Raw genomic sequence first — 57,671 nt, forward strand, 5'->3', positions numbered from 1 at the left:
ACGACCGGCGCGAACACGACTAGCCACATGGCGATCAGGCCAAGCCATGCGGTCATGCGGTTGCGGGAGCGTAGAGTCATGATGGTCGAGGTAAAGACGCGGGCGATTCTAGCACTGCCGCGCGGTCTTTTCTCGTGTGATTCCGCTTATCGCGTTGGGTATAGCGTTGGATTAGAAGCCCGAAACCCGCTCATTTCCGGGCGGTACCGCCTGACCGTTTCCCTTAAGCTGCGTGGTACATGTTCGGCTTTCCATGTCGGCGTTTCGGCATGCCCGCGTGTAAGCACGGATACGCGAAACGCCCGACAGGGCGCGAAACATGCGATTGACCCGGCCTGAACGCCGCCGACCCCAGCTACGACTTATGACACCCACGCAGACGCGCGCATCCTCGATAACCGACATTAATCAGCAAGCGGCGTCGCTCTGCTCGGCTGGGCAATTCGCCGAAGCCTGGTCGCTGGTGAAGCCGGTCCTCGAACCGCGCGCCGACGTATCGGAAGACGCGCGGGCCGACGCGTTGAACATCGCGGGGGCCTGTTCGTACGCGCTGGGCAAGCTGTTGGACGCGGAAACCTATTGGCGCCAATGCCTGCGCGCAAAACCCGCCTACGCCGAGGTGTACAGCAGTCTCGGCATGCTGCTCAAATCGCTCGGGCAACTGTCGGCGGCCAAAGCGGTCTACCGTCAACTGGTCGCGCTGCGGCCCGATCAGGCCGACGCGCACAATAATCTCGGCATCGTGCTCTACGGAATGGGATACCGGGAAGAGGCGGAGGCGTCGTATCGTCAGGCGGTCGCGATCCGTCCCGACTATGCCCAGGCGCACTACAACCGGGCCATCGTCCTGCACGAACTGCGCCGCCTGCAGGAAGCGGAGGTGTCCTATCGCCTGGCGCTAATTGGGCTGCCCGACCACGCCGAGGCGCACAACAATCTGGGCAACGTGCTCATGGAACTCGGCCGTGTTGCCGAGGCAGACGCCGCGTACCGGCAGGCGCTGACCATCAAACCCCAGTATCCGAAGGCGCTCAATAACCTCGGCGGCGTGCTGAAGGCCGCGCACCGTCTGCCCGAAGCCGAGTTGGCTTGCCGGCTCGCGCTGGCTATTCGCCCGCATTACGCGGAGGCGCATCTCAACCTCGGTGCGGTGCTGGCGGATCTCAAGCGTCTGCCCGAGGCTGAAGTGGCTTACCGGGATGCAATCTCGCATCGTCCGGACTATCCGGAGGCGCATTACAACCTCGGCCTCGCGCTGTTCAACATGGAGCGTCTGCCCGAGGCCGAAGCGGCCTACCGGGAGGCGATTCGCTGCCGGCCCGACATCGTCCACGCGCACAACAACCTGGGTTGCGTGCTGCGTCTGCTCGACCGTTTGCCCGAAGCCATCGAGGCCTTCGCACAGGCGCTCGCGCTTCGTCCCGATCTGGCCGAGGCGCACTACAACGTCGGGACCGCGCTGGCGCAACTCAGGCGGCTGCCTGAAGCCGAAGCCGCTTACCTCCGGGCGCTTGCATTACGTCCCGATTACGGCGATGCCAGATTCGGTCTGGCCGTGATGGTGCTCGGCATGGGCCGCTTTGAAGAGGGCTGGCGCCTGTACGAGTGCCGCTACGACCAGCCCGGTTTCGTGCATCACAAGACGCGCGCGATGTTGAACTGTCCGCAGTGGCAGGGTGACACGCTCGCTGGCAAATCCTTGCTGGTCTGGCAGGAAGACGGGCTCGGCGATATGGTCCAGTTCAGCCGCTACTTCGCCTTGCTCAAGGCGCAAGGGGCCGCGCATATCGCCTTTGCGTGCGTGCCCGCTTTGCACCGGTTGATGGCTTCAGTGGACGGTGTCGATGCCGTGCTCGATCACGACACGGCGACGGTTCGCGTGGTCGCGTCCACCTACGACTGCTGGACGAGCCTGTTGAGCGCGCCGCTCCACTTGCGCACGACTGTCGAGACGATTCCGCGCCCGGTTCGACTCACGGTCGAGCCGTCGCTCGTCGAAAAGTGGCAGCCGATGCTCAAGACGCTGCCGCCCGGCCGCAAAATCGGACTGGTCTGGAAGGGCAATTCGAAACACCATAACGACGCGAACCGGTCGATCCCCACGCTCGCCACGCTCGCGCCGCTCTGGCGCGTGCCGGGCCTGAGCTTCGTAAGTCTGCAAAAAGGGCAGGGCGAGGATGAGGCGCAAAACCCGCCCGCCGGTCAGCCGCTACTCGAGCTTGGCTCGGCGGTGAACGATTTCGCGGACAGCGCCGCGATCATCGAGCAGCTCGATCTGGTGATTTGCGTGGATACGTCCACGGCGCATCTGGCCGCGTCGCTGGGCAAACCGTGCTGGGTGATGTTGCCGGAGAAAGACATCGACTGGCGCTGGATGCACGAGCGCAGCGATTCGCCCTGGTATCCGCACACGCTGCGGCTGTTCCGCCGGGCGCCGGGCGAAGGCTGGTCCGTGACCGTGGAAAGAGTGCGGCAGGCGTGCATGGAGCGATTTTCCGCCGACCATGCCGTCGAACTCTGCACCGCTAAAAAATGATCTTGTAACCCTCGTGGCTGGCCACGAAGCCGAGTTTTTCATAGAAGCGGTGTGCGTCCGGACGACCTTTGTCGGTGGTGAGTTGCACGATTGCGCAGCCGCGTGATTGACACGCCGCAATGGCCCACTCGAACATGTGCTGGCCGATGCCTGTACTGCGATAGGCCGCGGCGATCCGAACGGCTTCGATCTGGCCGCGCCATGCACCTCGGCGAGCGATACCCGGGATGAACGACAGTTGCAGTGTGCCGATCACGGTCTCGCCGTCGACGGCAACAACGAGCTGCTGATTCGAGTCCGCTTCGATGGCCTTGAACGCGGCAACATATCGCTCGTCCGGCGGGTGACTGATCGTCTCGCGTTGACTGCCGAGCTTATCGTCCGCTAGCAGGCCGATGATGGCGGGAAGATCGGCGAATGCCGCGGTCCGGAAGGTGACGTGGTCCATGGTGACGTTGTAAGTCATGCTGCTGTGAGGGAAGCAAAAGTATAGCGCCGTGCCCCAGGTCAAAAGCGGTTCGGGCCGAACCTGATTTATTCGGATTCCTCATTTAACCCGTTGCACACGCTTGCGGCCCGCTTGCGTCGGGGTGTGGAACTGGCTCTCGGTCGCCTCGATCGCGTGGCCGAGGAACTGCAGGAACATGCTCATCGCGACGGTCGTGGTCAGGTCCGAGCGTTGATAGAGGCAACTGAACGACTTTGCACCGGCGTCGGCGAGCGGAGTCCACGCGAGCTTCTGCAGTGTCACGTCCTCCGCTACATTCTCCGCAATCAGGAAGCCGATACCGACATCGTTCGCCACGAGCCGGCGCACCATCGAAACCGAACTGGTCTCCACCAGCGAACGTGCCTTGCGCTGTTCCCGGTGGTCGATCTGATCCACCATGGCCCGTAACTCCGTATCCGGTGTCATGAGGATGAGTGGATAGTCGAGACAGTCCCGCAGCCGTGGCCGCTTGCCGAGCTTCGTCAGTGGATGGCGGGGCGCCGTGACGAGCCCGAGATGCTGCGAGAAGGCGCGCACTTCCACGACGCCGGGCGGCGGCTTGCGGCGCAGGCCATAGCCGATGTCGGCTTCGCCGGTCTCCACCCACTTGAGGATGCTCTCGCCATTGCCCGAGCGCACGCTGTACGTCACCCCCGGATAGCTTTTCATGGCCGCCTGAATCGCTTCGGGCACCAACTGCTCGGCGGAGGAAGGCGACACCGCCAGGTTGATATGCCCGCGACGCAGCGAGCGCAGATCTTCCACCTGAGTCATCGCGTTATCGAAATCGCGTTGCCCGCGCCGCACTGCAGCAATGATGATTTCGCCGGCCGTGGTGAGTTGCATGCCGCGCGGCAAACGGTCGAAAAGCGGCGAGCCGACCTGCTCTTCCAGGTTGAGGATTTGCTGGTGCACCGCGGCTGCGGTGAGGTGCAGCGATTCTGCCGCCTTGCGGATCGAACCGCGCCTGACTACCTCGTCGAAACAACGGAATGTCTGCGATATTGGACGCATAAATCGAGCGTATGGTTTTTCCATACGGGCCGTTAAGAATAATCAGGTTTTATTGACAGGGCGGATAGCCTAGATTTCGCTTCATCATCTTAACGGAGCGAACCGTGACCACAACAGTCGATCAAATTACCCAACGGCGCCGCGGCGTCGGCCTCATCGCTTATGACCCGAAGGCTTCGGCCGGCGGCTACACGTTGATTGCGCCGCAAACGGCGGGCGGCCATGTCTATCTCATCGACATGGAGGGCGTTGTGGTTCACGAATGGAAGATGCCCGTGCGGGCCGGACGCCACGCGGTGATTCTTCCCAACGGCAATCTCGGCTACAACGGCAACCACGCAAAATCGGAAAACCGTTACGCGCCGTGGTCGATGTGGCATGGCGGCGATTTCTCTGAAGTTACGCCTGAAGGCGAGGTGGTCTGGCATTACGAAGATCCCGCGCATCACCATGACGCGCAGTGGCTCGCCAACGGCAATCTGCTTTACGCCGCGTGCGCGCCGGTGCCGGCGGGATTTGCCGACCGCGTACCAGGCGGCACGGCGCACGGCCCCGAGGAAGTCATGTACGCTGACGTGATCCGCGAAGTGAACCGCGCCGGCGAGCTGGTATGGGAATGGAAGGCGTGGGAACACCTCAATCCCAAGGACTTTCCGATCGCAGCCGGCTTCGGCCGCTATCACTGGCCGCTCGTGAACGGGCTCGGCGTGAATGCGAAAGGTGAGGTGCTGATGAGTTTGCGCACCACGTCGGGCATTATCGCCGTCGACCGCAAGACCGGCGGGGTCACGATGCACATTCCGCCGAGCGTGGTGTCGCACCAGCACGCACCCGTGGCACTCGCCAACGGCAACATTCTCACGTTCGACAACGGCAATTTCCGCACCGGCGCGCACGTGGTGTTCTCGCGTGTGCTCGAAATCGATCCGTCGAACAATGAAGTCGTATGGTCGTACGCCGACGACATGGTGAATGCGTTCTACAGCGCTTTCATGGGCAACGCGCAACGACTCGCCAACGGCAACACGCACATCACCGAGTCCGCGACGGGGCGCCTCTTCGAAGTGACGCCCGCCGGCGAGGTGGTGTGGGAATACGTGATTCCCTGGTTCGGCGAGTACCCGGACGAAGCGGCGCGCAAAACCGGCCCCGGCCAGTTGAACAGCGTCTTCCAGACCTTCCGCTACAGCCGCGAGCAATTGCCGTGGCTGCGCGCCTGAACGCCGCGTTTTCGATCCCTCGGGGGTAACGTGAATCCAGACCCAGCCACACATAGTGTCGATGCACGCCTGCCTGCGTGGCAACTCGTGCTGTTCGGCTTGCAGCATGTCCTGTCGATGGCGGCGTCGCCCGTCACCGCGGTTTTTCTGGTGTCGAGGATGTTGTCGCTTTCGTCAGACATGACCGTGCATCTGATCGGCGCGACCTTCTTTGCCTGCGGCGCGGGCACCCTGCTGCAATCGCTCGGGGTGGGGCCGGTCGGTTCACGGCTGCCGTTCGTCATGGTGCCGGGCGGCGCGCCCGCCATGCTCTTCGCCGTCATCGCCACGCAGACGGATCTGCGCACCGCTGCGGGCGCGGCGATCCTCACCAGCCTGTTCTACTGGCTCATCCTGCCGGTATTCGCGCGCTGCCTGCGGTTTTTCCCGCGTGTAGTGGTGGGAACGATGCTGCTGCTGGTATCGGTGAGTCTCATCAAGATCTACGCCGGCATCATCGTCGGCCAGCCCGGAACGCCGGGCTTCGCGCAGCCGCAGTCGCTTGGCCTCGCGCTGCTCACGATCGTGGCTACCCTGGCCGTGGCGCGGTTGTTCACTGGCACGGCGGGGCGGCTTGCCGTGCTGATCGGCCTCGCGATCGGCACGGGCGCGGGCTGGGCAATCGGGCTGATGCCGGCTGGCGGCATGTGGAGCGGTCCGCTCTTCACACTGCCGACGCTGCTGCCCTTCGGCATGCCGCGCTTCGACCTGCTCGCCGCGCTGCCGATGCTGATTTTCAGCGTCATCTCGATGGCCGAGGCAACGGGGCAGACGGTTGCTGTGGGGGAGATCACCGGCAGGAAGATCGACATGCGCCGCGATGTGCCAAGGACCATTCGCGGCGATGCGGTGGCGTCGTTGCTCGGTTCGCTGCTGGGCACGTCGCTCATCATCACGAGCGCGGAGAATATCGGCGTCGTGCAGACCACCGGCGTGCGCTCGCGCTATGTGACCGCGACGGCCGGTGCGATGCTGATGGTTATTGCACTGTTGGCGCCGCTCGGACGCTTCGCCTACGCGATTCCCGCACCGGTGGTGGGCGGCACAGCGCTGATCGTGTTCGCGATGATCGGCGTGATGGGTGTCAATCTGCTCGGCAAGGTCGACCTGCACGCGCGCGGCAATCAGTACACGCTCGCCGCCGCGCTCGTTGTGGGGCTGATACCGGTTCTGGTCCCGAACGTGTATGCATCGTTCCCCGGCTATGCGCAGATCGTATTGGGCAACGGCATGGCGGCGGGGACGCTCACCGCCATCGTCGTCAATCTGTTTTTCGGCACATGGCGTCTCAGGTCCGCGGAGAAGATCCAGACAACCTGATGTCCGTCTTTATTGCATCTGATCGAGCTTCATTGGGCTTGAACCAACGCCCCCCCAGTCCTTCCTCGAACGCTTCAACCCATACACCATGAAAACCAATTTCGCTTTCCACGCGACGGTCGTCGCGTGCCTGGCTGCGCCTGTCGTTTCCACGACGGCCAGCGCCCAGAGCAGTGTCACGCTATATGGAAGTCTCGACGCGGGTGTCGGTTATGTGAGCAATCTGCATGGCGCGCATGCTTATATTGCGGAGCAGGGTACGCTGCAAGCCGACCGCTTCGGCTTCCAGGGTGTCGAAGATATCGGCGTGGGCAGGTCGGTCGTGTTCCGGCTCGAGAGCGGCTTTGTCACAACGACCGGCGTGTCGGCCAGCACCACGACCTTCTTTAATCGCCAGGCTTACGTCGGCGTGTCCGATCCGACGTTTGGCACCGTGACGTTCGGCCGTCAGACCGACTGGAATTTCGATTGGCTCGGCTCGGTATCGACCGGTCAACTGCTCGGGGACTTCTCCGCGTTTCATCCCGGCAATCTCGATGGCCTCGGCAGCACCTTGCCGGTGCAGTTGTCGAGCACGGCGAAATGGAAGAGCGTGAACTACAGTGGACTGAGCTTTGGCGCGCTTTACGGATTCCCCGGCGCGTCGGCTAGCAACACCAACGGGCGGACCATCAGTTTCGGCGCTAACTACACGAACGGGCCGCTCAAACTGGTGGCGGTGTATTCCGAATACCGTGACCGTTTGCTGCCGCTTTCCAATGGACTCGGCCTGACTTCGTTCGAAGGACAGGCGCTCGCGCCCGGCGCAAGCTTCAACGCGAAACAGGTGCGTGACATGGGCATTGGCGGATCGTATCGCTTTGAACGCGTGACGCTGCATGCGCTCGCAACGGATCTGCGGATTCAGTCGGACGGCGGCAGCGAGCATTTTCGCACCGTCGACGGCGGCGTAAACGTGCGTTTGACGCCAGCGGAGGAGATCGCGGCGGGCGCGTGGACCGCGGCACTCGCCGGGCGTCGCTGGACTCAATTCACCGTGGCGAACGTGTATTCGCTGTCGAAAGCGACGCAACTTTACGCGGACCTGATGTTCGAGACGGCGAGTGGTGGGGCGGTGGCGAATACGCTCGGGATCGGCGCGGCGTCAGGTGGAAGGCAGACTGTGTTTCTGAGCGGGATCCATCATTTGTTCTGATTCGGGCGCAAGGCGGCGTGGTTGCCGTACCCGTCGTACCGCGCTTTCGGGGCCTGAGGTGGAAGGCCGCTACTGGCCGCCTGTCCGAAATGACCGCGGCGGCCGGCCCGTATTCAGGATTTCCTTACTCCATATTCCGGGCTTCCTGACTCTGCGGCGCATACTCCCGGTTCCGTAACGCGTGCAGAATAGACGAGACCAGAACCATAGCGCTCGCGAGGATGATTGAACGACATTTGAAATGTGAGCCTGAGCCATGAGCGATCCGAACACACCTGCCGGCGAAGGTCCGACGATCCTCATTGCGGATGACACGCCAGCGAATTTCGGGGTGGTTGTCGACAGCCTGATGGCGCGCGGCTATCGGGTGCTTGTTGCGCTCGATGGCGAGGAGGCGCTCGCGCGCGCGCTGTTTTCGCAACCGGACCTGATCCTGCTCGACGTGAAGATGCCCGGAATCGACGGCTTCGAGACCTGCAGGCGGCTCAAGGCGGATGAGCGCACCCGTGACATCGCGGTGATTTTCATGACGTCGTTGACGGGCAGCGAAGACATGATCGAGGGTTTTTCGGCCGGTGGCGTCGATTATGTGACCAAGCCAGTGCGTGTCAATGAAATGATGGCCCGGATCGAGACCCACCTGGCCCTGCGTGTGATGCATCGGCAACTTGTCGCGCAGAACCAGCAGCTTCTGAGCGAAGTGTCGGTACGCCAGCAGGCCGAGGCCGCCTTGTCGCGCGTGCGCGATGAACTCGAACAGCGGGTCGATAAGCGCACGAGGCAGTTGGCGGAGTCGAATGCCCGGCTGTCTGCGCAGGTCGATGAGCGCCGCCGGGCCGAAGCAAAACTGCAGTCGAGCGAAGCGCGCTTTCGTACCATTGTCGAGACGAGCCCGATACCGCTGTGCATCACGTCGATGCCCGAAGGAAATATCCTGTACGCGAACGAACCGCTGCGGGATCTGTTCGGTCTCAATGCGCGCACGGGCATGCTGACCAACATCGTCGAATTTTATGTGGATCCCGGCGACCGTGACCGGCTGCTGTCTCATCTGTGCAAGGAGGGGAGCTTCAACAACAGCGAAGTCCACATGCGGCGAGCGGACGGCACCGAGTTCTGGGCCATGGCGACCGCGCGCGTGGCGACCTTTGGCGACGGCCCCGCGATCTACGTTGGCCTGAACGACATCACGGCGCGCAAGCATATCGAGCAGGAATTGTTCGAGTCGCGCAATCAGTTGCGTGAATTGTCCGCGTATATGGAGGCGATTCGCGAAGAGGAACGCAAGCGCATCGCGATGGAAGTTCACGACGAACTGGGGCAACTGCTGACGGCCCTGAAGATGGACGTTTCGCTGCTGAAGATGCGCCTCGGCGCGGATCCCGACGCAATGCGCAAGGCGGACGACATGCGCGAACTCGTCGAGAAAACGATCTGGATGGTTCGCAATGTCGCCAACCATCTGCGGCCGGTGGCGCTGAACTTCGGGATCGTTTCGGCGCTGGAGTGGCTGGTCGAGGACTTCGCGCGGCGCAACAGCATTCCGTGCCAGTTGCACATCAATGGCGGCGAGCCGGTGCTGCCGGATGCCTACGCTACCGCCGTGTTCCGCATTGTTCAGGCTTCGCTGACCAACGTTGGGCGTCATGCGAATGCGGCGCGGGTCGACGTGACGCTGACTAGTACCGCGACGACGCTCGACCTCCACGTGAGCGACGATGGCTGCGGTTTTGATCCGGCCACGGCGCGCGCAGGTTATTCATACGGTCTGCTCGGCATGCAGGAGCGCGCCCGCCTGATTGGTGGAGCGATGACGATCGACAGTGCGCAGGGGATGGGTACAGCCATTTCCATTCACATTCCGCTCGCAGGCGGTAACCATCATGATTAACGTCCTGATCGCCGATGACCACGCGATCGTGCGCGGCGGTCTGAAACAGATCATCGCGACGACGAGCGGCGTCGTCGTCGTCGCCGAGGCCGCACAGGGTTCGGAGGTGCTCGATCGGCTGCGAGCCGGCGCGACGGGCTATGTGACGAAGGACAGCGACCCCGACATTCTTCTCGCCGCGATCCGCAAGCAGTACTCGATGACGCAACCGCATTGAGGCTGGAAGGCTATTTCAACGTAGGACTGACACCTGCGGACGCTGTCAGCGCGATCTTCGGTGTGGTGCATTGACCCGTTAGATCCCCGATGTCGCGTGCTATGCTTGAATCGACAACGGATCTCCACGAAACACACCTGCATCCGTGTTGACGACAAGGCAAGTACCTTCCGGAATATGCACCGGTCGGCACAAGACTGAGCCGGGCACGACCTCGATCGCTGATCATGGACTACCGTCATCTGCAACAGCGCAAGAGCCTGCATGGTCGCATCGTGCGGGAACTCGGCATGGATATCGTGAGCGGCAAGGTAGAGCCGGGTCAGCGCCTGCCTGCCGAGACCGTCCTGTGTGAGCGCTACGGCGTGAGTCGCCCGGTACTGCGCGAGGCCACCCGCGTGCTCGTGGCGAAAGGGCTGGTGGTGTCGAAACCGCGCGTCGGCAGTGTCGTGAAGCCGCGTGCGGAGTGGCACATGCTTGACCCGGATGTCCTGTACTGGACGATCAACAGCGTTCCGGAAGGCGAGTTTTTCGGTTCGCTCCTGACGGTGCGCCGCGTGATCGAACCGGCTGCGGCCGCACTCGCCGCCACCGCGGCGACAAGCGACGATCTTGCGCGTATTGCGTCGGCTTATGACCAGATGGAGCGCGCGGAGACCGCAAGCGCGCTACTGGATCCCGATCTCGAGTTTCACCGCGCCATCATGGCGGCCACCCACAACGACCTGCTGGCCTACATCGGCAACATGCTGTCTCTCGCCCTGTCGGAATCTATCAAGCTGACGAGTCGTCATCCCCACACGCACGCGCTTTCGTTGCCGCGTCACAAGGCGATTCTCACCGCGATCCAGAGCCGTGATCCGCTCGGCGCGCGACATGCAAGTCTGGTCCAACTCGACAATGCGCGCGCGGACGCCGAGAGCGTGCTGGAAACCGTGACCCAGTATCCGGCGTAATCCTCTTCCGAAACTGCGGCAGAGTCTGCGCTGCTCAATGTGAATGGCGCGGCACGTCCAGCACGCCGCGCTTCACGTGTTCGGCGAGCTTTCGAAAGTGCGCATTACACGGTGTCAATTCGGACCACGTATTGAAAATCCCAATAATTGGTTTGCCGTGAAACTCGTGATCGGGAATGCCCTGGTTCTTCATCCAGCTTCGGTACATGAAGCCGTTCTTGTCGGCTGAACCGAACCATTGAGCGGACCGTAGCGTGGGCTTTCCAGTCTTCCTATCTGTTTACTCCATGAAGCTGCTTTGATAGTAATACTATTAAAGCGGCGCATAGTGTGGATCGTATCGATAGCGGAGGAACGGTGTTCGTTGAGTCGGGCCCATGCCAGCATTGCATCACGCCGTACTGCTGACGTTGATTACAGAAAGCTTCACTGCGGCGCCGGAATTAATTAGTCCGACTAGTTAAGGGTATACATCGATTAGTAGGTAAAAGTGCCGTGATATAGCATTTTCTGCAGGGTCGTCATGTGTACGCGCGTGCACGCGGGCTTCGTGATGGTGTGAAACCCGGCTCTGGTGCTTTTCCGGCCTGCGCCGTCATGCACAGTGAAGTGTTAAACAACTGAGAGACGGAGAGTGAGATGGCGCACGAGCAGGAAGACAAGGATGAAGTGCAGGGGATGCGCCGCGGTTTGCTGCAAGGCGCTGGCCTGGCCGCAGCGCTGGCGCTATTGGGCGGTGTGATCACGCCGGCGCAGGCGGCAGAAGCGGGTTCGTTTCCGGGGCACAAGCGTTGGAAGATCGTATTCGTCAACCACGTCACAACGAATCCGTTTTTCGTTCCGACGCAATACGGCATTCAGGACGCGACCGCGTTGCTGGGAATGGACTATCAATGGACCGGCTCGGCCAATGCCGATATCGGCGAAATGGTGAATGCAGTGAACGCCGCGATTGCCGGAAAAGCGGACGCAATCGCTGTACCGATTGTTGACCCCAAGGCATTCGACAAACCGATCCAGGCCGCGCTCGACGCCGGCATTCCCGTGTTCGCCTATAACGCCGACGCGCCCTCGGGTTCGACGAATCCGCGCCTCGCCTATATCGGCCAGGATCTGTACCTGTCTGGCTATCAGATGGGCGAACGTATCGTGAGTCTCATCGACAGCGGTCTCGTCGCGCTCTTCATCGCCACACCTGGCCAGCTCAACATACAGCCGCGGCTTGATGGGGCGGCGGCGGCCATCAAGAAATCGGGCAAGAAGATCGACGTGCAAACCATCGCGACCGGCGCGACCGTCAACGAAGAGCTATCGAAGATCAAATCGTTCTTTCTCGGCCACCAGGATCTCAAGGGCATGTTCGCGGTCGACGCGGGCAGTACCCAGGGCGTGGCCGAGGTGATGAAGGAGTCCAATCTACCTTCCAAAGGTGTTCACGGCGGTGGCTTCGATCTGTTGCCACGCACGGTCGATCTGATTCACGAAGGCTTCCTCGACTTCACAATCGATCAGCAGCCTTATGTTCAGGGCTTTTATACCGTGCTCGAAGCGTTCACCTTTCTCGCCTCCGGTGGGCTCGTTGGACCGGCCAATATCAACACGGGCCTGAAGTTCGTCACCAAGGGCACGGTCGATCCCTACCTGAGCACGTCGACGCGCTATGAAGGCAAGAGCACGAAAGCCCAGATCGTGCCGCGCACGGGGGCGATCAAAGGGTGACGTCTCCCGTGACGCAGACCGAACAACCCGTCAGGCACCCGAGGCGCTGGTCAGGCGCGCTCGGGCGTTCCAGCGAGATGCGCATCTTCGCGGTTGCGCTGATCCTCAGCATCTACTTTGAGACAGTCAACCATGACTTCCTGCTGAGCAGCGCGAGCCTCCAGAATCTTTCGCAATTCATCGCCCCCGTGGCAATCATTGCGTTTGGCGAAATCATGCTGATGATCGGTGGGGAGATCGATCTTTCCGCCGGAATGGTCTTCGCGTTTGCGCCTTTCATCATGTATTTTGCGATCGAGGCAGGCTTGCCGCCGTGGCTTGCGATGCTCGCCGGCGTTATCGCAGCTGGTCTGGTCGGGCTGATCAATGGCGCGGTCACGGTGTACCTGCGCATCCCGTCGTTTGTGACGACGCTGGGTACGTTGTTCTTCGTCAACGGCCTCACGCTGACGATCTCTCGGGGCACCCCGGTTTCGCCGCCGGAGGATTCCGTTTTTTCGGCCTTCATGGGTGGGTGGGGCTACAGCGAGATCATCTGGACGCTCGCTATCGCCGCCGTCATGCATGTGCTGCTTCGTCATACCCGCTGGGGATTGCATACGATCGCGTCAGGCGCGAATCAGCTTGGCGCAAGCGAAGCGGGCATACAGGTTAGACGCCTGAAACTCGGCAACTTCATCATTGCCGCTTTGCTTGCCGGCTTTACCGGGATCCTGGAAGGTTTCCGCATAACGTCGATCGATCCGCAAGCGGGCGGCAACCAGATCATGTTCCTTGCGGTTGCCGCCGCCGTGATTGGCGGCACGCCCCTCGCCGGTGGATCGGGAACGATCATTGGTGGGCTGATCGGTGCGGCGGTGCTGGGCATTCTCAACGACGGCTTCACACTGATCGGCATCAATGCCTTCACCTTCAACATGATTCTCGGCGCGGCCATTCTTGGCGCCATGATCTTCAACATCCACGTGGTTCGTCTCGCGCGCAAAGGAGAGTTGTGATGTCAGAGGCGGTGGAGGCGCTGCGCGGTGAAGATATTGTCAAACGTTTCGGCGCGGTCACGGCGCTTGATGGCGTGTCGCTCACGCTAAAGCAGGGCGAGATTCTCGGGGTACTTGGCGACAATGGCGCCGGCAAGTCGACACTGATCAAGATTTTGACGGGGTTTCATCAGCAGACAAGCGGCAAGCTTTTTGTAGGCGGCGAAGAAACCATGCTTCGTTCGGTGGACCACGCGCGTTCACTCGGTATTGAATGTGTCTACCAGGATCTGGCGCTTGCCAACTCGCTGAGTATTTATCACAACATGTTCCTGAACCGGGAGATCATCCACCGGGGGCCGTTTCGTTTGTTGAACAACCGCGCGATGCGCAATCGCGCCGCGGAGTGTCTTGAAGAAATCGGCGTACATGTCCCTTCAGTGGACCTGCCGGTCGAGCAGCTTTCCGGTGGACAGCGGCAGGCTATCGCGGTCGCGCGCGCGGTGAACTCGAATGCGCGAATACTCCTGCTTGACGAACCACTCGCTGCAATGGGCGCCCGTGAGGCTGGATTGATCATCGATCTGATCCTGCGACTCAAGGAGAAAGGTGGGCTGTCTATCGTGATGATCATGCACAACTATGCGCAGACGCTCGACATCGCGGATCGTGTGATGCTGATGCAGCGCGGGCGTGTGACGTATCAGAGAGAGGCGGCCAGTACCTCGGTAGAGGAACTGATGGATATCGTGCGACGCGAGTATCGGGCCATGCGGGCAGGCGCGCAGTGACATTGGACACATTACCTGTGTGAGCGCTCGGGTTGGGCATGAACCACCCGCGCTGTTCTCATGCTGCGCCGGCGATCAGATGCAGCGCCGGAAGCGACAGGTTCAGGCTTTCCTTCGATATGTGGGTATGTTCTTTCATCAACGCCTCCACCCGCGCGCCTTCTCCCTTCTTCAAGGCGTCGGCGATCGCATGGTACTGGCGATGCGCGTAGCTGAGCATCATGAACTGGCGTTCCCGCGCGGACTCGTCGAAGGCGATCGTGGAGGGCGAGACGAAGGGAATTTTGTCGTTCAGGCTCAACGCGGCGCTGACGGCCATGTTCTGGGCCGCGTCGATGATCAGCGCGTGAAAACGCCCATTCATCTCCGCATAGCGCACGTCGTCGTCTTTCTTCAGATGCCCTTTGTTGAAGATATCGTCGCCTTCACGCAGGCAGTCGTCGAGAGAAGCTGCCAGCGCCAGGCCCACACCGCTTTCGGCGACGGAGCGGGCGGCGAGTCCTTCGAGTACGCCGCGCACGTCGATGGCGTTGAGCACGTCTCTCACGCTGAAGCGCCGCACCACATAGCCTCGACCTCCTGAGCGGTCGAGCAATCCCTCCGAAGACAGGACACTGAGCGCATAGCGCAGCGGCGTGCGCGACACGCCGAGCCATTGCGCGAGCTGTGCTTCCACAAGGCGTTGCCCAGGCGAAAGCTCGCCCGCCAGAATTCTCTCGCGCAGCGTTTGGACGATTGCGTGCTGGGTAGTCTCGTTCATGGGTTTCTACTCATTCGATGCCGTCAAGTATAGTGACACGTCAGGCGTCTCACCACGCTCAATAGCGCATGGGATATCACGGCCACCTATTCGAATGTTCTTTCGTAAACGGTCGCGTGTCAGACTGCACGAACAGAAAGGCACGAGCAGAAAGAAGGCCGGACAGTTGTATGCCCGGATACCGCTTACTCAAGGCTATTACATCCGAGGTAATTGGCGAGCCGCTCGCTCACGCCTAATCTTCGGTCATCGCGCAACTCATCCCGAGCGGCGCTCACGATCGAGGACACATCATGCCCACGTTTCATATCCATACCATTGAATCCGCACCCGAACAATCCAGGCCGGTGCTTCGGCAACTCCAGCAAAACTTCGGCCTTATCCCCAACATCGCGGGAGCCATGGCTGAATCGCCGGTACTGATCGGCGGCTTCATCGGCATTTTCCAGAAAGTTCATGCCGGTACCTTTACAGAAGCGGAGATTCAGACGCTATTGCTGACCAACGCCGTAACGAATGCCTGTTCGTGGGCGGTTGCGTTTCACACCGCGCTCGCGCTGAAAGAGGGACTGTCACCTGCCGACGTCAACGCTATTCGCGAAGGCCACGCGCCTGCCGATCGCAAGCATGCGGCGCTCTCGACCCTGACGAAAACGGCGATCGAGAAGCGTGGACATCTGGATGACAAGGACGTGAGCCAGTTTATCGAGGCCGGCTTCCGTCAGGATCAGGTACTCGAGGTCCTCGCGGTACTCGCCGCATCGACGATTACGAACTACGCTGGCAACATTACGAAGCCTCCGGTGGAAGCGCCGTTCCAGGACTATGTCTGGACCGCTTAGGCCTCATTCGGAATAGCCGCTCAGCAACAGGGAGTATGCTGACCGGCGCGGTTCGAACGACCGGTTGGCGCCGGGCACCGGCCATGCTCCGGCGCCCCCGGTCACTGAACCTTATCTGTATCAACCCGCGGATATGAGACCGATGAATCCTGCGAATCCCGAAAGGAAGGCGCCGCCGAACGAACTCGGCGCGTTATTGCGTCACTGGCGAGACATGCGTGGCATCAGCCAGTTGGACCTGTCGTTCAACGCGGGCGTCTCGCAGCGGCACATCAGTTTTATCGAAAGCGGACGCAGTGTGCCGAGTCGGCAGATGCTGATGGATATCGCCCAGACGCTCGACATTCCGCTACGCGAACGCAACACGTTGCTACTGGCAGCGGGCTATGCGCCGATGTACGCCGACAGTGCCTGGAGCGCCCAGGAAATGCAGAGCGTCAGCAACGCGCTTGGGCGAATGTTGCGGCAACACGAGCCGTTTCCGGCGCTCGTCATGGATCGCTACTGGAACGTGCTGATGACCAACGAATCCACGCCGCTTTTTTTCAATTGCTTCATCGATATGGCGGCGCGTACCGGGCCGCGCAACATGCTGCATCTGATTTTCGATCCGGATGGAATGCGTCCGTTCGTTGCCGATTGGCCCGCGGTGTCGAACAGCCTGATTCAGCGTGTCTATCGGGAGTCGGTCGGCCGCGTGGTCGACGATCAGACACATGAGTTGCTTGCCGCGTTGCGCGCTTATCCGGATGTGCAAACTGACTTGAAATCTGCTCAGCGTATCTCGGGAGCTGGGCCCACGTCGGCAGCGATGCCGGTGATCCCTATTGGCTTCGTCAAGGACGGCAAAGTCCTGAACTACTTTTCAATGGTTGCCACTGTCGGCACGCCGCAAACCGTCGCTGCGCAGGAACTGCGTATCGAATGCATGTTCCCCGCGGACGAGGAGACAGAAGCGCGTCATCTTGAGATGATCAACGCGGTCCAGCAACAGCACTGAGCGGCAGAGGCGAGCGAATCACCACGGTCGCTTGCTCATCGATCTACTGCCGGGCTGCACAGTCGCTCTGAACAGCGGTCAGCCATCCCCGCGCGCCGTGCACAAATTCCAGTACAACGGCGCCGGCCAACCGCTCCAGCGCCGCTCCAACTCATCAGAACCGGTGCCGCAAGCCGATGCTGACGATAGCCTGAGACTGCGCATCCGACGAGTGGCTGTTGCCCTTGTCGCTGACCGAGGCGGTCGCCGCGACCGGATTGCCGAGCGCATCCAGCGTGACACCGGACGCGTGCTGATAGCCGCCCATCAGATAGACCGTGGAACGCTTGGACATGTTGTACTGCGCGCCGAGCGTCACGTTGTGATATTGCGCGCGCTCATCCACACCTTCCACTTCACCGCCGCGCGTGTAGCTATAACCCGCGAACAGTTGCACGGCCGGCCGGATCGTCCACTGCCCGAATACGCCGGCGACGTTGAACGTGGCATGCCCGTTGAACAACGCATCGGCGCCCGAGCGGTATTGCACGTTGCTGTAGTTCACCCCGACGATGGCCGGGCCGAAATTGTACGTCGCGCCCGCCGCAATGATCTGTTGCGATTGCGCGCTCGCGTAGCCTTCATTGATCGATGAATTGAACAGGCCGTCGTCCGTGCCGTTCCACTTGCCGGCCGTCGAGTCTTTCGTCCCGCTCTTGCTGTTATCCGAACGCTCGTAGCCGACGCCCACATGCAGCGGACCGTTGCCGTATGCCGCGCCCACGCTCCACGTGTTCTGCTGTTTCAGGCTGCCCGGTTGACCGCCGAAGCCGTAGAGCGCACCGAACGTAAAGCCCGAGTAGTTCGCGCTCGTGTACTTGATCGAGTTATTGACGCGCGCGGTCTGATCGAGATCGTCGATGTCGCCCGGATGCGCGCCGTAGCCGCCGACCATCGCGACCGGGGCAACGGGTGCGACGAAGTCGTTCAGCGACGTGTACTGACGGCCGAGCGTGACCGTGCCGTATTGCTGGCTGCCGATGCCGACGAACGCCTGACGTCCGAATAGTCCGCCGTTCTGGCCGGTTTTGCCGTTCGTGATGTCGAAGCCGTCTTCAAGCTGGAACAATGCATTCCAGCCGCCGCCGAGGTCTTCCTGGCCCTTGATGCCGAAGCGGCTGCCGGAGAGGTTGCCGCTGGTCAGCGCGACGTTCGAGTGCCCCGTGTAAGCGCCAGGGGAACCGGTGCGCTCGTTGCTGCGATACGTGATACCCGCATCGACGATGCCGTACAGCATGACGGAACTCTGCGCGGCCGCGATGCCGGCGAAGGACAACAGGAGGGGTGCGGCAATCAATTGCTTTTTCATCGTTTTATAGCTCGGTTGGATCGTCTATCTCAAGTCGCCTGAATGGCGATCTCTCTTTTTTCCGCGCGCACGCAGTCCGCTCCTGAACAACGGAGCAGATTGCGTGAAGCAGGGGGAAACGGCTTGCGCAGCCCCCGTTACTCGCCCTGATGGCGGGCGCGTAACAAGGGCGGCGCGATTTAACGTCTGAGTGAATGGCCAGAATTAGTGGCCAGAATTAGTGACCAGGCTCGTGGCCAGATTAATGGCTGAGCGCGGCACCGGGCGGCATTTCGGGCGCGTGCACTGTGACGGTCTTGCGGACCTTGGCGACATCCGTGGCGCTGACCGTCGAACCGGTGTTCCCCCAACTGCTGCGCACGAAGTTCGTCACGTCGGCGACTTCCTGATCGTTCAGACGCCAGCCGAAAGCCGGCATCGTGAACGAAGACGGCGCGGTTGCCGTGCCCAGAAGCGTGCTGCCAGTCAGCAGTACATGAATCAGCGAGGTCGCGTCTTTGCCCTGTACGATCGGATTGCCGCCTAGTGCAGGGAAAACACGCGTGTAGCCGCGGCCGTCACTGCGGTGGCAGGCGGTGCAGTTGTCGCGGTACACGGCGGCGCCCGGTGCCGTGGCATCGCCGGTACGCAAGGCGCGAGCCGCCGTATCGTCGTACACGTACGGCGTTTCCTTCGGATCGGTCGACGGCAGCGTCTTCAGGTAACGCGCGATCGCCGTCAGATCGGCGTCGCTCATGTGCTGCATGCTGTGCTGCACGACGTCCGTCATGCCGCCGAATGCCGCGGTGTGCTGTGTGCGTCCGGTCTTCAGGAATTGCACGAGATCCGCTTCGCTCCATGCGCCGATGCCAGTGCGCGGATTGCCACGCAGGCTCGAAGGAATCCAGCCGTCGATCGTCGCGCCGCCCGCGAGAAACGCTGTGCCGTCGAGATCGCTCAGCGCGCGCTCCTGCATCGTGACTGCGCGCGGTGTGTGGCAGGCGCCGCAGTGGCCGAGACCCTGCACCAGATACGCACCGCGTGCGACCACTGGATCGGCGTAGTGCTTCGCGTCGAACGCCGCTGGCTCAGGCGCGAACAGGTAACGCCAGATGCCGAGCGGCCAGCGCATCGACAGTGGCCAGACGATATCGACCGCGCGGTCCGCCTGGTTCACCGGCGCGACGCCTTGCGTGAAGTACGCATACAGCGCGTGCATGTCGTCCTGACTCAAACGCGCATACGACGGGTACGGCATTGCCGGATACAGCGTGTCGCCGTTCGGCCGCACGCCGGCGCGTACCGCGCGATCGAACTGCGCGAAGGTCCATGAGCCGATGCCGGTGTTGCGGTCCGGCGTGATGTTGGTCGAGTAGATCGCACCGATCGGCGTGTCGAACTTCAGACCGCCCGCGAAGGGCTTGCCCGATCGCGCCGTGTGACACGCGATGCAGTCGCCGGCACGGGCGAGATATTCGCCGTGCGCGATCAGGGCCGCCTCGGTCTGCGGCGGAGTTTGTGTCTGAGTTTGTGTCTGCGTCGCGGCTTGCACGGCGAGCGGGGTGGACAGCACCGCAACTGCGTAGAACGACACTGCGCCCACGCGTTTAAATGCCTGACCCAGGCGTTTGATATCGATCTTATTCTTCATACGCTCACCAGCGGCCCGGGGTTCTTCAGATACTGCGTCCGAATCGCACGCGCTGACCAATAGGCGAGCGCGGCGACGAGACCGGTCGGGTTGTAGCCGATACCTTGCGGGAATGCCGACGCGCCCATCACGAACACGTTATGCACGTCCCAGCTTTGCAGGTAACGGTTCAGCACGCTCGTCTTCGGATCGGTGCCCATTACCGCGCCGCCGACGAGGTGAGTGGTCTGATAGCGGCGCGAATCGAAGTGGGCGCCGAATTCACGCGTATAGACACCGATGTTCTTCGGCCCCATCTGCTGCGCGATCTTGTGCATCTGTCCAGTCACGTAGCGCGCCATCTTGATGTCGTTGTCCTTCCAGTCGAAGGTCATACGCAGCAACGGCTGGCCGTATGAGTCGCGATAGGTCGGATCGAGGTCGAGGAAGACGTCGCGATACGACATGTTGGAACCGTGCGCATCCATCGAAATCGTGTGGGCGTAGTGGTCCTTTACCGATTTCTTCCAGTCGACGCCCCAGTTCGGCGTGCCGGCCGGTGTCGCAATGCCACTGATCGGCTTGGTGCCGGCCTGGTTCACCCACAGCGGCGAGCCGCCGACAAAACCGAGCGGACCGTGATCGAAGTTATCGGCATTGAAGTTGTCCACCGCGACACCATTGCCGCCCGCGCCGATGAACGGATTGGTGAAGGTGTCCTTGTCGAAGAACGCGGTGATCGTCGAGAGGTTCTGATACGCGAAATTGCGGCCCACCACGCCTTCGCCCGAGATCGGGTCATACGGTTTGCCGATGCCCGACAGCAGAAGCAGGTGGACGTTGTGATACTGGAACGCCGCGACAATCACGAGATCCGCCGGCTGAAAGACTTCGTTGCCTGCCGGATCGACGTACGTCACACCCTTGGCGCGTTTTTTCGTGTCGTCGAGTTCGACGCGCAGCACGTGGCAACGCGAGCGCAGTTCGAAGTTCGGCAATGGCTTGAGCGCGGGCAGAATGTTCAGATTCGGCGATGCCTTCGAATACATGTAGCACGCGTAGCCGCTGCAGAATCCGCAAAAATTGCACGGACCCATCTGCACGCCGTACGGGTTCGTGTACGGACCCGACGTGTTCGCCGAAGGCAAGCGGTACGGGTTCAGTCCGAGTTCGCGCGCGGCCTTGCCGAAGCGCTCGGCCGAGTACGTGTTCAACTGCGCGGCGAGCGGGAAGTTGTCGGTGCGCGGTGCTTCGAACACGTTGCCGTCGCCGACCACCTTGCCGTTCACCTTATAGGCCTGGCCCGAGGTGCCGAACACTTTTTCGGCGAAGTCGAAATGCGGTTCGAGTTCGTCGTAGCTGACGCCGTAATCCTGGATCGTCATGCCTTCCGGAATGAAGCCCTTGCCGTAGCGTTCTTCGTAGTGGCTCTTCAGACGCAGCTCTTCCGGTGTGATCCGGAAATGCACGCCCGACCAGTGCAGCCCGGCACCGCCGACGCCTTCGCCCGGCAGGAATGCCGCGAGTTGCCGGTAAGGCAGCGCCGTTTCGCCGACGTTATGACGGATCGACACGGTGGTCTTGGAGAGATCGAGGAACAGCTTCTTGCGGACGTTATAGGTCAGTTCGTCGATCGTGTTCGGATACGCGCCATCCGGATAGGTGTCGCGATACTCGCCGCGTTCGAGCGCGACCACTTTGAGGCCGGCCTCGGTGAGTTCCTTCGCGAGGATGGCACCGGTCCAGCCGAAGCCGATGATTACCGCGTCGACGTGCGGTTTGGTTTGCGTGGTCATCAGGTGCGTTTTCCCTGGATCGATACGGGGCCATACGGATAGGCCTGACCGTTCTGATTGACGAAGTCCATGAAATCGGCGCGCGCGCCGGGGAAGCCGATCATCTTCCAGCCGCCCATGTCGCGATTGCCGCCGTGGATCGGATCGCAGAAGTAGCCTTCGCGGGTGTTTTGCAGCAACTGACCGAAGAAGACGCCAGCCGGGACGTCCGCGAGATCGATCGAGTCTTTCTCCAGCGCGGTGAGCACGGTGTCGCGCGTGGGCGCGTCGAGGGCGTCGAACGGGTGTGCGTAGGTCTTCGTGCAGTAGGCGTTGACCGCTGCGATGCCCAGGCGGTACAGATCGCGCGGCACGAGCTTCAATTGATAACCGAGTTCCGGCACGCCTTGGGCGAACGGGCCTTGCATGTACCAGAGCGCGCCGTGCGCGTAAGGCGTGTCCATCTGGCGGTCGATGAACTCGGGCACGCCGGCTTCGACCGCGCCCGGGCCTTCGCTGTCGGCGGGGATCAGACGGTCGACGGCCGCATGGACGAAAGCCCATTCTTTTGCGTCGAAGAATTGCGGCTTGTAGTCGGCGCCGGAGGCCTGGCCCGCGGTGGAGGGCGCGCTCGAACCCGGCGCGGCTGTGGTGGCGGATTGCTTGACTTCACAGCCGGCAAGGGTCCCGGCGGGAACCAGCGCGACGGCCGTGCGTAAGAAGCCACGGCGGGAGGTGAGAGGAGATTGAGCCATATTGTTCTAGGTCACGAAGTGGGAGCGCGCCGTGGCGCCGCCTGGGGCAGTCGTCGGATTTCGGCGTCATGGTAAATGGAACCGGTTCCAAAGTCTTTTTGGATTTTTACAATAAGCTGTTTCATGAAGTGACGGAATGTCGTTTTGTAAGAAATATCTCTTTCAAATCATAGGTGTTTTTTAGACGATGTGGCCCGTGGGCGGCCCCGGACGACCCCGATGAAACTGACGCGAAAAAGCGACGTTTTTTTGCGGCGGCATGACGATCAGTGCTGGTCGTCCTCACGCGACGGCGAGGCGAGGGCTTAAACGACGGGGAATCCTCGTCGTAAGGCCGATTGTCAGCGGGGCCGATGTGGTACCCGGTGTTTGGCCAGGCGCAGCCAGGCTAATCAGGCTCATTCGGCCGGTCGAATGGGCGTGGTTTACCCGCGCTTACTGCGCGCTAGCGGTGGCGAGTGGTCGCCAGCAGGGGCCTGAGATGCCCATACGGGTCGCGTGAATCCCACTATATCGGCCAGCCGTATTGCGCCGTCCCCGGCGCGGGAATACTTTTCGCCTGCTGCAAACGCGCGAAAACAGATGAACCCTACAAATTGCAAGCAAATTCCGCGCTGAAGGGCTCTTTTCGACGCCAGTGTCACGCGCCGCCGGGGGCACCCATCATGACGACAATCAAGGAGACAAGCTGTGCTTCCCGCAACCATGCCGATCAACGTTGGCAATACCGCTTTCATGCTGCTCTGCGCGAGCCTTGTCATGCTGATGACGCCGGGTCTTGCGTTTTTCTATGGCGGCCTCGTCGAACGCAAGAACGTGCTGGCGATCATGATGCAGAGCTTCATCTCGCTCGCATGGACGACCGTGCTGTGGTTCGCGTTCGGCTACTCGATGTGCTTCGGCCCAAGCTGGCACGGCATCATCGGCGACCCGACCCACTATGCGTTCCTGCGCGGCATTACGCTGCAAACCATGTACACGGGCAACGACGCGGGCATTCCGCTGGTGGTCCACGTCGCCTATCAGATGATGTTTGCGATCATCACGCCGGCGCTGATTACAGGTGCGTTCACCAACCGCGTGACGTTCAAGGCGTACTTCCTGTTTCTGACGGGCTGGCTGGTGCTGGTCTATTTCCCGTTCGTGCACATGGTCTGGAGTCCGGATGGACTGTTCGCGAAGTGGGGCGTGCTCGATTATGCGGGCGGCATTGTGGTCCACAATACCGCCGGATTCGCCGCGCTGGCGTCGGTGTTGTATGTGGGTCGCCGTCAGACCGTCACGCACAAGCCGCACAACGTGCCGTTGATTGCGCTCGGCACGGGCCTGCTGTGGTTCGGCTGGTACGGCTTTAACGCTGGCTCCGAGCTGCGCGTCGACGCCATCACGGCTTCGTCTTTCCTTAACACCGATGTCGCCGCTTCGTTTGCTGCCATTACGTGGCTGCTGATCGAATGGGCCAGCGCACGGCAGCCGAAATTCATCGGCTTGCTGACCGGTTCGGTCGCCGGCCTCGCGACCATCACGCCTGCGGCGGGCTATGTGTCGTTGAGCACCGCCGCGATAATCGGGATTTCTGCCGGCGTGATCTGTTATTACGCTGTTGCGCTGAAAAACCGGCTCGGCCTCGACGACGCGCTCGACGTGTGGGGCGTGCATGGCGTGGGAGGTCTCGTCGGTACCGTTCTGCTCGGCGTGTTCGCGTCGAAGGCGTGGAATCCCAATGGCGCGGATGGCCTGCTGTTGGGCGGCGGCGCTTTCTTCGTCAAGCAATGCGTGGCGGTGCTCGTGTCCGGCGTCTGGGCGTTCGCGTTCACGTGGGGAATGTTATGGCTGATCAATCGCGTGACACCCGTTAAGGTTGGTGAAGCTGCCGCGCAGCACGGACTCGATACCGAGTTGCATGGCGAAGTGGCCTATCTGGACGCGTAAGCCCAAGGTCGCCTCTGTGCTAGCGTTGGGTCTGGGCCCAACGTTAAGCGCAGCATCCATGGAAAATCTCCTCAAAAAACTCGATCTCACCTCGTTGCGCCTGTTCGTCGCCGTCTGCCAGGAGCAGAACATCGCGCGCGCGGCCGAGCGTGAGTTCATCGCGTCTTCCGCGGTGAGCCGGCGCATCGCCGAGATCGAGGCACTGATCGGCCTGCCGGTGATTCAGCGCCAATCGCGCGGCATTACGGTGACGCCGGTCGGCGAGACCGTGCTGCGCTATGCGCTGGCGATCATCGGCAACATCGAACAGATGAGCGCCGAGTTGTCGCGTTTTTCGTCGGGCGCGAAGGGGCGGGTGCGGGTGGTGGCGAATCTCTCGTCGATCGTGCAGTTTTTGCCGGAAGACGTGGCGGCGTTCGGGCGCGTGTTTCCGGAGGTGTCGATCGAACTGGAAGAGGAGAACAGTGCGGACGTGTTGCGTATCGTCGGAGAACATGGTGCGGACTTTGGCATCTGCAATCCGGTGGCGGGCAGTGAAGCCTTCGAGCAGGTGCCGTATCGGGAAGACCGCCTGGCGGTGCTGGTGCCGGGCGGGCATCGTCTGGCCGGTGTGTCGCGCGTGGGGTTCGAGGAATTGCTCGATGATAGCTTCGTTGGGCTGCGCAGCGAGAGTGCGCTGACACAGCTTCTCGCGCAGCAGGCGGCCAGCGTGGGGCGGCGGATCGACGTCAAGATCCGCGTCAGCAGCCTGGATGCGTTATGCCGGATGGTCCACGCGGGCCTGGGAATAGCGATCGTGCCCGAGCAGGTTGCACTGCTCTACGTGAACGCGCTCGACGTGCGTTTGCTGTCGTTGAGCGATGCCTGGGCGGTGCGGCATCTCATCATGATCTTCAAGTCGCGTGATCAGTTAAGCGCCAGCGCCGCGGCGTTGGTGGGGTTTCTCGGCAGCAGGCCCTAGCCCGCGGAACGCCAGTCATCATTCTCCAAACGAGACGTCTCCGTTGCCCGACCGGCACTTCGGCATCGCAGACGCGCGCCGTATAGTGAGCGCAAGGAGAATGCATATGAGCGATACGATTCGTCTGGATGGCCGCGTGCTGTACCTGTCACAGGACCCCGCGGTGATCGAGGCGCAACTGGCCGGAGACAATTTCACGCGCGCGACCGCAGGCCCGTTGCGCGATAACGTCTCTACCGACGAAATCACGCCGGTCACGGTCATGCTCACTTATGACGAGCGCCTCGGCCAGTATCCGTACGTCGGCTTCCAGGCGGGCGAAAGCCTGCCGATCGGCCGCAATGCGATCAAGGATGGCGGCTTTCAGGTGACAGTAGCCGGGAAGCGCTACGGCAAAGGTTCATCGCGCGAATCGAGTCCGTTGGCGGAGTTGTCGGCGGGCATCCGTTTGATCATTGCGGAGAGTTTCGAGCGCATCTATCAGCAGAATTGCGACAACATCGGCATTCTCACCACGACCGATTTCTCCGTGCTCGATCGTCTGATCGCGGGAGAGGCGGTGCCGATCGACGAGTTTCTCAAGGGCCGCGATGCGCTCACGCAGCAGATCATTCGCAGCGGCGGACTGCTCGCGTACAGCAAGTTCGCGGACTGGCCCGCACCGCGTGTGCGAGATGCTGCACACGTTGCAAACGGCGCCGAGCCGAAGACGCTGGTCGAGAAGATCATCGAGCGCCATCTTCATCCGGGCATTCAAAACGCGGCGCGCGGCGACGGCGTGTTCATCGCCGCCGACTGGCGCTTCAGCCACGACTACTTCACCGGCATGTGCGCGCATCTGATGCATCGCGCGTTCGGCAAGCCCGCGCCGCTGCATGCGCCGGATCACATCATTGCGTTCCAGGATCACCTGGTGCTCGCGTCGCAAAGCATTCCACACGTACGCGACGGATTGCTGCCGGGCGTTGCCCATCTGATGGAAGGGCACACGTCGTTCTCGCGCGATTATCCGGTGCGCTCGCACGGCGCGCTCGATAACGCGCCGGGTTCCGAAGGCATCTGTCATGCACTGATGGCCGAGCAGTACGCGTTGCCGGGGCAGGTTGCGTGCGGCACCGATTCGCACACGCCACATTCGGGCTCGCTCGGTTGCCTCGCATTCGGTGCGGGCGCAACGGAAATCGCCAATAGCTGGGTGACGGGTTACGTGCGCTGCAAAGTGCCTGAGACGTTACGCATCGAAATCGACGGCGCGTTGCGCGACGGCGTCACCGCGAAGGACGTCGTACTGCATCTGTTGCAGATGGATGCGATCCGCTCGGGCGGCGCGATCGGGCTCGTGTTCGAATACGGCGGCGCCGCGGTGCGCGCGATGTCGATCGACGAACGCGCCACGCTGACCAACATGGTCGCCGAGCTGGGTGGCTTCACCGGTATCGTGGAACCGGACGAACGCACGGTCGCGTTTCTGAAGGAGCGCCGCGGCGTCGATTTCACCCTTGAAAAATGGATGAAAAGTGATCCGGGCGCCACGTATCGCGACACGATCCGCATCGACGCCACCGCCATCGAACCGATGCTCGCGCGTCCGGGCGATCCAGGCAACGGCGTGCCGGCACCGCAACTGGAGCAGGACGTCGCCATCGATATCGCGTACGGCGGCTCGTGTACGGCAGGCAAGCGCGAAGACTTCGACTTCTATCATGAGGTGTTGCGCTGGGGCGTGGAGCAGGGCATGCATGTGCCCGAGGGCACGCGTCTCTTCCTGCAATTCGGCACGATGGCGGTGCGTGCGTATTGCGAGCGCCAGGGTTATTTGCCGGTTTTCGAGCGCGCGGGCGTGACGCTCGTGATGCCGGGCTGCGGCTCGTGCGCGAATTGCGGGCCGGGGCAGTCCGCCGATGCGAACGAGGTGACGATCAGCGCGATCAACCGCAATTTCCCCGGCCGGTCGGGGCCGGGCAATGTGTGGCTTGCGAGTCCATACACCGTTGCGGCAAGCGCGCTGGCTGGAAAAATTACCACCTTCGAACAACTGAAGCGCGCACGCGGCTAGAATGCTGGCCGGACCTTGCGGCCCGGCATCGTGGTGCGCGTAATACGCGAGGGTACGAAAGGCCGGCACAAGACCGGCCCCGGCAAGCATCATCGTGCTTCGCCTGCATGACAAGCATCACCAGGAGACAAACAATATGGCATCCCCCGACCACGCTGGATCCGTCGCGCGCAGCGCCGGCGGCGCAGCGTCTGCCGCAGCCGCGACTGCTGCGGCGTCCACTATGTCCGCTACGCTCGACGCCGGCAGCATCTCCGCGCGCCTCGACCGGCTGCCCGCCACGCGTTCCATCTGGAAGCTGGTGGTGCTGCTGAGCCTCGGCTTTTTCTTCGAACTATACGACCTGCTGTACTCGGGTTATGTCGCGCCCGGTCTCGTCAGAAGCGGCCTGCTGACCGCGACGACGCATGGCCTGTTCGGCTCGACCGGCATCGCGAGTTTCATTGCGGCGTTGTTCAGTGGACTGTTCATCGGCACGATCGCATGCGGTTTTCTGGCGGATCGCTTCGGACGCCGCGCCGTGTTCACGTATTCGCTGCTGTGGTACACGGCGGCCAACGTTGTGATGGCGTTTCAGGAAACGGCGACGGGTTTGAATGTCTGGCGCTTCGTGGCGGGGATCGGCATCGGCGTCGAGCTGGTGACGATCGGCACGTATATTTCGGAGTTGGTGCCCAAACAGATTCGCGGCCGCGCGTTTGCGTGCGAGCAGGCCGTCGGTTTCACGGCGGTGCCGGTGGTTGCGTTCCTCTCTTATCTGCTGGTGCCGCGCACGCTGCTTGGCCTCGACGGCTGGCGCTGGGTGGTGCTGATCGGCGCACACGGTGCGCTGTTTGTCTGGTGGATCCGGCGCGCGTTGCCGGAGAGCCCGCGCTGGCTCGCGCAGCAAGGCCGCCTTGCAGAAGCCGATCGCGTGATGAGCGAACTCGAAGCGAAAGTGCGCAGCGAATACGGCCGTGAACTGCCGCCGCCCGCACCGCCGGTGCCGGTTGCGCCGCGCGGCAGTTTCCGCGACATGTGGGTGCCGCCGTACCGCGGCCGCACGCTGATGATGACGATCTTCAATATCTTTCAGACGGTCGGCTTTTACGGCTTTGCGAACTGGGTGCCGACGCTGCTGATCAAGCAGGGCATCACGATCACCACGAGCCTGATGTATTCGAGCGTCATTGCGCTGGCCGCGCCAATCGGTCCGGTGATTGGCCTCTTTATCGGCGACCGCTTCGAGCGCAAGACGGTGATCGTGGTGATGGCGGCCGTGAATATCGTGTGCGGACTGTGGTTCAGCCAGGCGTCCGGCGCGGTGTTGCTGGTGAGTCTGGGTGTGTGTCTGACGCTCGCGGGCAATATCATTTCGTATAGCTACCATGCGTATCAGACCGAGCTTTTCCCGACCAGCATCCGTGCGCGGGCGGTGGGCTTCGTCTATTCGTGGAGCCGCTTTTCGGCGATTTTCACGGCGTTTCTGATCGCGGCGGTGTTGAAGCACTTCGGGACGACTGGTGTGTTTGTGTTCATCGCTGGGGCGATGCTGATTGTGATGCTGGCGATCGGGTTGATGGGGCCGCGGACGAAGGGGCTCGAGCTGGAGAAGATTTCCAGGTAGTCGGGTGTGGTGAGGCGGCCATAGGTCGCTTTCCTGCCGTTCGCCGCAGAAGCAGGCAAGAATTTCCGGACCGACAACGTCGGTATTGCCAGGGTTGTTCGGCATATAGGCTTTCGCCTGGGTTATACCCGGAAACACTACCCTGGGGCCTTAAGGACGTGCTAAAAATAGTCGATATCCCGTAAGCGCGAGTGAAGATCCGGTCCGGAGACTGGAGAATCCCACGCGATCTGTCGCACGGAATTTCGAGGTGAAAGTATGGAAAAAAAAGTGCTCGTCGCGATAGCCGCTGCGCTTATGTCTTCCGTGGGCGCGCTGCATCCCGAGTCCGCCTGTGCCGCTGATGCTGCAGCCTCGGCCTTCGAAGACTCGACCGTCGACGCATCTCTCGACCCCAACGAAAAACGCGTCTCCGCCGAAGCCGACATTCAGGCGCGCCTGGCAGACCTGCGCTATGCGTATTTCATCGGCTATAACGCGCGCGCCAGGGAAGACTCGAAATCCTATGCGACCTTGGGCGACGAGGTGAAGCATCGGCAAAAGCAGCTTGCTGCGCCGGCCATGCCGGCATCGCCGAAGCCGGTTGCCGAGCGGGTTGCACCTCCAAGGCGGGTCGTAGCGCAAGCCGCTCCGCTGAGGCAAGTATCCGCGCCGGTCACATCGCCGAAGCGGGATGCGACTGCGCGAGCCACGCCGGTGAGGCAGGTCGTGGCGCAGGCCGCCCCTGTGCCGCTGAAGCACGGTTCCGCGCAAGTCGCGTCTGCGCCGCCGAGGCGGGTCCCTGCACCGGTTGCGTCGTTGAAGCAGGCCTCACTGCGGGTTACGCCCCCTAAGCGGGCTGAAATGCAGCCTGTGCCTCTGAAGCAGGTTTCTACCCGGACTACGTCGCCGAAGCTGTTTGCCACCGAGTCCGAGCCGCCCATACTGATTCCGACGCAAGCCGTGACGGCATTGCCGGAGGCAAAATCGGACCAGGATGACGACGCGCAGTTGACGCAGCGGCGCGATTTCCAGAACGCTCAGCGGGCGGCGCCGCAACATCGGCAGGCCGATGAGGAACCGCAATACGCGGTGGAGCAAGGAACTCAAGCGGCCCACAACCGGCAAGCCCGGCAATATCAGAATCAGCAGCCCCAGCAGCCCCAGCAGCCCCAACAGCCCCAACAGCTCCAACAATACGCAGCGGCGCCGGCCTATAACCCGATGTCAACGGAGTCTCGGGAGTCAGGTGGGTACGCCAGGCGGGAATACGCGCCACCGCCTCGAACTGTTCAGGCTAACCAATACGCGGCAGCTCCGTATCCGCCCGCGCGGTACCAACCGGTTGACGCGCAGTCCGCCTATGTACCTCGGCCGCCCACTCAAGCGGCGGCGCAGCAGGTCATCATAGTAGGCCGCCCGCCTGCCTATCCGGCCTATAACGAGATGTACACGCCGCCTGAACAGCGGCGGCCGTATCCCGCCGGTTACGGCAATCCGGCGCAGCCTGGCGGATATCAGGGATGGGAGTAGGCGCAGTCACTCGCATGTGCCGCTGGGCGCGCTGACGCATGAAGGTCCCGTTAATTTGTGCTGTCGAGGAGGAAACGTTCGATGGCCATCACGAGTGCGAGGGGCGTTTCGTTCATCGGATAATGCCCTGCATTCTTCAGCACCTCGACGGTGGCGAGTGGATATCGTCGAAGGAAAGTTTCGGTCATCAGTTTCATGTCGAACGTCGGATCATGCTCTCCAACAAGTACCTTCACCGGATGGCATCCCGCAATCTCGTCGCTAAAGTCTGTATCGGCCCACGCGCGCAAGTACGCCGCGAATGCCTTCTTTGACGAATGCGCAGCTGAATAGGCCGCTTTCCATTGGACCCACGACAAGGGCAAACGACAGCCCGTGCTGCGATCAATGATTGTCTCCCGGTGGTCCCGCCGATCGGCGGCGCCCTCAAACAATGCGCGCTTTTCGGTATCGAACACGATGCCGCCGCAGGGTACGGGCGCTACCGGAATCAGTGCACGCACGCGCTCAGGCGCGCATGCCGCAATTTTTTCGATGGCCATTCCTCCCATTGAGTGACCAATCAGGCTGAAGCTAGCAAATCCAAGAGCGTCAGCAAGTCCAAGCGTGTCGGCGGCGATCTCGTTGATCGTATATTCGCCGTCGGCTTCTTTCATGCCACCGTATCCACGGTAGTCCATGAAGACGTAGCTGAACTTGTCCTGCGATAGCCATGCCTCGATCGGCTCGAACGCTCGCGCGTCACCGAACCAGCCATGCAGCACAAGGACAGGGTGGGGGCCATCTCCTACCCGATAGAACGTATTGGGCATCTCAACTCCGAAACGAAGGAACGGCTAAGCCGACTAGCGTGACCGGCTGGTCTTCAATGCGTTGAAGCGCGTTACATCGTAGAGGTGATGGAATCGGCCCGCCTTCGTTATTGGGTCATTGGCTGTAGAATCCGGGCCATGCGCAATACCCCGCTCGATCCCTACGAGGATATTCCCCGCAGCGTTGTCGTCACCGTGAACGAGTACGCGGCCGGCTCGACGTTCCCCGTGCACTCGCATCGTCGTGGCCAATTCGCGTTTGCCTCTCGTGGCGCAATCAGCCTGGCGACGCCAGAGGGCAACTGGCTCGTGCCACCGCAGCGAGCGTGCTGGGTACCAGCGGGTGTTATGCACGAAATGACGATGAGCGGTACGGTGACGATGCTCAACACGTTCGTCTCGGACGAGGCGGTGCGAGAGGCAGGGCTGGCCGCTCAGTGTGGCGTGTATGGAGTCTCACCGTTACTGAGACAACTGCTCGACGAGGCTGTTGATCTGCCGGCCCTGTACGACGATGAAGGGCGCGCCGGCAAGTTGATGGCATTGCTAGTCGCAGAGATAGCGGCCATGCCGCAGCTTTCGTTGAACGCGCCGTTACCGGCTGATCCGCGTCTTGCACGAGTGTGTCGGCGCATATTCGTGGAGCCGTTGATCACAATTGATCTGGATACCGTCGCGGCCGAAGCGGGGATGAGTCGGCGGACCTTCACGCGCTTGTTTCGAACGCAGTCCGGCGTAAGTTTCGGAGAATGGCGGCAGCAGGTCTGTCTATTGGCGGCGATCGAACGCCTGAGCTTGGGGCAGCCAGTGACCTTGGTGGCGCTGGACCTCGGCTATGCGAGTCCTAGTGCATTTGCGGCTGCGTTCCGCCGTGTGCTGGGCGAAACACCGAGTCAGTACGTGGAAGCAAATTCTTGCCAGATGGGACAATAAGTCAATACAAAATGGATTTTAGGCATTGGATACCTTTTTTGCTCAACGTTCAGTCATCGTGGCGATGTTTGTGATGGCGCTTGTTCGGTCGGTAGCCGCGGGCATGGTCGTCCGCGTACGAATTGGACCGCGAAATGTTGCCGCCAAGTGCTGAACCCGCGCCGCCGCCCACGGCCGCGCCGATGAGGCCGCCCGTGCGGCCGCCCATCGCATTGCCTGCCGCTGTGCCGGTACCGCCCCCGAGCGCGCCACCGATGATGGCGCCCGTGCGTTCCCTGCGGTTTGACGTGACTGCGCCGCCTGCGCCGCCGCCGACTGCACCGCCAATGATGGAACCTATACTGCCACCTACTGCGCCACCCAGGGCAGCGCCGGCTACGCCGCCGAGCGCGCCGCCAAGGGCATTGTTCATATCGCCGGCCGCCACGGCCGGTAACGACGCTGTAGTGGTGAGCACGGCAATGGCAACAATCTGGAAGATTCTCTTCGACATAAAAAGGCTTTAGTTTTTGGGACGGCGCCGAGTATAACCGTCCACCGAAAGGTTTTTGTAAATTGTCGGTTCAGACCTCGGTAAGAGGTGTAACAAAATGAACCGATGGCTTTTTAGTGAAACACTTTCGGTACCATTGGCGTCGGGCTGCAGGCGGCGGCCCAATGTCCGCGCGTCTTTGAAGACGTTTGACCGTCCGTCGCTTACGGCTCGAACGCCGGTCAGTCGCATGGCTCTGTGCGTCGGATGGCGTTCGCGGTCGTTAGACCCATCAGAACAGCCAGGCTGAGCGAATGCCGTTTCTACAGCACGGACGGACGACTCGGCAATTCTCTGGATATGGCTCGCCCGTTCCCGCTCGTCAGCTCCGCCAATGCTGTCATTTGTCCGATAAAAACCGGGGTCGGTCGTTTATCACGGCTGACTCGCATCGTTTGCAGGATCCGTTAGTAAGTATGATGAATACCCGAAAAATTTTGATGATTATTGGCGGGCTCCTGCTCGGAGCAACAGGGATCACGTACCTGATGCTCCTTCAGGCGGACCGCCGCTCAATGGCAGAAGTCACGGCCGCCATGGATAAATCCGCACGTCCTCCCGTCGTGGATTCGCGCGTCGGCGATCACGTGACGGACGGCAGCATCGACCCGTCGAAGCCATCATCCGGCGCAATCACGAAAAGTACTGCCATCGCGCAGCAGCCGGTGGTTCCCGCTCTGGCAGTGGCACCTGCGCCCATGGCCGCGCCCGCATCCAGTCCGGCCGCCTCACAAGTCACCGGGCAACCGAAACCGGAGGCACAACCGAAGCAGGCGCCGTCGACGGCAGTCGCGTCGGTGAACGTGCAGGATTCGGGAGCGCCGAAGGTGGTTCCGGCGCAGCGCGCCCAAGGTGGACGAGACAGTCCGGACCGTCGCGCGATAACGACTCAAGGCTCGACACCGGAAACGGACGAACTGGTCAGGGAATCGGCGAAGCTCGATCCATCATTGCCTCCGCCGGATATGTCCGCCGCTCGTGCCGCCGTGGACCAACGTAGCGCGAAGCCAGGCACGGGCTCGAACCCGGTCGCGGCCGCGATGACGGATCAGCTCGTCAGGAATTCGGCCAGGCTCGATCCCTCGCTGCCGCCGCCCAAGTAGCCGATTTCTTCGGGAGCACGTGCCGATGCACGAACGCTTCCGGCACTTGAGCACCGCGCTGCAGTGCTTGGTGTAAGGAATCCGAAGCAAGCGAAATGGGTGTTGCAGTCCACAGTTGAGCACTGTTGAATGACTGCTATCAACCTTGGATGCAAGCGGTCGACGCAATACCCAGGATGGTCAACAATCGGAAGTCGAGCTAGGACAATTCCATCCGTCGGTTTTTTAGCGGAGAACGGTCGTTCACGTCGTGCTCTTCCTTGGTAGGCCGCCCTACACATTCAATGATCTGGATGCGCCTTTCCGGCGCTCACGTTAGCCCGAGGTCCAATGGCGGCCTTTACATCAGACTCATAACCGATTGGTTGGGGCGTGCAAATCGATGTGGATCCCATGTCCCGTCCCCATCCCCCGCCCACATGAAGGAGGGGAGTCGAGCTTCAGATCACGGATTGTATTTGGAGATTTTTTGGCCTTGCACGCCGAGACCGGCCATCAATCCCTGCTGTCCGAAGATGAACGCGTAGACGTCGGATTTCAGCGTGGTGGTGGTCATCGATTTGCCCATCCCCGCGTCCACGACGACGACACTCGGACCCATGCCGACAGACCATCCATCGCTACTGTTGAGGTAACTGACGGCCGAATCTGTCATCAGGAACATCGCTTCGGAAAACGTTTGTCCGCCCGCCTGCAACCCGTAGGAAACCGCACGTGCGGTGTAGTAGCCAAGCACCTTTCCATCGGGGCCGAACATCACGCCCTTGCCACCTTGCGCGCCGACAATGAAACCCGCCTTCAGAATATCGGGGAACACGAGGACGGCTTTTGCCATTTGCTGGAGTTGTTGTGTCCGGGGTGCGTCGTCGACCAGTGTTTGCAGCGCCGCGCGTGCTTTTGCTTCGAGTTCCGGATCCGTTCCCGGCGCAGACGCTGTCTGCTGCGTCGAACAGGAGGCCGCGATTAGCAGGAGTGGCACGGCGAGGATAAGCCGAAGGTACTTGAACATGTTCGTGCTCCATTCAGGGAAATGACGTCACGGTTTGTACGCGGTTCGCGCGTCGGATTCTTTGCTGCTTGAAGAGACGGTGATCGTGTGACCGATGTGGTTTGCGGCTCGCTTCGGTTGAAATAAATAGTGGCGTCGGCGACCTGCAAAGACAATTGGACCTTGGTCCAATATCGCGCCGTGAGGCCGGGTATGTCACGGCAAGGACTTACGACGATGATTTTCTGGAATCGTCAGCGGCAACGTGCAGGGAAACGAGACGCGCGAGCACGATGGCCGGATAAAGCTGCCCGATTAGCGCCTCGAGAATCGCCAGAGATCTCGCGATATGAGCGAGCGGCGTGATGTCGCCATACCCTACAGTCGTCAGCGTCACGAAGCTGAAGTAGATCCAGGTCGCGCGATCGTATTGAGCGCTCCCATACGCAATGCCTGCATAAGCTTTGGGTACGTGGCTGTTGATGAGCTGGCAGGCTTCCGCCCACACGACACCGATTAATATGTAAAGCGCGACCGCGCCGAGAATCCGGTCGAATGTCGCCCGGCCGGTCCCAAACACGTTGATGCCGACAACCGCGCCAAGAATGCCCAGCGACAGCGGCGCCGTGACGTCGAGCAGGCCGGGTATCGTGTCAAGCGGGAAAAGCCAGGACGTGCAGCGAATCAGGATGGTGACGCCGGCGGCCAGCGCGACGACGATGTATTCCGTGCGATGGTCCGATACCGCCGCGATCCCGCTTAGCAGGATCAGCGATAGCAATACGTCTCGCGCGATCCGCACGGAGAGGCTGTCCGGCGCCAATGCGAACGGTACGACGAACACGTCGAGCACGAGAAGGCAAAGGAGCAGCGCCATGCTGCCGATGCGCAAGCGCCCGGTGCGATCATGCCGCCGCCTTAATATCATCGCTGCTCCTGATTGGCCGCCGGCCGTGGGCGCTCATAGGCTTATAGCGAGCGTCAACCCTAGCGGCGGAAACCTCCACCGCCGCCCCGCGCGCCCGTGCCGTTGCTCGCAGCGCCACCCGCAGCCGTGGGTCGAGCGTAGCGTTGGCTCTGTGTGGCGCCTCTCTGCCGGTTCTGCATCTGCTGATTCAGATCGCCGGAGTAGGGCTGCGCGCTGCTCCGCTCGATTCCGCCAGCGGGGCGTTGGGGTTGCGTAGCAGGCGTGGCCTGAGGACGCGATTGCTGGTAGGCCTGGGTGGTCTGCTGCTGCGCCCGCGCGCTATTGGGCTGGGTCGTAGATGGGCGCGGCTGCTGATAGCTCTGGGTATTTTTCGGCGCGGTTGCCGCGTTAGTTGGCTGAGTGCCGGTGGCGCGTTTCACCTGGGTGTTCTGAGCATTCTGTTGAGCGGCACCCGCATTCGCCGTGCCGGTGGTTCGCTGCGCTTGCGTGGAGAGTGGTTTTTGCGCAGCCGACCGCGAAACGGTTTGAGACGTCGGTTTGTTCACTGTGGACCAGGAGCCGTTGTCGTATTTCTGCCAACTGCCGCCGGTGTTCTTGTAAACATTCCCGTCTCGCCCCGCGTACAGATCGCCGTTAGCGGTTTTGCCTGCTACCGCGCGGCCGTTGACTGTGCTGCCGGCCACGGCCTTGCCGCCAGCGGAATTCTGATAGCGCCCAACCGAACCATTCGCGGTGGTGGTGTGTTGCGTCGCAGCCCACTGATTGCCCTTCGTCACAACCGAACTGCCCCATTGGCCATACGCGTTCGATCCTTGATGGCTTGCCGCGTAGGCACCGGTGTAGGGGTTGTAGGCCTGTGCAACGCTCGCGCTGCCGTATCGTCCCGAGGCCGTCGCGCCGCGCGCATAGGTGCCCGTATAGGGGTTGTACGACGCACCCCATTGTGCGCTGCCCGCCGGGCCATACACGCCGCCGCGGACGCCACTCGCACCCGTATAGGGGTTATAAACCGGATAACCATAGGGCGCGGGACGCGGATAGTAAACCGGATACGGCCCGTAGCCGACGCGTACATACGGCGGATAGTAGTAGCCGTTGCCTTGCGCGACGATTGCGCCGACCGCGGCGCCCGCGATGAACATGCCGAGATATCCCGCGGTATAGCTCGCCTGAACAGTCCCACCCGGCACCACCTGTTGCGTCACGTAAGTCACGTTATAGACAGGCGAGGCCGGCGGGATCGTATAAATCACTGGCGGCACCGCCGTGCTGGTGGTCCACGGTCCGCTGGGCGATGGCGAGTCGAACCATACGCCGCGTGAGCAGAGGTAATAGTGGTTCTGAACCTTGATGATCTTGTCAGGGGTATTGGTCGCATAAGCGAGCGGCGCGCCCTGGATCGGAGCGAACTGCGGCTCGCCGGTGTAGACCACCTTGATTTCTGCCGCCGCCGCGACTGGGTTTACCTCGACGGTCGTCGGAATCTGCGCGAGCAGCACTGCATCGTTCGCCTCGGGCGTGCCCGGTACCGAAGCGAGCACGCGCGAGGCGGGGCTATCGCGGGGAATTCTGGCGAAGTCGGCCGGCAGCTGGTTGGTCGCGTAAATCCATGGACCGCTGGGAGCCGGTGACGAAAACCAGCGACCCGCCGTCAGATAGTAATAAGTCTTCGTCGGCGTATCGACGAATACGTCGCTATCCGTGTTCTTCGCGAATACCAGAGCGGTTCCTGGAATTGCGCGGTAAACCGGTTGGCCGTCGAATCTGATCAGCTCGGCGGGCGTGCTGCTATAGAACACCGCAGGCGCCTTGCCGGCGTGCTTTGCCGGCGCGGGGATAAAAGGCTTGAGGTCCGACCAGGTGGGGTCGGCGGACACCTTGGTCATCTTCGCGGGGAGTGTTTTTATTTCTGCCCAGCCTGTTTTCGTATCCGTCGACGTCATCCACGAACTGCCGGTGAACAGATAGTACTGGTGGGTGGCGTTGTCGACGAATAGCGGCCAACTCGCGTTGACGACGAATGCGATGTCAGAGTCCTTGATCGGCGCCAGCACGGGATCGCCATCTACGAACAGCAGCAGCCCCGGACCAAAGCTGACGAAGATGGTGGGCGGGTCGCTTTTGATCGCGACAGCCGGGGGCGCCTGCTTTTTATCGATGCTGGCCACCAGCCGATCCATCGACAAAGTCAGCGAGGCTTGCGGATTGAGAAACTTTCGCACCACCTGATCGAGCTTCTGAGTCGTAGCCTGGTCCGCACCGGGAAACGATGTACCTGTGATTTGCGGATTGCTTAACCGCGCGTTGCGGCTGTCGATATCCACATCGGTGTGTGCTTGCATTGCGACCACGCCCACTTGTGGCTTGCCGCCGCGCAGCGTCACGCTCACCGCCATGCGACCGGTCAACTCCTTGAAATCCTTCCAGTCATCGATCTGTGGCTGGTAGTAGGTAAGCGTTGCATCGTCGCGGACGATCTCGCGTGGCCAGCCGGGATCGAGGTCGGCGGCGCGATTTGTTTGTGCCGCCGCCATGGTGAGCGCCAGCATCAACACTCGCAGGCGCGGTCTGAACGTCGACATGTTTTGCTCCTCGCGGACAAAGGCGCTCGCGCCGTGCGACCGCGTCCAGAGCAGGAGGACGAAATCGCAGACACGGGACAGGCCTGGGGTGTCGCCGCCCTCCGCAGGCTCCTGCAACGATAGGTGCGCAGCGATGCGCGTGCAATTGGACCTTGGTCCAATTGCACGCTGCGGTGCGGCGAGCAACATGTCGAATCGCACCCGTGCGTGACCAAAGACGGAGGATGCAGGGTGACCCACCTAGTCGACGCGACAATCGTATTCGCATGCGTTTTGGGCAGCGCGCTACTCGGTTCGTATCTGCGCCGCGTGCTGCCGCAGAACCACCTTAGCGATGAATCCACCAGTGTCGTCAAACTGGCAACCGGTCTGGTCGCAACTATGGCCGCATTGGTGCTGGGCTTGCTGATTTCGTCGGCAAAAGGCTCGTTCGACACCATGAACACGGAGCTTTTGCATAGCGCTGCCGCTATCGTTCGCCTTGATCGCGCGTTGGCCCAGTATGGTCCGGAGACGCAAGAAATCCGCAGCGCGCTAAAACGCACTACCGCGGTGGCGGTCGCCGCGATGTCTTCCGGCGATCCTGTCCAACTCGCCAAACTGAGCAGCCCCGAAGCGGTTGCACGCGGGGAAGAGTTGCAGCGTCAAGTGGAGGCACTCTCGCCGCGCACCGACACGCAGCGTCAATTGCAGGCGCGGGCGCTGCAAATCGTCGATGATGTACTGGCTACGCGGTGGCTGGCGCTTCTTCAGCAAACCGGCTCGATTCCAGTACCGTTGCTCGTGGTCCTGGTGTCGTGGCTGGCCATTCTCTTCGGCACGTTCGGCCTGTTTGCGCCTCGCAACGGCACGACGATGACAGCGCTCGTGATGTGTGCGCTGTCGACTTCAGGCGCGATCTTCCTGATCATGGAAATGAATACGCCACTGGACGGAATAGTGAAAATATCCTTCGCACCGATGCGCGCGGCGCTCGGCATTCTCGGACACTAGGACCCGGCATTACGTACTAAGCACTAGGCACTAGCACCAGGCGTTGCCTTTTGTGCGAATCCGCTACACAGGCTGCATTGCCTGACAGGGTTCATTGATTGAACCAGCGGTATTGAAGCGCGACCGAGATCGTCTGAAAATTGCCGCCCACACGTGTCACCAGACCACGCGACCACGCGAGCTTGGCGGACCATTGGGCGGCCAGCGGAACGGACAGCGTGACACCGTATCGCGCACTGAGTTGATAGTCCTGATCCTCGACGCCGTTGACGCGAGTGCGTCCACCCGTAAAGTAAGTGACGTCCGCGGCAAGCCACAGTCCGGGGCGCCAGGTGTACCCGCCGTGCCATTGGAAAGTCGGCATGGGATCCTGGCTGCGCCGATGGCCGCCGAAAAAATCATCGTTGTCGGTGAAAAGCCATACACCTGCCGCAGCGTCCATGAACCAGTTGCCGAATGGCTGGGAGAGCCCGATCTCGGGTTTGAGCGACCAGCGATTGGCGCCAATATTGATGAGGCGGGTGGGCACGTACTGACCCGTCGGCGCCACCATGCTGAGACTGACGCCCAGAATCGTGCCGGGCGCGCGTCGCATGAATTCTTCCGGAGAGAGCGCCGGGTCGCCTAGCAGGTTCGCCGCGATCCGGAAGTGCACGTCGCCGAGACCTGAGCGGTATTGCTGCTGTTCAATGCCTTTTACGTCGCCATTCACATTCGCGTTTGCATAGGGCATCGATACCGCGACACTCACGGTATGCCCCGCGACCCCGAAACTGTGCGAATAGCCGAGCGCAAAAATGTTGATATGTGCCTGCACATTGGTGATAGGCAAAGACGGATCGAATGACACGTTGCCGCTCGATCGCGCATAGTCGAATACGGCGAAATTTGTTCCTACCGGCACGGCCGAATAGGCGCGCGGCTCCATTTCCTGCGCATGAACCGAGGGTGCCGACATCGAGCACAACAGAGCGGGGCCGACCCAGGCGAACCGAAAGCGCCGCGATTGCGGGACTGCGTGGTTCGAATCGATCGATGCATGCGGCATTGTGGTCAAGTCCACTTCACGTGTTGCCCGATGTGCCGGACGACACGCCGCGAGCCCGCGCGCCCGCGTCGAGGCAGCGTTTCCGTTGCAGAGCCTCCATGAGGCGGCTGAAATGCCGCTGCGTGCAATAGGACCAAGGTCCAATATGCATGCGAGTAGATGAGGCTAATCTGGAAGTCGTGGCGGGCGCAGCCGTGCCTGTGCCTGCTGCCTCAGGAGACGACCATGAAAGTGTTGTTCGTGTTGATAACTTTTGTGTTGTCCTCCAATGTATTCGCGGAATGCACCACTAACGCGCGAGGTATGACCGAATGCAATAATGGGCAAGCGGCGGGTGGCTATAACCCGAACACTGGCAATGCGTGGAAGGCGCAGAAGAATCAGAATGGTGTCACGACAACAACGACGAGCAAAGGCGGAGAAGCGAAGACCAAAAACGGTAAGGGCGTATATAAGAGCCCCAGCGGACAGACCTGCTATCGGACGGCCGATGGTCACGGGTGCAATTGACGTGACTGGCGGCTGTGGCGCCAGTCAATACAGCACGCGGACAATTTGACTTCGATCCCATTCGTCGGCGGACCGATATAGGTGCAAGATAAATACTTCAATTGTCGTTTACATGTTCTGCTGTCCGTACTACGATTAATTTTACCGGCTGGAAGCGCTTCCCAACTGTAACTTTTGCCGGTGCGCTCGTTCGTCCTCCAGCTACATTCAGAGCGTGTCTTCTTTAGTTTGTTAACTGTCTAAAGAGACGATGAGCCTGCTGTTCAAGAGGGGCGTAGTCTCGCATCGATGTTCAGCACGACTTTTGGCAGCCAACCTCGCGGTGCCGAATCTTGAGAGGCCGTTCGGTCATGAGCATCGTCATGCCTGCCATTGTCATTTTGCAAACAGCGATCATTCTAGGGTTGCTGGTACTCGCATTGCGGCATCGCGCATCGGCGTCGTTCAGCAGTGTTAATCCGCCAATTGGCGGAGCGAATTTTCGCGAGTGCGGTACATCCAGTGAACCTGCGGCGCATTCGGCTCTTCTCGAATTGGCGGATAAAGCGGGTTTACACGAATCTATTAATCGACTTCGTCAATCGGGACCTCCGCGTCCCAGCCATCTTCCCAATCCCCCCGAGGTTTCCGGCACGCCAGACAACAGCGTAGCGGCGTCGCGCACGAAGCGGCGCTTTACGGATCGGCTTCGCATGATGACCTCCGCGAGAACCGCGCGCAGGAAAACTTATGATGACGTCGCGCGAGTGGTGCTCGCGCACGATTCACACGCGGATGTTGACGAAAAGCTGAGCGGCGAGCGCTATTTTCGTGAAGTACTGGCCTTATTGCCGCTAGCGACTCTGATGCTCGACGAGCGCGGCGTGATGACAATGGTCAATCCGCAAGCGGAGCGGCTCTTCGGTTATGACTGTGATGAGTTGCTAGGCAAGCCGGTGGAAATGCTGGTTCATGCGCTGAGTTTCGACAGCCACGCGTCGCGCTGGGCCGACCCGTTAACCATGCAGCAATCGTGCAGGTTCTTGCCGCTGGACGATCTATGCGCACGCCGTAAGGACGGTACTGAGTTTCGTGCCGACATCGACCTGAGTGCATTTCGTTTCGACGGTGAAAACGTCACGCTCGCCTTTATCATCGACAAAACGGACCGGTATGAGTTACGCCGTCAGCGCCAGGATCTTGCGCATCTGACACGGGTGTCGACGATGGGGCAACTCGCTTCCTCGCTCGCGCATGAGCTGAATCAGCCGCTTACCGCGATACTCAGCAACGTGCAGGCCGCTCAGCGTTTCATGACAGCCGATCCAATCGATCTGGCCGAATTGCGCGACATCCTGAACGATATTGTCCAGGACGATTACCGGGCCAGCGAGGTAATCCGGCGCATTCGCGCAGTCGTCAAGAAGGGCGACCTCGAGGTGATTCCGCTCGATCTCGCCAGCGTGATGCGAGATGTGGTGGCGTTGGTGCACAGCGATGCGATCGTGCGCGGCACGCGCGTGACACTCGATATCGACACGACATTGCCGCGCGTGCGCGGCGACCGGGTTCAATTGCAGCAGGTGATGCTGAATTTGTTGCTGAATGCGTTTGACGCGATGAACGAAGTCCCACCTGGCGACCGCGTGGTATGCGTCACGCTCAAACCGGCCGACAGAAGCATGGTGTTGATTGCTGTTCGTGATCGGGGTCATGGATTGACCGCCGATAAGCTGGACCAGATATTTAAGCCGTTTTTTACGTCAAAACCCCAAGGGCTCGGTTTGGGATTGTCGATCAGCCGTTCCATCATCGACATGCACCGCGGGCGACTATGGGCCGAAAATAACAACGATCGAGGCGCGACATTCTACGTGGCATTGCCGTCCGGCGATGCCACGCCGGAGGATAAGTCGCGATAAAGGCCATGACTGAATCCGATTCGCTTGTCTTCGTCGTCGACGACGATGATTCCGTGCGCCGTGCGTTGGCGCGTCTGATCCACTCCGCGGGCTATCGTGTCGAAGCATTCGGCAATGCCCGCGCATTTCTCGAACGGCTGCGCGAGGTCGATTCGCCCGCCTGTCTGGTGCTCGACGTGCAGTTGCCTGACCTGGACGGTCTGGCTTTGCAGCGCGAACTCAAAGCGCAGCTGCCGATCATCTTCATCACCGGTCATGGCGATATCGCGATGACGGTGGGCGCGATGAAAGCGGGGGCCACCGATTTTCTGGCAAAGCCCGTGAACGACACCGATCTGCTCCACGCGATCGAAGCAGCGTTCGAACGCGCGGCGCAGACCCGCACGGTGCGCTGCGAACTGGACGCGATCCGTGTCCGTCTGGACCGGCTCACGCCGCGCGAACGGGAAGTTATGGCGCTCGTCGTCACGGGTCGGTTGAACAAGCAGGTGGCCGGTGAGCTCGGCACGGTCGAAAAGACCATCAAGGCGCATCGCGCACGTGTGATGGCGAAGATGGAAGTCACTTCGCTGGCCCAACTCGTGCGCGTCGCGGATAAGGTCGGTCTAGGCAGTGTGGGCGAAACCCACGTTTCGCACTGAAATCATCGCAGCGGTTCAGCGGTGGCGCGGCCTGGTTCAGGGCCTGTCCCGGCGTGTCCGCAACCGGACGGCTGCAGATCGATCCACACACGGTTCGCAACAGGTCCGCGGATCGCAGCCGATCCGCGCTCGGTCCACACGAGACCAAGGTCCAATATCCGCGAGCCTTTCTGCCTCGTAGGCTTTCGTCTGGGGGGAGAGCGCTTATCCGCGCATTCCCGGACACCGGACTACTTTCCATGGGAAAACTCAAACCATTCGTTGTCGTCGTCGATGACGATGAATCGGTGAGCCGGGCGATCAAGCGATTGCTGCGCTCCATCGGGATCGCCGCCGAAACGTTCGCCAGCGGCGACGCGTTTCTCGACGTCCTCGCATCGATGCCTTCTTATCAACCCGATTGCGTCATCCTTGACGTGCAGATGCCCGGGCTCAACGGACTCGAAGTCCAGCGGCGTCTATCGGGCAAAAGCATGCCGGTGATCTTCATTACCGCACACGACGAGATCGGCGTACGCGAGCATGCGCTCGCCGGCGGTGCGGTCGCCTGGCTGCGCAAGCCCTTCAACGACGAACTGTTCGTCAAGACGGTGCGCGCCGCACTCGACGGTGAGCCACCTGCGTGAAGTGATCGAAGAGGCCCGCGCAAAGCCCGCACCGCCAATTCGCGCGTTATGGGACCAAAGGCCAATTGCCATTGAACGACGCGAAATCCAATAATTGACTCGAGTAATCAGGGGCGAAGATGGCGCCTGGTTCGGAATCGGGCGCACGCATCAGCGCACGCCAACGGCTCGCCTTCAGGGAAATCGAACGGAATCTGACCATGCAACCGATCGTGCGAGGGTTGACGGGTGTGCTTGCGCTGACGCTGGCGTGCTCAGCCGCTGCGCAGCAGCCCATCATTTATCCGGCCAAAGGCCAAAGCGTCAGCCGGCAGCAAACCGATACCGCGGAGTGCCAACTATGGGCGAAGCAGACGACCGGTGTCGATCCGGTGGTGCTCGCCCAGCAAGGCGCAACGCAATCCGGCACTCCGCAGCCGCAAGGGCAACGCCTGAGAGGTGCCGCCGGCGGAGCGGCATTGGGGGCTGCGGTAGGCGCGGTGGCCGGTGACGCCGGCAAGGGCGCCGCGATCGGTGCGATCACCGGCACGGCCGCCGGTGGTATGCGGGCACGCCGCACGCAAGAGAATGCAGCCGCGCAAACGCAGGCTAACCAGCAGCAAATCTCGCAAGCGTTGAACACCTACAACCGTGCGGTGGCTGCATGCATGACGGGCCGAGGCTACACGGTGCAGTAGAACTCACGCGCAGCAGGAGAGAGGCATCCATGAACAGGACATGCAAACGTGCGGCGCTTGGGACCCTGGCTCTGATGAGCGGGCTCTTTTCGGTGGCGTTAGCGCAGACGGCCGCGGCGGCTCAGTTCGACGGCAGCGTGCCGCTGATATGCGCCACCATCGACGCCGATGATTGCTACCCCGGTGAGCTCTGCTTGCGCGCGTTGCCGTCCGAATTGGGTGCGCCGCAATTCCTGCGCATCGACTTCGCGAAGAAAACCATCATCGGACCGCAACGAACGACCGCCATTCGCTTCATGGACGCCGGCCCCGACCAGATCCTGATGCAAGGCATGGAACTGGGTTATGCGTGGACGATCGCGCTCGACAAGACGGTGGGCTCGATAACGGTCACGCTGGTCAACCATCAAGACACGCTGGTGCTGTTCGGCGCCTGCACGCTTACGTAGCCGCAACGGGTGAAGCGATGAAACCTGCAAGCCACGCGATGTTCACGCAAAGGCCAGTACCGGGCCATGGTGACGCAACGGTAAGCGTGCGCGGGCTTCTCATGCTTGCCATGCTGACCCTGTGCCTGGTTGCCTGTCACAAGGCGCCGACACTGCCCGTAGCCGGACAGACCGAGGTCACCGTGATGCCGGTGGTGCAGACCGACACCCCCGTCGATTTCGAATATACCGCGCAAACGCAGAGCTCTCGCGAAGTCGAGATTCGTGCGCGTGTGGACGGCTTTCTCGACAAGAGGCTCTATACCGAAGGGCAAATGGTTCATGCCGGCCAGACGCTCTTTCTGATGGACCCGAAACCCTTCGACGCCGCGTTGCAGACGGCCAAAGGTCAGCTCGCGCAGCAGCACGCGCGCTTAACGGTCGCGAAGGCGAATCTCGCACGCGTGATTCCGCTCGCCGCACAGAATGCATTGAGTCAGAAGGATCTCGACGACGCGACGGGTAACGAAAAGCAGGCCGAAGCAGCCGTGATAGCGGCACAAGGCCAGGTGCAAACCGCGCAGTTGAACCTCAGCTACACGACCATCAAGTCACCGCTCACCGGCTTGTCCAGCTTCGCCAGGCAACAGGACGGCAGCTTTGTCACTGCGTCGGCCTCGGGCTTGCTGACCTATGTCTATCAACTCGATCCGATGTGGGTCAACTTCAGCATTTCGGAGAATGAGTTGCTGAAGTTCCGCGAGGAGATCACGGCAGGCCGCCTGAGGTTTCCGGCCAATGACGACTTTGAAGTGACGTTGATCATGGCGGACGGCACCGAGTTTCCTAACCACGGCCATATCAGTTTTACCAATCCCGCCTTCAGCACCGAGACCGGCACGTTTCTCGTAAGGGCGTCTTTCGCGAATGAGAAAGGGCAGTTACGTCCCGGCCAGTTCGTGCGAGCACGCGTGTCCGGCGCTTCCCGACCGAAGGCGATCCTCGTGCCGCAGCGCGCGGTTTTGCAGGGCGCGAAAAGCCACTTCGTGTGGGTTGTGGACAAAGACTCCAAGGCGCATGAGCGTGTCGTGGAAGTGGGTGAGTGGCATGGCGACGACTGGTTCATCACCCAGGGGCTGCAACCGGGCGAGCGCGTGGTGGTGGACGGCGCGATTCGAGTGGCCGCCGACGTGCCGCTGAAGATCGTCGCGGCGCCGGCCGCGCATGCGGCGGCCAACGTGTCAGGGGGCGGGGAGAGCAGTTCGACGGGACGCCCGTCCGACACGACCGCCGCGCAGTAGGGGACACGCGACATGAATATCTCCCGCTACTGCATTGACCGGCCGATTTTTGCGTCGGTGATTTCGATTGTCATCACGCTCGGCGGCGCGGTGGCGATGTTCAACCTGCCGATTGCGCAGTATCCGGATGTCACTCCGCCACAGATCACAATTTCCGCCAACTATCCCGGCGCGAACGCCGACGTGGTGGCCAACAACGTGGCCGCACCGATCGAGCAGCAGGTGAACGGCGCGGACAACATGATCTACATGAACTCCTCGAGTTCATCCACCGGCAACCTGACCATCAACGCGTTTTTCCAGATCGGCACCAATCCGGAACTGGCGCAGGTCGATGTGCAGAACCGTGTGAACCTCGCGTTGCCGCAACTGCCTTCGTCGGTGCAGTCGCAGGGTATTCAGGTGCAGAAGAAGTCGTCGGCGTTCATGATGGTGATCGCGATCTACTCACCGGGCGAGCGCTACGACGCGACGTATATCGCCAACTACGCGAACATCTATGTACTCGATGCGCTCAAGCGCATCCCAGGTGCGAATCAGTCGGCCATCTTCGGGACGCCCGATTACGCGATGCGAATCTGGCTCAAACCCGACCGCATGGCACAGCTCGGTATCACAGCGGGGGATGTGCAGCGGGCCGTTGCCAACCAGAACCAGCAGTTCGCCGTAGGCCGCCTCGGCCAATCGCCGACCGGCTCGCCGGTCGAGCAGTCGTTCGCCGTCACCACCACTGGGCGCCTCAGCGAACCCGACCAGTTCGACAACATCATCATCCGGGCAGCCAGCGGCGACGCTGCGATCGTGCGCCTCAAGGACATTGGCCGTTCCGCGCTGGGCCAGAAGGATTATTCAATCCGCAGCCGTTTTCAGGGCAAGCCGGCCACCGTCATCGCGGTGTATCAGCAGCCTGGCGCCAACGCGCTCGATGTCTCGAAGCAGGTCCACGCGGCACTCCAGGAAATGAAAAAGACCTTTCCTGAAGGCCTCGAATACGACATCGCGCTGGACACGACCGACTTCACGCGTGCGTCGATTTCCGATGTCGTGCACACCTTCTTTGAAGCGCTCGTGCTGGTCGTGATCGTGGTCTTCGTGTTCCTGCAGAGCTGGCGCGCGACGATCATTCCCGTAATCGCGGTACCGGTTTCGATCATGGGCACCTTCATGGGGATGCTCGCGCTCGGCTTCTCGATCAATATGCTGACGCTATTCGGCATGGTGCTGGCGATCGGCATCGTGGTGGACGACGCGATCGTGGTGATCGAGAACGTCGAGCGGAATATGAACGTGCACAAGCTGAGTCCGAAAGACGCCGCCAGGCGCGCGATGGACGAAGTGGCCGGCCCGGTGGTCGCGATCGTGCTCGTGTTGTGCGCGGTGTTCGTGCCGGTGGCTTTTCTGGGCGGCATTACGGGGCAGTTGTACAAGCAGTTCGCCATCACCATCGCGATTTCGGTCATTTTCTCCGGGCTGGTTGCGTTGACGCTCTCGCCGGCGCTGGCCGCCTTGCTGTTGAAGCCGGGGCATCATGAGAAGAAGGGCTTCTTCAAGTGGTTCGACAGGAACTTCGCGAAGATGACGGACCGCTACACGTCCGTCGTCAAGCTGGTGATCAAGCGCTTCGTGGTCGCGCTGTTGCTGTTCGCCGGCATGATCGCGCTGGCGGTGGTGATGATGCGCACCATTCCAACCTCGTTCCTGCCACCTGAAGATCAGGGCTATCTGCTCGGTGCGGTCATCATGCCGGACGCGGCGAGTCTCGATCGAACCGGTGACGTGTCGAAACGCGTCACCGATTACTTCATGAAGCAGGCTGCGGTGAGCAGCGTGACCATCGTCGATGGCTACAGCCTGCTCGACAGCCAGAACAAGAACAACGCGAGCACGTTCTTCATCGGTTTCAAGAGTTTCGATGAACGCTACAAGTTCGCCAATATCAGGACCCAGAACGCGAAGGCTGTGCTGATCGATGCCTACGAGAATCTTTCGGAGGTCAGGGAAGGGATCATCCTGCCGGTCAATCCGCCGTCGATTCCGGGGCTCGGCACGACGGGCGGCACCGAGATGTGGATTCAAAGCAAGGGCGACGCGACCACTTTGCAATTGGCCGGGGTCGTGGACGACTTCGTCGCGAAGGCGAAACAGCGGCCGGAATTGTCACGTGTGACTTCCACGTTCAATGCGTCGTCGCAACAGTTGCTGGCCGACGTCGACCGGGACAAGTCGGAAACACTCGGCGTGCCGGTTGAAGAGGTGTACAGCGCGATGCAGACGATGTTCGGCTCGCTCTATGTCTCGCAGTTCAACCGTTCGAGCCGGCTATGGCAAGTGATTCTGCAGGCCGAGCCGTCATACCGCCTGACACCGCAGGATCTGAGTCAGCTCTATGTGCGCAGCAGAACAAACAGCATGGTCCCGCTCAAGGCGGTGGTCACGACGAAGTACGTCACGGGTCCGGACCTGGTCACGCGCTTCAACAATTTCCCGGCCGTGAAGATTACGGCCAACGCGGCGGCCGGCTACAGCTCCGGGCAAGTCATCACTGCGCTCGAAGAAGTGGCCGATCAGGTGATGCCGTCCGGCTACGGCGTCGGCTGGAGCGGCGAGGCTTACGAGGCGCGCCAATCGGGCGGCACCTCGGGGCTCGTATTTGTATTTGGTCTCGTGATGGTGTTCCTGATTCTGGCCGCGCAATACGAGAAGTGGAGCTTGCCGTTCGGCGTGCTGCTGGCAGTGCCGTTCGCGCTGTTCGGGGCGTTGCTCGCGATTCTTTTGCGCGGTCTCGAGAACGACGTGTACTTCCAGATCGGCTTGACCATGCTGGTCGCGCTCGCTGCCAAGAACGCCATTCTGATCTTCGAGTTCGCGGTGCTCAATCGCGAAGCGGGCGAGTCGGTATACGACGCGGCGGTCACGGCGGCAACCGAGCGCTTGCGGCCGATCGTGATGACTTCGCTCGCGTTCATTCTTGGTTGCGTGCCGCTTGCCATCGCGCTCGGCGCGTCGGCCAACAGCCGGCATTCGATCGGCACGGGTGTGATCGGCGGCATGCTCGGCGCGACGGTGATTGCGGTGTTCTTCATTCCGATGTTCTTCTACGTGCTCGAAACGATGTCGGAAAAGAGCGGCGGCAAGAAGACGCCGGGGGCGAGCGACGGGTCAACCGCGGTAGATGGCGTGGGGCCGAGTGCGCCGATCGCGCCGGCGGGTTCCGGCGGTCCCACTGTCACGCCGTCCGCACGACGCGAGGGCGACTGACATGAGAGGCTCTCCATTCCGGCTGCGTCTGGCGCCCGCATTGCTGCTCGTAACGGGATTGAGCGGTTGCCTGTTTGGTCCAGATTACGTGCGCCCAAACGTGGCGACACCCGCGAACTTCCGTTTCGAACCCGGTGAAACCACGGAGGTCGCCAATACACCGTGGTGGGAGCAGTTTCAGGACCCGGTTCTGAACGATCTGATTCTGGCCGCGCTCGCGGACAACAAGGATGTGAAGATCGCGGCGGCCCGCGTCGACCAGTTTCTCGGTCAGTTCGTGACGACACGCTCGGCGCTGTTTCCGCAGATCAACGCCGGCTTCGACGCATCGCGTCAGCGTGCTTCCCAGGCCGGGCCGACACCGCTGCCTGTGGGTGTCGGTCCCGTCTACAACGCGTTTTCGGCGCCGTTGTCGGTGGCGTGGGAACTGGACCTCTTCGGACGGGTGCGTCGGGAGACTGAATCGGCGCGTGCGAGCCTGCTCGCGAGCGAGGAGGGTCGTCGGGCGACGATTCTCTCGCTGGTTGCTTCGGTGGCCACCTCATACATCAATCTGCGTGATCTCGACCAGCAACTGGCGATTGCGAAAGCAACCACCGACAGCCGCGCCGGATCGGTCAAAGTGTTCCAGGCACGATTTTCCGGCGGCGATGTCTCGCAGATGGAACTCGCGCAGAGCCAGTCCGAATACGAAGCATCGCTCGCGACGATTCCACAGATCGAGACGCAGATTGCCCAGCAGGAAGATGCATTGTCGGTGCTGCTCGGGCGCAACCCGGGTCCGATTCTGCGGGGCCGTGAGCTGACCGAACTGGCGCTGCCCGTCGTGCCAGCTGGTCTGCCGTCCGACCTGCTCGAGCGACGTCCCGATCTGCTGCAGGCCGAGCAAAACCTCGTTGCGGCCAATGCGCTGATCGGTGCGGCGCGCGCGCTGTATTTTCCGCAAATCTCGCTGACGGGTCTGTTCGGTTCGACGAGCGGACAGTTCTCGAAGCTTTTCACGGGGCCTGCGCGCGTCTGGTCGTACGCCGGCTCGTTGACCGTGCCAATCTTTACGGCGGGCAGCATCAGCGGTCAGGTCAGTCAGGCAGAGGCGCAACAACAACAGGCACTGATCCAGTATCAGCAGTCTATCCAGACCGCGTTCCAGGAAGTCGACGACGCGCTCATCGCGCTGCAGAAGTCGCGCGAGCAACTGGTCGTGCAGGCGCGCCAGGTGGACTCGCTGCGGACATATGCACGGCTTGCGCGGTTGCGTTTCGAAGGCGGCTATACGAGCTATATCGAGGTGCTCGACGCCGAGCGCAGTCTGTTCAACGCGCAGTTGAGTTACACGCAGACCAATGGTCTGGTGTTCAACTCGCTGATTGGTCTCTACAAGGCGATGGGCGGCGGGTGGGTCGTGCAGGCTGAGGCCATGACCGGGCGGGTGATGGGGCAGAAGGCGGTAGCGCAGGTGGCCAGTCAGGCTGGCGATCAATCAGGGACTCAGTTGGCGAATCCGTCAGTGAGTCCGGCGGTGAGTCCGTCAGCGAATCCACCCGCGAAACCGTCACCCACCTCGCCCGGCGCGGAGCAACCTGAATGATCACCGCCGCGACAAACGAGCCAACCGAGGCCGCTCCGATATCCCTCGTCGCCTGCCACGAATGCGATCTGCTGCAGCGCGAATCCGCGATGCCGCCCGCCGGCACGCTGCGCTGCTGCCGCTGCCACGCTGAACTCTATCGCGCGCATCCCAACAGCACGGCCCGGGCGCTCGCTTTTACGCTTACGTGCGTCGTGCTGTTCTTCATCAGCAATCTGTATCCGATTGTCGGGCTCGCGGTAAACGGCGATCTCGTCGAGACGACGTTGCTCGGTGCGGTTAGCGTGCTCTACAAAGACGGCATGTGGCCGATTGCGGGTCTCGTGCTCGCCACCACCTTCCTGATGCCGTTGTTGCAGATGACAGCGATGGCGTATCTGCTGGTGCCGCTGCAGCTAAACCGCCGCCCGTATCACGCTGATCTTGTGTTTCGCCTGATGCATCTCGCGCAGCCGTGGGGCATGACCGAGGTCCTGATCCTCGGCATGCTGGTGGCTCTCGTCAAGCTCGCGCACATTGCGAGCGTCGTGCCGGGTGTCGCGTTATGGTCGTTCGGCGCGCTCATGCTGCTGCTGGCGGCCGCCGCTTCCGCGTTCGATCCGCGCGCACTCTGGCAGCGCATCGGCAGCTTCGACGATGCGGTCTCGAAGACGGAGGCGGCCGCCGCGGCGGCGGCCCATACCGCGTTGCGTTGCGGCCTGCTGAGTTGCCATAGCTGCGGCCTCCTGGTGAAGTCGGCGGCTCATGTGCACGGCGCTGCGTGTCCGCGCTGCGGCGCCCATCTGCATGCGCGCAAACCCGAAAGTATCGCGCGCACCTGGGCCTTCCTGATTGCCGCCATCGTGCTGTATATCCCGGCGAACGCGTTGCCTGTGATGACTACCAGCTCGCTGTTCGGCGCGGAGAAGGACACCATTCTGAGCGGCGTCGTCTATCTCTGGACTTCGGGGTCATGGCCGCTCGCGGTGGTGGTCTTCATCGCCAGCATCGCGGTGCCGATGCTGAAGATCCTCGCGTTGATGTACCTCGTGATCTCCACACAACGGGGCTCGGTCACGCTCGTGCAGCAACGAACCCGCATCTATCGGCTCGTGGAGCTCGTGGGCCGCTGGTCGATGCTCGATATCTACGTCATCACCATTCTTGTCGCGCTCGTGCAGTTCAATGCACTGGCCACGATCCAGGCGGGACCGGCTGCGGTCGCGTTCGGCTCGGTGGTCGTGCTGACGATGTTCGCGGCCATGTCGTTCGATCCGCGCCTGATCTGGGACGCGACGGAGCATCCTCATGTCTAGACCTCCCGGGCCACCCGAGCTTCCCGAAGCGGTGGCGACGCCGCGCTCGCGCTGGCGTATGCAGGTGGTGTGGCTGGTGCCGCTGGTGGCGGTGCTGATCGGCGGCTGGCTCGCGGTCAAGGCGATTCTCGAACAGGGGCCGACCGTCACCATCAGTTTTGAAACCGGCGAGGGGCTCGACGCGGGCAAGACCAAACTCAAGTTCAAGAACGTGGATATCGGCGTGGTCAAAAGCGTGACGTTGTCGGGTGATCACCGGAAGGTGGTCGCCACCGCCGAACTCTCGAAAGACGCGACCGGTTTGCTGGTGGACGACACGCGCTTCTGGGTGGTGCGTCCACGCATTTCCGGCGGCACGGTGTCGGGCATCGGCACCTTGATCTCCGGTTCGTTCATCGGCATGGACGTGGGCAGTTCGCCCAAGTCCCGGCGCGACTACGTCGGGCTCGAGTCGCCGCCGGTGTTCGCGAGCGGGGTGCCGGGGCGCGAGTTTACCCTGAAGGGCGACGACATGGGTTCGCTCGATATCGGCTCGCCGATCTATTTCAGACGCTTGCAGGTCGGCCAGGTCATCTCGTACAGGCTCGACGCGAACGGTAAAGGCGTGACGATGCATGTCTTCGTCAACGCGCCGTACGACAAGTACGTGCAGAACGATACGCGCTTCTGGCAGGCGAGCGGCATCGACGTCTCGCTCGATGCGACCGGAGTGAAGATCAATACGCAATCGCTGGTGGCCATTCTGATTGGCGGGCTTGCTTTCCAGGCGCCCGACGACGCGGTCGATCGGCCAGAGGCGGATGCAAGTACCGAGTTCTCGCTGTTCTCCGACAAGATCGAGGCGATGAAACGCCACGACCGTATCGTCGACAACTACGTGCTGAACTTCAAGGAGTCGGTGCGCGGCTTGTCGGTGGGTGCGCCGGTTGATTTCCTCGGCATCGTGGTAGGCGAGGTATCGGGGATTCACACGAGCTTCGATCCCGTCACCAAGCAGTTCAGCATTCCGGTCGACATCAAACTGTTTCCCGAGCGCTTCACGTCGCGCTTTGCGTCGGGAGCGGCCGGCGGCAGGCTGGCCACCGATGCCAATCGGCAGCAACTTGCGCAAACGCTCGTAGACCATGGCTTGCGAGGCCAACTGCGCACCGGCAATCTGCTGACCGGCCAGCTCTATGTCGCGCTCGATTTCTTCCCGAATGCGTCCAAAGCGACGATGGACTGGAGTGCGAACCCGCCGGTGTTTCCGACCGTGCCGGGCGGATTGCAATCGCTGCAGGATTCGGTGACGACGCTCATTGCCAAGCTGAACAAGATCCCCTTCGAAGCAATCGGCAACGACGCGCATCAGACCCTGCGCGATGCGGATGCATTGCTCAAGCGGCTGGATAGCGAGGTCGCACCGCAAGCGACTCAGACACTGGCCGCGGCGAAGGCCGCCCTCGACTCGGCGAATAACGCGTTGCAGCCCGATTCCGCGTTGTCGCAGAACACCGGCGACGCGATGAAGGAATTGGCGCGAACGGCGGCGGCATTCCGCACGCTGGCGGACTATCTGGAGCGCCATCCAGAGGCACTGATCCGCGGCAAGCTGGAGGATAAGAAATGATGCGCTCATCCGTAGCGGTAGCGTTGGCGCTCGTCGCGTTGTGCGGCTGCGCCGCTTCGCCCAAGTCGGACTTCTACACGTTGAGTCCGGCGGCGCCACAGATGGGCAACCCACCCGCCGCGCCAATCGCAGTGTTGATCGGCGTGGTGACGGTGCCCGACCTCGTTGACCGGCCGCAGATCGTGGTTCGCAGCGGCGACAACAAGGTGGATATCGACGAATTTGCCCGCTGGGCCGATCCGTTGAAAAGCCAGATACCACGCGTGGTAAGCGCCGACCTGGGGCAGTTGCTGAACAGCGCGCTGGTGTCTACCTATCCGATAGGCGGCGATCCCGCGTTGGCTTACCGGGTCCAGCTCGACATCCAGCGCTTCGACGCGGCGCTCGGCGACGCCGTGACGGTCGACGTGTTGTGGTCGGTAGCGCCGCCGGCGAAAAAGCCGCCGCTAAGCGGCCGGAGCACGGTCCACGAACCTTGCACCGGTGCTGGTTTCGATGCGGTGGTGGCGGCATACAGCAGGGCGCTCGGAACCGTGAGCCGCGATATTGCTACCGCCATCCGACCGGCTTCGCGTTGATGCGTGGTATGGCATCACGTCGCGCGTAAGTCAGCATGGATGAACTGGACCCTTGGCGGCGCGTCGCGGCACTGGAGAAATATCGTGAGACGCGTGGAAAATCTGTGTTGTAACGGGGCCGATCCGGTTCCACCGCTTTCAACTGTCGATGCTCACATGCTTATTCAGCGGGTGTTGCGCCAATGACAGATTGCGTCGGCATGGTCGATCGACGTTGCTGCTCGCCGGATGCGTGCCCCGCTAAATTCGAACGTACGGCGATCCGGCTGCAACGCGAGGCAACTCGCGATCAGGAGAGTCGGCTATGACAAAGTTGCTGATCGATGTGGTCATTTTTCTCATCGCGGCGCTGATCGCTGTTCCGCTTGCGACGCGGCTCGGTTTTGGCGCGGTGCTCGGCTATCTGGTGGCCGGCATCACGATCGGACCGTGGGTGTTGAGGCTCGTGACGGACGTCGATGCAATCCTTCACTTCGCCGAGTTGGGCATCGTGTTGATGATGTTCGTGATCGGCCTTGAAATGCGCGTGGAATTGCTATGGGCCATGCGGCGCAGCATCTTCGGCTATGGTGCGATGCAGATGGCCCTCTGCGCGGCCGTGTTGACGGCGACGTTTCTGATCTTCGGCGCGCCGTGGCGCATCGCGTTGACGGGTGGGCTCGCACTGGCGTTGTCGTCCACGGCGATGGTGATCGGCGAACTTCAGCAACGCAAACTGATGGACACGCAAACCGGCCGCGCGGGCTTCGGCATTCTGCTGTTTCAGGACATGGCCGCCATTCCGCTGATCGCGCTCCTGCCGCTACTCGGGCCGGTGGCCAGCACGGCGGCCGCGGAGCCAGGCTGGCTGGTGGCAATGAAGGCCATCGCGATGCTCGGAATTGTGTTGGTGGTCGGCCGCTATGTGCTGAAGGCGGTGCTGCCTCTAGTCTCGCGCACCGGTGTGCGTGAGATCTTCACGGCGTTTGCATTGCTCTGGGTGATCGGCATTGCGCTGCTCATGGAGAGCGTGCATTTGTCGATGTCGATGGGCGCGTTTGTCGCCGGTGTGATGCTTGCGGACTCCGAATTTCGTCACGAGATCGAAGTCGATATCGCGCCGTTCAAGGGCCTGTTGCTCGGCTTGTTCTTCATCGCGGTGGGTATGTCGATCGATTTCCAGGTGTTGGCGCGAGAGCCCGTGAGGGTGGTGGGGCTCGTGTTGGTGCTGGTCGGCATCAAAACCGGCGCGCAGTGGCTTCTCGCGACCCGGTTTGACGTGCCGTCGTCGCAACGCGGCTATTTTGCGATTCTGCTGTCGCAGGGCGGGGAGTTTGCCTTTGTGGTTCTCGCGGCGTCACTGGCGGCGCGTGTCGTCGACCTGCGCCTTTCGTCGCTCGTGACGCTGGTCGTCGCGCTCTCGATGGTCTCGACGCCGCTCCTGCTCCTTTTGCAGCGCCGGTTCTCGCATTTCGATGGCGATGGTGAACTGGACAAAATAGCTGAGCGCAAGATCTAGGAATGCCAAGGGCTAAATCGGTACGGACCGATCGGTCCTATGAGGTTTTTTTCTGGCCTGCGATAGTTGCTCGCGCCGGTGGCCGGCGCGCGGTGAGCCGCGTCAGACCGCGCTTTCGCGTTCCATGCGCTGGTCATCAGCGCCGCGGTGCAGCGTCTGCTGTGCTGTCAGATAGCGTGTGAGCTCGACGTCAGTCACGAAGCTCGCGGCGGAGGAGGCCGCGAGAATGTCTCTGGCCTCTTGCGGTTTCGCAATCGCGAAACCCTGCACGTAGTCGACGCCCAGTTCATTCAGCGCGCGCAAGGTCTCAAGGTCTTCGACCCATTCAGCAATGCTGCGCATGCCGAGATTGCGTGCGAGGGTAATGATCGCCTCGACGATCGCAATGTCGGCTGGATGGTTACACATCGTGCGCACAAATTCGCCGTCGATTTTTAGTGCATCGGCCGACAGCGTCTTCAGATAGCGTAACGATGTTTGGCCCGCGCCGAAATCGTCGATCGCGATCTTTGCACCCATGTCGTGCACCCGCGCGATGAAGCGCTCTGTATGCTCGAGATCGTGCAGCGCGACGCTTTCGGTGATTTCGATGCACAGGTAATGGACGACGTCCTCGTGACGCGAGAACAGCGCGAACAGCTCGTCGAGGAAGTGTTCGTCGTTGAGCGAACCGCCGCTCAGGTTCACGCACACGAAGCGAGTGGTGGAGAGCGACGCGCGGTTGTCCCTGAGCCATGCGAGCGTCGTCGAGAGCACCCAGCGGTCGATCGCGACGATGGTGCCGGAGTCCTCGGCGGCGGCGATCAGCTTCGCGGCGGTCGCCACCGAGCCGTCCGGCATGCGCAGCCGCAGCAGCACCTCAAAGTCGAGCGCTTCTGCCGGTGCGCGCATCGACATGATCGGTTGCATCACGAGGAACAGCCCCTCGGGCAAACGGCTCTGTCCAAGCGCCTCGATCAGACTGATCTCGGCGGCGCGCTCCTCGAACGCTGGCGCGCCCTTGCGCAGTGCGACGAGCCGCGCATTGCCGCCGCGTTTCGCGGCGCGACACGCGCGGTCGGCATAGGCGAGGGCGTCCAGGACCCGTTCACCTCGCGAGCACTCGACTACGCCGATCGACCCCCTGATCTGGAATGCTCGCGTGTCGACATGAACCGGTGCGGAGTTCAACGCCATGACGAGTTCACGGCAGTGCGCGATCGCATCGTCGATCGTCATGTTCGCGAGCACGCACACGAATTCGTCACCGCCGATGCGCCCGATCGGCACGTCGGAGCCGAGGCGCTCGACGAGGCGTGCAGCGACATGCCGCAGTATTTCG

Annotated in this window: 47 protein-coding genes and 2 pseudogenes (2 of these 49 running past the window's edge); 33 read left to right on the forward strand and 16 right to left on the reverse strand. The window is 61.6% G+C overall.

All coding sequences use genetic code 11. The annotated features are described in order from the left end of the window. On the reverse strand, nt 1-80 hold the 5' end (the start) of the coding sequence (locus tag PQQ52_RS21700) for a DUF2946 domain-containing protein (protein WP_408215643.1). 322 nt of this gene lie to the left of the window's left edge; 80 of the gene's 402 nt are visible here — the first part of the coding sequence; the start codon lies at nt 78-80; its stop codon lies beyond the left edge, outside the window. 284 nt (nt 81-364) lie between these two features. Between PQQ52_RS21700 and PQQ52_RS21705 the strand changes: the two genes are divergently transcribed. Then, the gene (locus PQQ52_RS21705; protein ID WP_408215646.1) at nt 365-2,536 is read left to right on the forward strand and encodes a tetratricopeptide repeat protein; all 2,172 of its coding nucleotides are present in this window, start codon (nt 365-367) and stop codon (nt 2,534-2,536) included. Here PQQ52_RS21705 and PQQ52_RS21710 read toward each other — a convergent pair. Then, entirely contained in the window at nt 2,526-3,002 is a 477-nt protein-coding gene (locus tag PQQ52_RS21710; RefSeq protein WP_408215649.1) for a GNAT family N-acetyltransferase, read from the reverse strand. The two genes, PQQ52_RS21705 and PQQ52_RS21710, sit on opposite strands and share 11 nt — an antisense overlap. Nucleotides 3,003-3,083: 81 nt before the next feature. Further along, nucleotides 3,084-4,040 carry a LysR family transcriptional regulator gene (locus PQQ52_RS21715; RefSeq protein ID WP_408215651.1) on the reverse strand — a complete coding sequence of 319 codons (957 nt, stop codon included), beginning with the start codon at nt 4,038-4,040 and terminating at the stop codon, nt 3,084-3,086. Between the two features lie 104 nt (nt 4,041-4,144). Here PQQ52_RS21715 and PQQ52_RS21720 point away from each other — a divergent pair, with 104 nt between their 5' ends. From PQQ52_RS21720 to PQQ52_RS21745, 6 genes and pseudogenes are all read left to right on the forward strand, one after another. After that, nucleotides 4,145-5,260, forward strand: a complete 1,116-nt coding sequence (locus tag PQQ52_RS21720; protein WP_408215653.1) for an aryl-sulfate sulfotransferase — start codon at nt 4,145-4,147, stop codon at nt 5,258-5,260. Nucleotides 5,261-5,290: 30 nt separating this feature from the next. After that, entirely contained in the window at nt 5,291-6,619 is a 1,329-nt protein-coding gene (locus PQQ52_RS21725) for a uracil-xanthine permease family protein (protein WP_408215656.1), read from the forward strand. Nucleotides 6,620-6,707: 88 nt separating this feature from the next. Then, nucleotides 6,708-7,814 carry a porin gene (locus tag PQQ52_RS21730; protein ID WP_408215658.1) on the forward strand — a complete coding sequence of 369 codons (1,107 nt, stop codon included), beginning with the start codon at nt 6,708-6,710 and terminating at the stop codon, nt 7,812-7,814. Nucleotides 7,815-8,070: 256 nt separating this feature from the next. Beyond that, the gene (locus PQQ52_RS21735; RefSeq protein ID WP_408215660.1) at nt 8,071-9,705 is read left to right on the forward strand and encodes a response regulator; all 1,635 of its coding nucleotides are present in this window, start codon (nt 8,071-8,073) and stop codon (nt 9,703-9,705) included. Further along, nucleotides 9,698-9,895, forward strand: a pseudogene (locus PQQ52_RS21740) (response regulator); the annotation flags it as partial. The gene PQQ52_RS21735 and the pseudogene PQQ52_RS21740, both read left to right, overlap by 8 nt. Nucleotides 9,896-10,149: 254 nt before the next feature. After that, nucleotides 10,150-10,878 carry a FadR/GntR family transcriptional regulator gene (locus tag PQQ52_RS21745; RefSeq protein WP_408215663.1) on the forward strand — a complete coding sequence of 243 codons (729 nt, stop codon included), beginning with the start codon at nt 10,150-10,152 and terminating at the stop codon, nt 10,876-10,878. Nucleotides 10,879-10,939: 61 nt separating this feature from the next. On the opposite strand, the pseudogene PQQ52_RS21750 reads toward PQQ52_RS21745, so the two are convergent. Next, nucleotides 10,940-11,140 (reverse strand): annotated as a pseudogene (locus tag PQQ52_RS21750) (dihydroxy-acid dehydratase domain-containing protein); the annotation flags it as partial. A gap of 377 nt (nt 11,141-11,517) precedes the next feature. On the opposite strand from PQQ52_RS21750, the gene PQQ52_RS21755 reads away from it, so the two are divergent. Genes PQQ52_RS21755 through PQQ52_RS21765 form a run of 3 tightly spaced genes read left to right on the forward strand, consistent with a single transcriptional unit; the run spans nt 11,518 to nt 14,365 of the window. Continuing rightward, entirely contained in the window at nt 11,518-12,597 is a 1,080-nt protein-coding gene (locus tag PQQ52_RS21755; protein WP_408215666.1) for a sugar ABC transporter substrate-binding protein, read from the forward strand. Between the two features lie 8 nt (nt 12,598-12,605). After that, complete coding sequence (locus PQQ52_RS21760; RefSeq protein WP_408215669.1) at nt 12,606-13,595, forward strand: ABC transporter permease; 990 nt, start codon at nt 12,606-12,608, stop codon at nt 13,593-13,595. Beyond that, the gene (locus PQQ52_RS21765) at nt 13,595-14,365 is read left to right on the forward strand and encodes an ATP-binding cassette domain-containing protein (RefSeq protein ID WP_408215671.1); all 771 of its coding nucleotides are present in this window, start codon (nt 13,595-13,597) and stop codon (nt 14,363-14,365) included. Before PQQ52_RS21760 ends, PQQ52_RS21765 begins: the two co-directional genes overlap by 1 nt. Before the next feature lie 58 nt (nt 14,366-14,423). Here the strand turns inward: PQQ52_RS21765 and PQQ52_RS21770 are convergent, their stop codons facing one another. Continuing rightward, on the reverse strand, nt 14,424-15,125 hold the full coding sequence (locus PQQ52_RS21770) for a GntR family transcriptional regulator (protein ID WP_408215674.1): 702 nt from the start codon (nt 15,123-15,125) through the stop codon (nt 14,424-14,426). A 293-nt stretch (nt 15,126-15,418) separates the two neighbouring features. On the opposite strand from PQQ52_RS21770, the gene PQQ52_RS21775 reads away from it, so the two are divergent. Next, nucleotides 15,419-15,967 carry a carboxymuconolactone decarboxylase family protein gene (locus tag PQQ52_RS21775; protein WP_408215676.1) on the forward strand — a complete coding sequence of 183 codons (549 nt, stop codon included), beginning with the start codon at nt 15,419-15,421 and terminating at the stop codon, nt 15,965-15,967. A gap of 142 nt (nt 15,968-16,109) precedes the next feature. Beyond that, nucleotides 16,110-16,967 carry a helix-turn-helix domain-containing protein gene (locus PQQ52_RS21780; protein ID WP_408215679.1) on the forward strand — a complete coding sequence of 286 codons (858 nt, stop codon included), beginning with the start codon at nt 16,110-16,112 and terminating at the stop codon, nt 16,965-16,967. A gap of 154 nt (nt 16,968-17,121) precedes the next feature. Here the strand turns inward: PQQ52_RS21780 and PQQ52_RS21785 are convergent, their stop codons facing one another. The 4 genes from PQQ52_RS21785 to PQQ52_RS21800 all read right to left on the reverse strand — a co-directional run bounded on the left by PQQ52_RS21785 (nt 17,122) and on the right by PQQ52_RS21800 (nt 22,454). After that, on the reverse strand, nt 17,122-18,315 hold the full coding sequence (locus PQQ52_RS21785) for a porin (RefSeq protein ID WP_408215682.1): 1,194 nt from the start codon (nt 18,313-18,315) through the stop codon (nt 17,122-17,124). 241 nt (nt 18,316-18,556) lie between these two features. Beyond that, nucleotides 18,557-19,945: a c-type cytochrome gene (locus tag PQQ52_RS21790; protein ID WP_408215684.1), complete on the reverse strand. Its 1,389-nt coding sequence runs from the start codon at nt 19,943-19,945 to the stop codon at nt 18,557-18,559. Continuing rightward, nucleotides 19,942-21,720 (reverse strand): GMC family oxidoreductase, encoded by a 1,779-nt coding sequence (locus PQQ52_RS21795; protein ID WP_408215686.1) that lies wholly within the window; start codon nt 21,718-21,720, stop codon nt 19,942-19,944. Before PQQ52_RS21795 ends, PQQ52_RS21790 begins: the two co-directional genes overlap by 4 nt. After that, entirely contained in the window at nt 21,720-22,454 is a 735-nt protein-coding gene (locus PQQ52_RS21800) for a gluconate 2-dehydrogenase subunit 3 family protein (RefSeq protein WP_408215689.1), read from the reverse strand. Before PQQ52_RS21800 ends, PQQ52_RS21795 begins: the two co-directional genes overlap by 1 nt. A 690-nt stretch (nt 22,455-23,144) precedes the next feature. Here PQQ52_RS21800 and PQQ52_RS21805 point away from each other — a divergent pair. The 5 genes from PQQ52_RS21805 to PQQ52_RS21825 all read left to right on the forward strand — a co-directional run bounded on the left by PQQ52_RS21805 (nt 23,145) and on the right by PQQ52_RS21825 (nt 30,521). Then, on the forward strand, nt 23,145-24,386 hold the full coding sequence (locus tag PQQ52_RS21805; protein WP_408215691.1) for an ammonium transporter: 1,242 nt from the start codon (nt 23,145-23,147) through the stop codon (nt 24,384-24,386). Between the two features lie 58 nt (nt 24,387-24,444). Beyond that, nucleotides 24,445-25,347 carry a LysR family transcriptional regulator gene (locus PQQ52_RS21810; protein WP_408215693.1) on the forward strand — a complete coding sequence of 301 codons (903 nt, stop codon included), beginning with the start codon at nt 24,445-24,447 and terminating at the stop codon, nt 25,345-25,347. A 106-nt stretch (nt 25,348-25,453) separates the two neighbouring features. Beyond that, nucleotides 25,454-27,403 (forward strand): aconitase family protein, encoded by a 1,950-nt coding sequence (locus tag PQQ52_RS21815; protein ID WP_408215695.1) that lies wholly within the window; start codon nt 25,454-25,456, stop codon nt 27,401-27,403. A gap of 136 nt (nt 27,404-27,539) precedes the next feature. Then, entirely contained in the window at nt 27,540-29,009 is a 1,470-nt protein-coding gene (locus PQQ52_RS21820) for an MFS transporter (protein WP_408215698.1), read from the forward strand. 258 nt (nt 29,010-29,267) lie between these two features. Beyond that, entirely contained in the window at nt 29,268-30,521 is a 1,254-nt protein-coding gene (locus PQQ52_RS21825) for a hypothetical protein (protein WP_408215700.1), read from the forward strand. Nucleotides 30,522-30,571: 50 nt separating this feature from the next. Here PQQ52_RS21825 and PQQ52_RS21830 read toward each other — a convergent pair whose 3' ends face one another. Further along, nucleotides 30,572-31,333 carry an alpha/beta fold hydrolase gene (locus PQQ52_RS21830; RefSeq protein ID WP_408215702.1) on the reverse strand — a complete coding sequence of 254 codons (762 nt, stop codon included), beginning with the start codon at nt 31,331-31,333 and terminating at the stop codon, nt 30,572-30,574. Nucleotides 31,334-31,471: 138 nt separating this feature from the next. On the opposite strand from PQQ52_RS21830, the gene PQQ52_RS21835 reads away from it, so the two are divergent. Then, complete coding sequence (locus PQQ52_RS21835; RefSeq protein WP_408215705.1) at nt 31,472-32,266, forward strand: AraC family transcriptional regulator; 795 nt, start codon at nt 31,472-31,474, stop codon at nt 32,264-32,266. A gap of 49 nt (nt 32,267-32,315) precedes the next feature. On the opposite strand, the gene PQQ52_RS21840 is transcribed toward PQQ52_RS21835, so the two are convergent. Beyond that, on the reverse strand, nt 32,316-32,759 hold the full coding sequence (locus PQQ52_RS21840; protein WP_408215707.1) for a hypothetical protein: 444 nt from the start codon (nt 32,757-32,759) through the stop codon (nt 32,316-32,318). A gap of 554 nt (nt 32,760-33,313) precedes the next feature. Between PQQ52_RS21840 and PQQ52_RS21845 the strand changes: the two genes are divergently transcribed. Next, nucleotides 33,314-33,901: a hypothetical protein gene (locus PQQ52_RS21845; RefSeq protein ID WP_408215710.1), complete on the forward strand. Its 588-nt coding sequence runs from the start codon at nt 33,314-33,316 to the stop codon at nt 33,899-33,901. A 445-nt stretch (nt 33,902-34,346) separates the two neighbouring features. Here PQQ52_RS21845 and PQQ52_RS21850 read toward each other — a convergent pair whose 3' ends face one another. From PQQ52_RS21850 to PQQ52_RS21860, 3 genes are all read right to left on the reverse strand, one after another. Then, nucleotides 34,347-34,910 (reverse strand): lipid-binding SYLF domain-containing protein, encoded by a 564-nt coding sequence (locus PQQ52_RS21850; protein ID WP_408215712.1) that lies wholly within the window; start codon nt 34,908-34,910, stop codon nt 34,347-34,349. A gap of 208 nt (nt 34,911-35,118) precedes the next feature. After that, nucleotides 35,119-35,766, reverse strand: a complete 648-nt coding sequence (locus PQQ52_RS21855; protein WP_408215715.1) for a potassium channel family protein — start codon at nt 35,764-35,766, stop codon at nt 35,119-35,121. Between the two features lie 110 nt (nt 35,767-35,876). Then, complete coding sequence (locus tag PQQ52_RS21860) at nt 35,877-38,399, reverse strand: hypothetical protein (protein WP_408215717.1); 2,523 nt, start codon at nt 38,397-38,399, stop codon at nt 35,877-35,879. A gap of 231 nt (nt 38,400-38,630) precedes the next feature. Between PQQ52_RS21860 and PQQ52_RS21865 the strand changes: the two genes are divergently transcribed. Beyond that, nucleotides 38,631-39,392, forward strand: a complete 762-nt coding sequence (locus tag PQQ52_RS21865; RefSeq protein WP_408215719.1) for a bestrophin-like domain — start codon at nt 38,631-38,633, stop codon at nt 39,390-39,392. A 91-nt stretch (nt 39,393-39,483) separates the two neighbouring features. Here the strand turns inward: PQQ52_RS21865 and PQQ52_RS21870 are convergent, their stop codons facing one another. Continuing rightward, nucleotides 39,484-40,440, reverse strand: a complete 957-nt coding sequence (locus tag PQQ52_RS21870) for a transporter (protein WP_408215722.1) — start codon at nt 40,438-40,440, stop codon at nt 39,484-39,486. A 225-nt stretch (nt 40,441-40,665) separates the two neighbouring features. Here PQQ52_RS21870 and PQQ52_RS21875 point away from each other — a divergent pair, with 225 nt between their 5' ends. The 13 genes from PQQ52_RS21875 (at nt 40,666) to PQQ52_RS21935 (ending at nt 56,350) form a co-directional block, all read left to right on the forward strand. Further along, nucleotides 40,666-40,950 carry a hypothetical protein gene (locus tag PQQ52_RS21875; RefSeq protein WP_408215725.1) on the forward strand — a complete coding sequence of 95 codons (285 nt, stop codon included), beginning with the start codon at nt 40,666-40,668 and terminating at the stop codon, nt 40,948-40,950. Nucleotides 40,951-41,300: 350 nt separating this feature from the next. After that, a complete protein-coding gene (locus tag PQQ52_RS21880) occupies nt 41,301-42,851 on the forward strand; it encodes a sensor histidine kinase (RefSeq protein WP_408215727.1) in 1,551 nt (516 codons plus the stop codon). Nucleotides 42,852-42,856: 5 nt separating this feature from the next. Continuing rightward, nucleotides 42,857-43,492, forward strand: a complete 636-nt coding sequence (locus PQQ52_RS21885) for a response regulator transcription factor (protein ID WP_408215730.1) — start codon at nt 42,857-42,859, stop codon at nt 43,490-43,492. Nucleotides 43,493-43,731: 239 nt separating this feature from the next. Next, nucleotides 43,732-44,118, forward strand: coding sequence for a response regulator transcription factor (locus tag PQQ52_RS21890; RefSeq protein ID WP_408215732.1), 387 nt, complete (start codon nt 43,732-43,734; stop codon nt 44,116-44,118). Nucleotides 44,119-44,318: 200 nt separating this feature from the next. Next, nucleotides 44,319-44,795, forward strand: coding sequence for a YMGG-like glycine zipper-containing protein (locus tag PQQ52_RS21895; protein WP_408215735.1), 477 nt, complete (start codon nt 44,319-44,321; stop codon nt 44,793-44,795). A 29-nt stretch (nt 44,796-44,824) separates the two neighbouring features. Continuing rightward, nucleotides 44,825-45,244 (forward strand): hypothetical protein, encoded by a 420-nt coding sequence (locus tag PQQ52_RS21900; RefSeq protein ID WP_408215737.1) that lies wholly within the window; start codon nt 44,825-44,827, stop codon nt 45,242-45,244. Between the two features lie 101 nt (nt 45,245-45,345). Beyond that, nucleotides 45,346-46,524: an efflux RND transporter periplasmic adaptor subunit gene (locus tag PQQ52_RS21905; protein WP_408215828.1), complete on the forward strand. Its 1,179-nt coding sequence runs from the start codon at nt 45,346-45,348 to the stop codon at nt 46,522-46,524. 12 nt (nt 46,525-46,536) lie between these two features. Continuing rightward, nucleotides 46,537-49,782 carry an efflux RND transporter permease subunit gene (locus PQQ52_RS21910; RefSeq protein WP_408215740.1) on the forward strand — a complete coding sequence of 1,082 codons (3,246 nt, stop codon included), beginning with the start codon at nt 46,537-46,539 and terminating at the stop codon, nt 49,780-49,782. Between the two features lies 1 nt (nt 49,783). Continuing rightward, nucleotides 49,784-51,370 carry an efflux transporter outer membrane subunit gene (locus PQQ52_RS21915; protein ID WP_408215743.1) on the forward strand — a complete coding sequence of 529 codons (1,587 nt, stop codon included), beginning with the start codon at nt 49,784-49,786 and terminating at the stop codon, nt 51,368-51,370. Next, nucleotides 51,367-52,665 carry a paraquat-inducible protein A gene (locus tag PQQ52_RS21920; RefSeq protein ID WP_408215745.1) on the forward strand — a complete coding sequence of 433 codons (1,299 nt, stop codon included), beginning with the start codon at nt 51,367-51,369 and terminating at the stop codon, nt 52,663-52,665. Before PQQ52_RS21915 ends, PQQ52_RS21920 begins: the two co-directional genes overlap by 4 nt. Beyond that, nucleotides 52,658-54,274, forward strand: a complete 1,617-nt coding sequence (locus PQQ52_RS21925; protein WP_408215748.1) for a PqiB family protein — start codon at nt 52,658-52,660, stop codon at nt 54,272-54,274. The genes PQQ52_RS21920 and PQQ52_RS21925 overlap by 8 nt, the downstream gene beginning before the upstream one ends. Continuing rightward, nucleotides 54,271-54,852 (forward strand): PqiC family protein, encoded by a 582-nt coding sequence (locus PQQ52_RS21930; RefSeq protein WP_408215750.1) that lies wholly within the window; start codon nt 54,271-54,273, stop codon nt 54,850-54,852. The genes PQQ52_RS21925 and PQQ52_RS21930 overlap by 4 nt, the downstream gene beginning before the upstream one ends. A gap of 304 nt (nt 54,853-55,156) precedes the next feature. After that, on the forward strand, nt 55,157-56,350 hold the full coding sequence (locus PQQ52_RS21935) for a monovalent cation:proton antiporter-2 (CPA2) family protein (RefSeq protein WP_408215752.1): 1,194 nt from the start codon (nt 55,157-55,159) through the stop codon (nt 56,348-56,350). 102 nt (nt 56,351-56,452) lie between these two features. Here the strand turns inward: PQQ52_RS21935 and PQQ52_RS21940 are convergent, their stop codons facing one another. Continuing rightward, nucleotides 56,453-57,671 carry the 3' end of a putative bifunctional diguanylate cyclase/phosphodiesterase gene (locus PQQ52_RS21940; RefSeq protein WP_408215755.1) on the reverse strand. It continues 1,727 nt past the right edge of the window, so only the last 1,219 of its 2,946 coding nucleotides appear in the window; its start codon lies off the right edge, out of view — the gene reads right to left on this strand; it ends in the stop codon at nt 56,453-56,455.

Source organism: Paraburkholderia sediminicola (genome assembly GCF_046030555.1).
Classification (GTDB): Bacteria; Pseudomonadota; Gammaproteobacteria; order Burkholderiales; family Burkholderiaceae; genus Paraburkholderia; species Paraburkholderia sediminicola_E.

Bases quoted from the DNA above. Each gene is read 5' to 3' on its own strand.
- PQQ52_RS21765 (WP_408215671.1), top strand. From the start codon at position 13,595: ATGTCAGAGGCGGTGGAGGCGCTGCGCGGTGAAGATATTGTCAAACGT.
- PQQ52_RS21915 (WP_408215743.1), top strand. From the start codon at position 49,784: ATGAGAGGCTCTCCATTCCGGCTGCGTCTGGCGCCCGCATTGCTGCTC.
- PQQ52_RS21790 (WP_408215684.1), bottom strand. From the start codon at position 19,945: ATGAAGAATAAGATCGATATCAAACGCCTGGGTCAGGCATTTAAACGC.
- PQQ52_RS21815 (WP_408215695.1), top strand. From the start codon at position 25,454: ATGAGCGATACGATTCGTCTGGATGGCCGCGTGCTGTACCTGTCACAG.
- PQQ52_RS21885 (WP_408215730.1), top strand. From the start codon at position 42,857: ATGACTGAATCCGATTCGCTTGTCTTCGTCGTCGACGACGATGATTCC.
- PQQ52_RS21830 (WP_408215702.1), bottom strand. From the start codon at position 31,333: ATGCCCAATACGTTCTATCGGGTAGGAGATGGCCCCCACCCTGTCCTT.
- PQQ52_RS21895 (WP_408215735.1), top strand. From the start codon at position 44,319: ATGCAACCGATCGTGCGAGGGTTGACGGGTGTGCTTGCGCTGACGCTG.
- PQQ52_RS21810 (WP_408215693.1), top strand. From the start codon at position 24,445: ATGGAAAATCTCCTCAAAAAACTCGATCTCACCTCGTTGCGCCTGTTC.
- PQQ52_RS21715 (WP_408215651.1), bottom strand. From the start codon at position 4,040: ATGCGTCCAATATCGCAGACATTCCGTTGTTTCGACGAGGTAGTCAGG.
- PQQ52_RS21825 (WP_408215700.1), top strand. From the start codon at position 29,268: ATGGAAAAAAAAGTGCTCGTCGCGATAGCCGCTGCGCTTATGTCTTCC.
- PQQ52_RS21855 (WP_408215715.1), bottom strand. From the start codon at position 35,766: ATGGCGCTGCTCCTTTGCCTTCTCGTGCTCGACGTGTTCGTCGTACCG.
- PQQ52_RS21890 (WP_408215732.1), top strand. From the start codon at position 43,732: ATGGGAAAACTCAAACCATTCGTTGTCGTCGTCGATGACGATGAATCG.
- PQQ52_RS21775 (WP_408215676.1), top strand. From the start codon at position 15,419: ATGCCCACGTTTCATATCCATACCATTGAATCCGCACCCGAACAATCC.
- PQQ52_RS21745 (WP_408215663.1), top strand. From the start codon at position 10,150: ATGGACTACCGTCATCTGCAACAGCGCAAGAGCCTGCATGGTCGCATC.
- PQQ52_RS21875 (WP_408215725.1), top strand. From the start codon at position 40,666: ATGAAAGTGTTGTTCGTGTTGATAACTTTTGTGTTGTCCTCCAATGTA.
- PQQ52_RS21900 (WP_408215737.1), top strand. From the start codon at position 44,825: ATGAACAGGACATGCAAACGTGCGGCGCTTGGGACCCTGGCTCTGATG.
- PQQ52_RS21910 (WP_408215740.1), top strand. From the start codon at position 46,537: ATGAATATCTCCCGCTACTGCATTGACCGGCCGATTTTTGCGTCGGTG.
- PQQ52_RS21755 (WP_408215666.1), top strand. From the start codon at position 11,518: ATGGCGCACGAGCAGGAAGACAAGGATGAAGTGCAGGGGATGCGCCGC.
- PQQ52_RS21770 (WP_408215674.1), bottom strand. From the start codon at position 15,125: ATGAACGAGACTACCCAGCACGCAATCGTCCAAACGCTGCGCGAGAGA.
- PQQ52_RS21905 (WP_408215828.1), top strand. From the start codon at position 45,346: ATGCTTGCCATGCTGACCCTGTGCCTGGTTGCCTGTCACAAGGCGCCG.
- PQQ52_RS21880 (WP_408215727.1), top strand. From the start codon at position 41,301: ATGAGCATCGTCATGCCTGCCATTGTCATTTTGCAAACAGCGATCATT.
- PQQ52_RS21705 (WP_408215646.1), top strand. From the start codon at position 365: ATGACACCCACGCAGACGCGCGCATCCTCGATAACCGACATTAATCAG.
- PQQ52_RS21850 (WP_408215712.1), bottom strand. From the start codon at position 34,910: ATGTTCAAGTACCTTCGGCTTATCCTCGCCGTGCCACTCCTGCTAATC.
- PQQ52_RS21835 (WP_408215705.1), top strand. From the start codon at position 31,472: ATGCGCAATACCCCGCTCGATCCCTACGAGGATATTCCCCGCAGCGTT.
- PQQ52_RS21840 (WP_408215707.1), bottom strand. From the start codon at position 32,759: ATGTCGAAGAGAATCTTCCAGATTGTTGCCATTGCCGTGCTCACCACT.
- PQQ52_RS21845 (WP_408215710.1), top strand. From the start codon at position 33,314: ATGGCAGAAGTCACGGCCGCCATGGATAAATCCGCACGTCCTCCCGTC.
- PQQ52_RS21920 (WP_408215745.1), top strand. From the start codon at position 51,367: ATGATCACCGCCGCGACAAACGAGCCAACCGAGGCCGCTCCGATATCC.
- PQQ52_RS21785 (WP_408215682.1), bottom strand. From the start codon at position 18,315: ATGAAAAAGCAATTGATTGCCGCACCCCTCCTGTTGTCCTTCGCCGGC.
- PQQ52_RS21820 (WP_408215698.1), top strand. From the start codon at position 27,540: ATGGCATCCCCCGACCACGCTGGATCCGTCGCGCGCAGCGCCGGCGGC.
- PQQ52_RS21735 (WP_408215660.1), top strand. From the start codon at position 8,071: ATGAGCGATCCGAACACACCTGCCGGCGAAGGTCCGACGATCCTCATT.
- PQQ52_RS21780 (WP_408215679.1), top strand. From the start codon at position 16,110: ATGAATCCTGCGAATCCCGAAAGGAAGGCGCCGCCGAACGAACTCGGC.
- PQQ52_RS21925 (WP_408215748.1), top strand. From the start codon at position 52,658: ATGTCTAGACCTCCCGGGCCACCCGAGCTTCCCGAAGCGGTGGCGACG.
- PQQ52_RS21710 (WP_408215649.1), bottom strand. From the start codon at position 3,002: ATGACTTACAACGTCACCATGGACCACGTCACCTTCCGGACCGCGGCA.
- PQQ52_RS21800 (WP_408215689.1), bottom strand. From the start codon at position 22,454: ATGGCTCAATCTCCTCTCACCTCCCGCCGTGGCTTCTTACGCACGGCC.
- PQQ52_RS21795 (WP_408215686.1), bottom strand. From the start codon at position 21,720: ATGACCACGCAAACCAAACCGCACGTCGACGCGGTAATCATCGGCTTC.
- PQQ52_RS21730 (WP_408215658.1), top strand. From the start codon at position 6,708: ATGAAAACCAATTTCGCTTTCCACGCGACGGTCGTCGCGTGCCTGGCT.
- PQQ52_RS21935 (WP_408215752.1), top strand. From the start codon at position 55,157: ATGACAAAGTTGCTGATCGATGTGGTCATTTTTCTCATCGCGGCGCTG.
- PQQ52_RS21860 (WP_408215717.1), bottom strand. From the start codon at position 38,399: ATGTCGACGTTCAGACCGCGCCTGCGAGTGTTGATGCTGGCGCTCACC.
- PQQ52_RS21930 (WP_408215750.1), top strand. From the start codon at position 54,271: ATGATGCGCTCATCCGTAGCGGTAGCGTTGGCGCTCGTCGCGTTGTGC.
- PQQ52_RS21870 (WP_408215722.1), bottom strand. From the start codon at position 40,440: ATGCCGCATGCATCGATCGATTCGAACCACGCAGTCCCGCAATCGCGG.